The following is a 57,118-nucleotide window of genomic DNA, read 5'->3' as shown; positions in this document are numbered from 1 at the left end:
GGAGCATTTAATGACGATCGCAGACAGATTGCATGAGGCTGGATTTCAAAAAGGGTGGCTTGAGGGTCTGCAAGAGGGCCAGCAAAAAGGTAAGCAGGAAGGTAAACAAGAAGGTTTAATTGAGGGGCGACGTACTGAGGCGGTGCGCATTGCCCGCACCATGCTGGCCGACGGTACTGATCTCAGCACGGTGCAAAAAATTACCCGACTTTCCGTTGAAGATATTCAGGGCGTAAGCCATTAGAAATGACCTAAACCGTGCAATCGCCAGCCCGGTAGCACCGGGTAGTCTGATTTACTCTATCGCCACCTTTAACGCTTCCCCGAGTTTTTGCATCACTTCCCGATGCTTCTCGTTTGGCGGCAACGCGCAGTTGATGCGTACGCAGTTGCGATACTTTCCTGATGCGGAGAACAGCGAACCCGGCGCAACCTGGATTTTGAGGCGACAGAGCTGCTTAGCGACACAGACCATATCGACCTGGTGCGGCAGCTCGACCCACAGCATAAAGCCGCCTTTCGGTCGGGTGACGCAGATCCCGCAGGGGAAGTATTCCCGTACCCAACAGGTGTAGATCTCCATATTCCGCTGGTAGATCTGACGCATACGGCGAACATGCCGATGATAATGCCCCTCACGCACGAAAGCGGCGGCCGCCAGCTGCGTAACAGGAACGTTAGTGCCGATGACGGCATATTTCATATGCAGAAATTTATCGTGATAACGACCGGGAATAACCCAACCGACGCGCAACCCCGGCGCCACGGATTTGGTAAATGAACTGCACAGTAGCACCCGACCATCGCTGTCCCAGGAGTGTATTGTGCGCGGACGGGGATATTCCGTGGCAAGCTCTCCGTACACATCATCTTCAAAAATAACAATATCGTGCTGCTGGGCGAGGGCGAGCACCGCCCGTTTACGCGCATCCGGCATAATAAATCCGAGGGGATTATTGCAGTTAGGAACCAGAATCACCCCTTTAATCGGCCACTGATCCAGCGCCAGTTCCAGCGCTTCAATGCTGATCCCTGTATCCGGATCGGTTGGGATCTCTATAACTTTGATCCCTAATCCGCGTAGCAGCTGCATCGTGCCGTAATAGGCGGGCGATTCTACGGCGACGATATCTCCTGGCTGGCAGACTGCCAGCAGCGCCAGTGACATCCCGCTCTGACTCCCGCTGGTGATCACAATATCATCCGCATTGATGACCGAACCTCCGTCCAGCATGAGCCGGGCAATCTGTTGACGCAATTCGCGACAGCCTGGTAATTCATCGTAGCCCAGAACCGCCTTGAGATTATGCTGCGCCACGCGACTTAGCTCGCGCCAGAGCGGCTTCAGGCTGGGTTGATTGATATCGGGCACGCCACTGCTAAAAGGGATTATCGATTTGTCTGCATGACCTGCAAGCATGTCCAGCACCTGATCCCACTGGGTTATCTCAACTGGACGTTGGACCGGGCGCGACATCAGCGGCACCGGCGGCTGTGCTTTTTGTGGTGCAACAAAATAACCGGAACGCGGCTGCGGCGTGATCAGCCGTAATTGTTCCAGCGTCTGATACGCCTGCTGGACGGTGCTGATGCTGACCCCGTGCTCCTGGCTCAGGCTGCGTACCGAAGGCAGTTTTTCGCCATGGCGATACAGACCTTGCTCAATGCGTTCGGCCAGCAGATTGGCCAGATGTTGGTAACGCGTCATGCTGTATCCCTCATGGGTACCATACAGATTAACAAACCGGTACAGATTGGCGTGAAAAAAGCGATGCAGAACTCTTTTTAACCAATCTGTATGTTAAATAAAAGTACTTTGTGAGTCTGTATTGTTTTGTGCCAAATCCGTGAAGATAAAGCCTCTGGCAAGGCGGGGAGGCAAGGTATGGAATTTCACGAGAATAAAGCAAAACAGCCGTTTATTGGGTTTGTACTGATCTGGCGGGCATACAAGGCGTGGCGACTGCGAGCGCAAACGCGGCGCCTATTGCAACAGATGAGCGACGAGCGGCTGCGGGACGTCGGGCTGCGACGCGATCAGGTGGAGTGATTTTCTTTCATCGACAGAGGCTGGGGTTATCGCCCGGCCTCTTTTGTATTCATAGTATTTATCAATTCATGCTTCTGAATGATGTGTTTCTTGATACTTACCATGATAAGTATTATTTTCTTCTCAGCGATGAGGGGAAGGATACATGACTGAAGATGAACTGTTTGCCCGCCGTCCGATGGGGATGCGCATGGCAATGGTGGTGCGCCAGTGGCGGGCCATTATTGATGCAGCCATTACCGACACTGGCCTGACGCAGTCAAGCTGGACGGTACTGATGCAGCTGTATCAACTGGGAGACAACGTCTCGGTCAGTGAACTGGCGGAGGTGCAGGGTATTGAACTGCCGCCGCTGATGCGCACCCTCTCACAGCTGGAAAAACACGGCTATCTGCTGCGTTCCACATCGCCTTATGACAAACGCATTCGCCTGCTCACGCTGACCGAGCAAGGCCGCGCAAGGCTGGAAGAACTAAACCGGGTGATTGAGAACTACCAACATCGTGTCACGTGTACCATCCCCGAAGCGGAGCTTGCCGCCTTTAGCTCGACCTTAAATCAACTCGCCTGCAATTTGCGGACAATCCGCGAAGAAGACAATCAACACTAAAAAACTATGATGACCCCAGAACAAAAATTTGCCCGTTGGGTAAGGGTGAGTATTGCCGCTTTCCTGGTAATATTCGCCTGGTTTATCGTTGCCGATATCTGGATCCCGCTAACACCGGACTCTACGGTGATGCGTGTAGTAACGCCTGTTTCCTCACGCGTATCCGGCTACGTCTCGCAGGTGCATGTGCATAACAATAGCCAGGTGAAAAAGGGCGATTTGCTGTACGAACTGGATCCGACGCCGTTTATCAATAAGGTCGAGGCTGCGCAAATCGCCCTTGAGCAGGCAAAGCTGAGCAACCAACAGCTGGATGCGCAGATCGCCTCTGTGCGTGCCAACCTGCGCACTGCGCAATTTAACGCCCGGAACGACAAGACCACCTTTGACCGCTATCAGCGCCTGAGCGCCATGCAGAACGTGTCGCAAGCCGATCTCGACAAGGTGCGCACCGCCTGGCAAACCAGCGAGCAGTCGGTGTCGGCGCTCAATGCCAGTATTCAGAACCTGCTGATCCAACGCGGCGAGCGCGATGAAAACCGCAACGTGACGCTGCAAAAATACCGTAACGCGCTGGAAGAGGCGCAACTGAACCTCGGCTGGAGCAAAGTGTATGCCCAGACCGACGGTACGGTGAGCAATCTCCAGCTTAGTCCCGGACTTTATGCCACCGCCGCCACGCCGCTACTGGCGCTGGTCAGCCATCAGACTGATATCGTGGCCGATTTTCGCGAGAAAAGCCTGCGCCACACCCGGGTGGATACCGATGCCGCCGTAGTGTTCGACGCCATGCCGGGCAAGGTTTTCTCTGCCCGCGTCACCAGCAGCGATGCCGGTATTCTGGCGGGTCAGGAGCAGGTTAATGGCCAGTTGTCGCAACCGGAACAGTCTACCCGCTGGGTGCGCGACGCCCAGCGTATGCGTATTCACGTCGCGCTGAACGAACCGCTCGACACGCCGTTGCCGACCGGGGCACGCGCCACAGTGCAGTTGTATAACAGCGAAGGGATGTTCGCCCGCACCTTTGCCGGAGCGCAGATCCATCTCGTTAGCTGGCTGCATTATGTCTATTAACACCCTGGCTCACGTCTTTACGCCGCACGGGAATATTGTCTACACCGCCAATGATTTTCGCCAGACCCTGCGTATCTCGGTTACCGGGACAATCGCGCTGAGTATCTCGACCTTTTATAACGTGCAGTACGGCGTGTTTTTTGTGGTTTATCCGCTGATGCTGCTGTCGCTGGTACCGGTGTTCAACCGCCATGTGGCCAAACAGTTTGTGTTCAGCGCGGCAGTGAACTGCGTCGAAATGGTACTGATTGTCGGCTATCTCTCACAATGGCCGCTGATTATGACGCTGGTGGTATTTGGCCTGTACGTGGTGCGTTTTCGTTTGATGAGCAAAGGACCGCTGTTTCTGTTCGGCTCAATGGGCGTGGTGTGCCAGAGCACGATGCTCAACTTTATGAGCTATCCCACCACCAACTGGCATACGCTGATGTTCTCCAATATGGAAGCCTGCGTCATGGCGGTGGCGCTAAGCGCGTTGCTGCATTATCTGATCCCGGACGTGGAACCCCGCCAGCCGCCGCCGCGCATTGAGAAAGATGACGCCCGGGTGCGCCACGAGTCGCTGCTTTCCGGTTCGGTGGCGACAATGACTTTTGTGGTCTTCCAGATCTGCGATTTGAGTGATTCGCTGTCGGCGCTGATGGCGGGGATTTTGATCCTGTTTCCGATGCATTATCGCGGCGCGGTGTTGAGCTCTCTCTGGCGCGTGGTCGGTGTGGTGCTGGCTTGTCTGTACATTCTGCTGGTGCAACTGCTGGTGTATGATTTCAGCAATCATATGCTGCTGATGATGCCGCTGATTGGCCTTGGACTGGCGTTCAGCGCCCGCCTGCACGTGATGGAAAAAGTCGGTGCGGGCGTGGGTTTTGCCAGTATCACCACCATCGGCATTATGTTTGGCCAGAACCTGCATCCGGACAGCGATCTGGTGTTCAGCGATCTCTACCGCATCACCTCCGTTACCGTCGCGCTGGTGGCCACATTAACGATGGTATTTCTGGTGCACCGGATATTGAACTGCTTTGCGGCGACACGGTTTGTGATCACCGAGTGAGTGGCTGGAGTGCCGGATGGCGGCTGCGCCTTATCCGGCCTACAAAAAATCTACTTCTTCAACCCCGCAAACGCGGCTCTGATCTCGTCTTCCGGCAGATTAATACCGATAAACACCAGTTGGCTGTACGGTTGTTCGTCGCCCCACGGGCGGTCCCAGTCGGCGCTGTACAGGCGCTGGACGCCCTGGAACAGCAGGCGGTTTGGCTCGCCTTCAATCCACAGCATACCTTTGTAGCGCAGTAGCTTCTCAGCGGATTCCAGCAGCAGGTTTTCCATCACTCGGGACACGTCGCTGATGTTCACCGGGTAATCCAGCTCGACGACGATCGAGGAGATATCGTTTTGCTTGTCGGCGATAAAGTGGAAGCGCGGTTTGGCGCTGACCACGTTTTCTTCCAGCATGAAACCGTTGGTGTCGAACAGCAGGGATAGGTCAATATCGCCATGCGTCACGGTGTAAATCGGCGCACGGGCGTTGATGCGCGCCAGGCGCTCTCGCAGCTTTTCGCTTTCGCCTGCTACGTCGGTTTTAGTCAGCAGGATGCGGTCGGCGTAGCCCACCTGAGACTGGGCAATGGTGAACTGGTTCATCTGCTCGTCGGCATGCACCGCGTCAACCAGCGCAATCACGCCGTCCAGCAGGTAGCGTTCGCAAATTACTTCATGGGAGAAAAAGGTCTGAATAATCGGGCCGGGATCGGCCATGCCGGTGCATTCGATCACCAGACGGTCGAAATTGATGGTGCCTTTGTCGAGGTTGTCGAGCAGATCGAGCAGCGCGTCTTCCAGTTCGCTCGAACGGGTGCAGCAGATGCAGCCGTTGGTCAGGGTTTTGATCTGTGTTGCGCGATCGCCAATCAGCTGATCGTCCACCGAGACTTCGCCGAATTCGTTTTCGATAACGGCAATCTTGTAACCGTGCTGCTCGTTGAGAATATGGCGCAGCAGGGTGGTTTTACCCGCGCCAAGAAAACCGGTGAGTAGGGTAACTGCAATCGGGGTCATTCACTTCTCCTTCTAACAGCAACTGCTTCCGCCGCTACCGTAGCGGGCTTCCTGGCGCTCGCGGAAGAATTCTTCGTAGGTCATGTACGGCTTATCGGGATGGTTGGTCTTCATGTGCTCGACGTAGTTGTCGTAGTCCGGAATGCCAATCAGCATCTTTGCCGCCTGACCGAGATATTTTTTTGCCTGACCTAAAGTACCAAACATTCTGCCGTCCTGTTAATGAATAAAGCCGGATGGCGGCTTGCGCCTTATCCGGCCTACATACTGCACATTTTGTAGGCCGGATAAGCGCAGCGCCATCCGGCAATTACGGCTTAATGATGTGAAGAGGTTTTCACACCGCCTTCCGGCACCGGTACATACGGTGTCTCTTTATCAGAGCGACCGTTGATGGTACGGGCTTTCTGCCAGGTACGGAACCCGTAGAAAATGATGCTGTACACCACCACCAGGAACAGAATACTCAGGCCTGCGTTGGTGTAGTTGTTGATGACGATATGGTTCATATTGGCAATCTGCTGAGCGGTCAGTTCGCCGCCGTTAGCAATCTTCTCTTTGTACTGATTCGCCATGAAGAAGAAGCCTTCCATCTGCGGGTTGGTGCTGAACAGTTTCAGACCCAGCGCCCAGGTGGTGCAGATAAGCAGCCATACTGCCGGAACCACGGTAACCCAGATGTATTTGGTGCGTTGCATTTTAACCAGCACCACGGTGCCGAGAACCAGCGCCACGGCAGCCAGCATCTGGTTAGAGATACCGAACAGCGGCCACAGGCTCTTAACGCCGCCCAGCGGGTCAACAACACCTTGATACAGCAGGTAACCCCACAGGCCTACGCAGCCCGCAGTACCAATGATACCCGCAACCAGAGAGTCGGTTTTCTTCAGGAACGGAACGAAGTTACCCAGTAAATCTTGCAGCATAAAGCGGCCAGAACGGGTACCGGCGTCCAGTGCGGTCAGGATGAACAGCGCTTCGAACAGGATACCGAAGTGGTACCAGAAGCCCATGTCAGCCATCGGCAGCACTTTGTGGAACACGTGGGCGATACCTACGGCCAGCGTCGGTGCGCCACCTGCGCGGTTCAGAACGGACGGCTCGCCGATGTCTTTCGCGGTTTGCAGGATCTGCTCAGGCGAAATCACAAAGCCCCAGGAGCTGACGGTTGCCGCTGCGTGTGCGGTAACGTCTTTCAACTGCGCCATAATCAGCGGGGCGTTCTCACCGCTCATTTCATGCAGGTTCGGCATGGTGATGCCAAGGCCCGCAGGCGGGGTGTTCATTGCGAAGTACAGACCCGGTTCGATGATGGACGCAGCAACCAGCGCCATAATCGCCACGAAGGATTCCATCAGCATCGCGCCGTAACCAATGAAACGCGCGTCGGTTTCACAGGCCAGCAGCTTCGGTGTAGTACCGGAAGCGATCAGCGCGTGGAAGCCAGATACCGCACCACACGCGATGGTGATGAACAGGAACGGGAACAGAGCGCCTTTCCACAGCGGGCCAGTACCATCAACGTACTGGGTCATCGCCGGCATTTTCAGTTCCGGGTTGAGAATAACAATCCCCACCGCCAGACCGACGATAACGCCGATTTTCAGGAAGGTAGCCAGATAGTCGCGCGGGGCAAGGATCAGCCATACCGGCAGCAGCGCGGAGATAAACGCGTAACCGATCAGGGTGAAGGTAATGGTGGTGTCTTTAAAGGTCAGCGCCGGGCCCCAGTACGGGTCGTGCGCAATCACGCCGCCGAAGTAGATGGAGGCAACCAGCAACACAATACCAATCACCGACACTTCGCCCACGCGTCCTGGGCGCAGGAATCGCATGTAGATCCCCATGAACAGCGCGATAGGTACGGTTGAGCAGACGGTGAACACACCCCACGGGCTTTCAGCCAGTGCTTTCACCACGATCAACGCCAGTACCGCGAGGATGATGATCATGATTAAGAAGCAGCCGAACAGCGCAATGGTTCCCGGCACCGGGCCCATCTCTTCTTTGATCATCTCACCCAGAGATGCGCCGTTACGGCGAGAAGAGATAAACAGCACCATGAAGTCCTGTACCGCACCGGCCAACACTACGCCCGCCAGCAGCCACAGCGTACCAGGCAGGTAACCCATCTGCGCGGCCAGTACCGGCCCAACCAGCGGACCTGCACCTGCGATAGCGGCAAAGTGGTGACCAAACAACACGTTACGGTTGGTTGGAACGTAGTTCAGACCATCATTATTGATGACCGCCGGCGTGGCGCGCGTCGGGTCAAGTTTCATCACCTTTTGGGCGATGTACAAACTGTAGTAACGATAAGCCACCAGATAAACAGAAACTGAGGCGACCACGATCCACAGGGCACTGATGTGCTCACCCCGACGTAATGCCACTACCGAGAGGCAGAATGCACCGATGATTCCGAGAATCACCCAGGGTATGTGCTTGAATATCTTTTTCGTATCCATAGTAAAACCTGGTATCTAATTAATAATTGGCCGAAGCCGCGTGGGTTTGATCTTGTGTTTGAGGAGGTTATTTGACTGCTATGTTGGGGGGATCTTGCCAGAGAATTACGCGCGTAAAGTAAGGTAAATAAGTGAGCGGTTGTATGTCAGCTTAAGCGGTCCCAAGTGTCAGTGAGCGGTTTTAATATGGGGTGTAGACCGGTAATTGTGTGATTAAAATCACATAATTACCGGTGTGAGGTTCACGCGGCGGGAGTGGACGCCTGTATTTGAGTGGCTATAAGGTAGAGGTAGTAGGCGAAAATGGCGATAACCACGGCATAAAAGGTACATCGTTCAGTTTTGCCAACCGCGTTTTTACTCATGTGGCTCAGGAAGTCAAATAGGGCCCATATCACGATCAACATCGCAGAAAAATATAGGCCGACTCCCGCCATGCGAAATTCGCTATAGGGAAGCATTGCCAGCGTAAGCCCGAAAAGTGTACCAAACGTGGCTGCGGTAATGGATTTCCCCAATTCATTGAATTTAAATAAAAATCTTTCATAGATAAAAGCAGATTTTTCTTTTTTTGAATCGAATACACCACATAGCCTGAGTAAAATTACAGTAAATAACGCATCTATAATGAGCAGAAACATGATGCTTTTAGGTGCGATGCTCTCCATTAAGATGCCTGAAATCTCCGGGATAAGGAGCTTTGGCACTATGGGGGTCATTAATCCTAAAATGCCTCCCAGCAGTAAGAAGGGAGCAGCATTAGATAATAAATCGAAAAATTTCTTTTTCACAGAGGGACTTCCTTGTTTTAGAGGCGGGTGACAGGACTTCCATTGGTAATCGAAGTGCGTATAAATGAAAAGCCCTCTGAAAAGGTGGGGAAGCCACTACGGCAACTTTTGCGTGTTATGTGCCGAGTGTGTTTGCTGCTTTTTTCAGCGAGAGATATTGCCAGAACACCGGCTTTTCGAACGATATCCATAAAGTTTTCCCTTTCCAGGCCGAAAATTCTGACATCTGTCTAGCGGAAAGAGAAAACATGTTAAAACGTATGAAGATTGTTACCAGCTTACTGCTGGTATTGGCGCTATTTGGCCTTTTACAGCTCGCCTCGGGCGGCTTGTTTTTTAACTCACTTAAGAATGACAAAGAGAACTTTACCGTTCTGCAAACCATTCGCCAGCAACAGTCTGCGCTGAACGCCACCTGGGTTGAGCTGCTGCAAACGCGTAACACCCTGAACCGGGCAGGCATTCGCTACATGATGGATCAGAGCAATATCGGCAGCGGCGCGACCGTTGCCGAACTGATGCAGGTAGCCAGCACGGCGCTGAAGCTGACGGAAAAAAACTGGGCGATTTACGAGTCGCTCCCGCGCGATCCGCGCCAAAGCGAAGCCGCTTTCCAGGAGATCAACCGCACCTATGACATCTATCACGGTGCGCTGGCGGAGCTGATCCAGTTACTGGGTGACGGGAAGATCAACGCGTTCTTTGATCAACCGACGCAGAGCTATCAGGATGGCTTTGAGAAGCAGTATATGAGTTACATGCAGCAGAACGATCGCCTGTATGACATCGCGGTGGAAGATAACAACAGTTCTTACAGCCAGGCGATGTGGGTGCTGATCTGCGTGCTGATTACCGTACTGGCGGCGATTATTGCGGTGTGGTTTGGTATCAAACTGACCCTTATCTCCCCAATGAACCGTCTGATTGACAGCATTCGTCATATCGCCAGCGGCGATCTGGTGAAGCGCATTGAAGTGGAAGGTTCCAACGAGATTGGGCAACTGGCGGAAAGCCTGCGTCACATGCAGGGTGAGCTGATGAATACCGTGGGTGACGTGCGTAACGGCGCCAACGCGATTTACAGCGGGGCCAGCGAGATTGCGATGGGCAATAACGATCTCTCCTCCCGTACCGAACAGCAGGCGGCCTCTCTGGAAGAAACCGCAGCCAGCATGGAACAGTTGACGGCAACCGTGAAGCAGAACGCCGAAAACGCGCGTCAGGCCAGCCATCTGGCGCTGAGTGCGTCGGAAACCGCGCAGAAAGGCGGCAAAGTGGTGGACAACGTGGTGCAAACCATGCGTGATATCGCTTCCAGTTCGCAGAAGATCGCCGACATTATTAGCGTCATCGACGGCATTGCCTTCCAGACCAATATTCTGGCACTCAACGCCGCGGTAGAAGCCGCACGTGCGGGCGAGCAGGGCCGTGGATTTGCGGTGGTTGCGGGTGAAGTGCGTAACCTGGCCCAGCGTAGTGCGCAGGCCGCGCGCGAGATTAAGAGCCTGATTGAAGATTCGGTCAGCCGTGTGGATGTTGGTTCAACGCTGGTTGAAAGCGCCGGTGAAACCATGGATGAGATCGTCAATGCGGTAACCCGCGTGACCGATATCATGGGTGAAATCGCCTCTGCTTCTGATGAACAGAGCCGCGGTATTGATCAGGTTGGTCTGGCCGTTGCCGAGATGGATCGTGTGACGCAGCAGAACGCCTCGCTGGTGGAAGAATCCGCCGCTGCCGCTGCCGCGCTGGAAGAGCAGGCCAGCCGCCTGACTCAGGCCGTTGCTGTGTTCCGTATTCAGCATGACCAACAGCGCGCGCGTGACGTTGCGGCCGCTAAACCGGTTTCAACGGTCCAGCCGCGTAAAGCCGCGGTAGCGGATGCCGGGGATAACTGGGAAACGTTCTAAGTAAGCATCAGGCGCATGGCGCAGCGTGATTCATACGCCAGTCCATGCGCCGCTTCCTCTTCTCTTTTCTGGCGCAACTTTGCAGGCAGCGTCTCTTCAGCCAACATTTCAAATCCCAGACGCGCGTACCATGGCGCATTCCACGGCACATCGCGGAAGGTGGTCAGCGTGAGCGATGTGTAACCTTTCTCGCCCGCCTGTTCGGCAACATAGCAAATTAATCGGCGGCCAATTCCCTTTCCCTGCCACTCCTGATGCAGCGACAGTTCCGCAATAAACAGCGATGAATCCAGCGTTTCGGCGACTAAAAAGCCGACCGGATGCTCATCGGCCTGCGCCAGCCAGCTCAAGCCAGTGGCGGCAAATGCCTGATGCTGAGCAGACGATATAATCTGGTCATCAGCAATCCACGCCAGTTCTGGGATCTGTAAAAAACGTTGCCCCGCAGATCGTTCGATGGCGGGAAGAGCGGCTGCGTCTGCCAGAGTAGTAGCGCGTAAGGTGATGTTCATACGAGGAGCATAACATGCCCGATAAGCACGGTGTTATCGGGCATCTGGAGGATTAATCTTTACGTGGATCGCTAATGGGCTGGCGAACCAGGAAGATGTAGGCAAGGGCCCCCACCATGGTGACGCAGCCGCAGATGATCAGCGCCAGGCGGAAAGAGTTGGTGGTATCAACAATAAATCCGGTGACGATCGGCGCAAACGACGCGCAGATAAAGCTGGCAAAGTTCTGGATACTGCCCACGGAAGCGGTCATGCGTGAGGCGACGGCAACGTGGATCAGGCCCCAGCACGAGGTACCGGCGAAGTGGATACAGAACAGCGCCATACCGATCAGTAACACGGCGGCCATCGACGTTGTGGCCTGCGGCACAACGAAGGTGAAGGCTGCAGAGCAGAACATCCCGGCGATTATACAAATCTTACGGCTCTTAATCGGCGCCATACCGCCCTTCACCAGCCAGTCGGTGACAAAACCGTTAATCAACATGCCGGCTGCGCCAAACAGGAACGGGATCGCCGCCATTAATCCGGTGCTTTTTAAATCCAGGTTGTAGGAGGTTTGCAGGTAGCCCGGCAGCCAGGCCAGGTATAACCATGCGGTATAGTTGATGCCGCTAAAGCCCAGCATCATGCCCCACATGGTACGGTTGCGAAACAGGCTGCGCCATTCGGCAAAGCTCAGCGGATCGCGGCGGGCATTGACGCTACCAGCGTTCAGGTACGCTTGTTCCGTGGCGCTCAGCTCAATTTGCTCGCGGTTGCGATACAGCATGTACCAGCCGATGGCGAGGAAAATACCCAGCACGCCAATGGTGATGAACATCCAGCGCCAGCCCATTACCAGCATCATGGCAGCCAGAATCGGCGGGCTAATGGCAACCCCGATGGTGGAGGCGGCGTTGAATAATCCCATCGGGCGGCCGCGCTCTTTGATGTTAAACCAGTCGTTGATGACCTTTACGCCGCACGGGTTCATTGGCGCTTCGCCGATCCCCATCCCGATACGAACCAACACAAACTGGGTGAAGCTGTGTACCATGCCAGACATTGCCTGAAACAGCGACCAGAAGAACATCCCCAGCCCCAGCATAATGCGCGGACCTTTGCGATCCAGCAGCGGGCCACAGGGCAATTGTGCAATACCGTAAGCGAGAGAGAATACCGACAGTAGCACGCCGATTTGCGTGGCGCTTAGCCCCAGTTCTTCACGAATCGTTAAGTTGGCGACCGACAGAGAACTGCGGTCGAGGTAATTAATAACCGCAGCAAAAAATAATAAAATCATTGCCGTGGTTTGAATACGTTTTATTCGGCTACTGCGTTGCACCATGCCCTCAGGCGGAACATTAATATCCGCAGATGATGACGTGCCAAACGAAGAACTCGGGTCGAGGGTAATATTATTTTTTTCCACGCCGGACTCCTGAACCTCAATAATTTATTTTTCACACAGCAGAACTGTGCAGTATTGAAAAAATACCGATGATGAATCAATTTGCTCATCACCGCTCACAAAAGTTTTTAATGCAGTCGACTTAGCGTGAGCATAGGCAAGAGGTATTTTTCAGGCGTTTTTATTTTTATAAAATCGTGCTCCCGGTAATGATTTGCTGTTTTTTATCGGTACTTAATGGGCGGCGCTATGACTCTGGTTGATGGAACGAATCATTGATTGTTTGGCTGAATTCAAATGGTTACAGAGCGCCAGGGTGGCATCCAGGTCGCTGCGGCAGATCAGCGCGCTGAGGATGGTCATATGCTCATCGATGGCAATGATGTTGCGTTGTTTGAGGTCGCTCTCATCCCACTGATAGTGGAAGTGGAAAATCACGGAGATGATTTCAAGTGATTGATTGAAAAATATATTATCGGCAGCAGAGAGTAGCAAGGCATGAAACTCACGGTCTAACTGCGAGAACATACGAAAGCTGCTGCCGATGCTGTCGCGCAGGATCCGGTGGCGTTCCAGCAGCGTTTTCGCCTGCAGCCAGCGTGGGTCATCGTCGGGCAGATTGAGAAAATGCTGCAGGGAATGGGTTTCCAGCATTTCTCTGAGTTCAAACAGCTGCTCCGCATAGGCCTGATCGAACTGCTTCATGCTCCACTGACCGCGTTTTTCGTTTTTGATCAGGTTGTAACGTTCGAATTTTAAAAGATATTCCCGTACGACTACCGGACTGACGCCCGCGGCTCTGGCAAGCTGTAGTTCGGAGAAGCTCTCGCCTGCACGCAGCTGGCGCTGGTTGATCATAGTGAAAAAAGCCTGCTCAAAAATCCGGTTTTGCTCGGTCATGGAGGCGGTGGTGCAGGCAAAACCGTCGTCATGGTCGGGTTTACGCACGATAACATAGTGGCTGCCGACCTGGGTCAGAACGCCGCACTCGCCTAAGTGGCTCAGCATATGACGCACGGTGGTGCGGCTGATGTTGTACATCTCCGCTAATGCGCTTTGCGACGGGAGAGGGGAAGGGATATGACCACGCGCCATATCATCGATAATCTGGTTAATCACATTGTGGCGTAAGTTCTGCGAACGGCTCATGGCTTCTCCTTTTTATCTATTAAAACCCGATTTAAAACATTTTTATGCGCTGGGATTCACAGATTGTGTTTCTGCTTTCTCCGTCTTTTTTATTTTCGTTGATATCTGAGGCAACAAAAAACAGGAGAGCAGAATCATGTCTATGATGAATACGTTGATTTGCCAGGAACCTAAAAAATTAGTCTGGAAAGAACGCGAAATACCTATTCCGGGTGAGAGCGAAGCATTAATAAAAATTAAATCGGTAGGGATTTGTGGTACCGATATTCATGCCTGGGGTGGCAATCAACCTTTTTTCAGCTACCCACGTGTATTAGGGCATGAAATATGTGGGGAAATTGTCGGGCTGGGTAAGAATATACAGAATCTGAAAAATGGTCAGCAGGTGGCGGTTATTCCTTACGTGGCCTGCCAGCAGTGTCCGGCATGCCTGAGCGGGCGCACCAACTGCTGCGAGAAGATTTCAGTAATTGGCGTGCACCAGGATGGCGGTTTCAGTGAATATTTGTCCGTTCCGGTGACCAACCTGCTGGATGCGCAGGGGATTGACCCGCAGGCGGCGGCGCTGATTGAGCCTTATGCCATCAGCGCGCATGCGGTACGCCGGGCGGCGGTGGCGCCGGGTGAGCAGGTGCTGGTGGTCGGCGCTGGTCCGATTGGCCTGGGGGCTGCAGCGATTGCCAAAGCCGATGGCGCACAGGTGGTGGTCGCCGATACTAGTCCCGCACGCCGAGACCATGTGGTTTCCCGCCTGGGACTTCCGGTTATCGACCCATCCGCTGAAGATTTTGATGCGCAGCTGCGCGCTCAGTTTGGCGGTTCGCTGGCGCAAAAGGTCATTGATGCCACGGGGAATCAGCATGCGATGAATAACACGGTGAATTTGATTCGTCATGGCGGCAGCATCGTTTTCGTTGGGTTGTTTAAAGGCGATTTGCAGTTCTCTGACCCTGAGTTCCACAAGAAAGAGACCACCATGATGGGCAGTCGCAACGCCACGCCGGAAGATTTCGCCAAAGTGGGCCGCCTGATGTCGGAAGGCAAATTGACCGCTGACATGATGCTTACGCACCGTTACGCGTTTGCCACACTGGCTGAAATCTACGAGCGGGATGTGATCAACAACCGTGAACTGATTAAAGGCGTGATCACGTTCTGAGAGGGAAAACAGGATGAAAACATTGAATCGACGTGATTTTCCGGGAGCCAGCTACCCAACGCGTGTGATCCAGTTTGGAGAAGGTAACTTTCTGCGGGCGTTTGTCGACTGGCAACTGGATATCCTCAACGAGCATACCGATCTGAACGCTGGCGTGACCATCGTTCGGCCAATTAATACCGATTTCCCGCCGTCGCTGAATACCCAGGACGGGCTGTATACCACGCTTATTCGCGGGCTAAACGAGCAGGGTGAGGCGGTGAGCGAGGCGCGGCTTATCCGTTCGGTGAATCACGAAATCAACCCGTACCAGGATTTCGCGGCGTATCTGGCGCTGGCGCACAATGCGGATATCCGTTTTGTGTTTTCAAATACTACCGAAGCCGGAATTAGCTATCACGCGGCAGACTGTGTGGATGATGCGCCGCCGGTGAGCTTTCCGGCCAAACTGACGCGCCTGCTGATGGAGCGCTTTAACCACTTTGAGGGCGCGGTGGATAAGGGCTGGGTAATTATTCCGTGCGAGCTTATCGACTATAACGGTGAGGCGCTCAAATCCCTGGTGCTGCGGTATGCGCAGGAGTGGCAGCTTCCTCCGGCATTTGCAGACTGGGTGGAGACGGCAAACACGTTCTGTTCCACGCTGGTTGACCGTATTGTCACCGGCTACCCGCGCGAAGAAGCCGCAGCGCTGGAGGCTACACTTGGCTATCACGATGCGTTTCTCGATACCGCGGAGCATTTTTACCTGTTTGTGATCCAGGGGCCGCAGTGGCTGGCAGAGGAGCTGAAGCTGGCGCAGTGTCCGCTGAATATCCGTGTAGTGAGCGATATCAAACCGTACAAAGAGCGCAAAGTCGCTATTCTCAATGGCGCGCATACGGCGCTGGTGCCGGTGGCGTGGCTGTGCGGGTTGGAGACCGTTGGCGAGGCGATGCAGGATGCTGATATCCGCCGCTTTGTCGAGCGGGCGATTAGTGAGGAGATTATTCCGGTGTTGGATCTCCCGGCGGACGAACTGCGAGAATTTGCCGACGCGGTGAGCGGGCGTTTTCAGAACCCCTACATTCGCCACCAGTTGCTTTCCATTGCGCTTAACGGAATGACTAAATTCCGCACCCGAATTTTGCCGCAACTGTTGGCGGGTGAGCAAAATGGACGCTGGCCAGTGCGGTTAACGTTTGCCCTCGCTGCGCTGCTGGCGTTTTATCGCGCAGAGCGTAACGGGGAACGCTATCCGATACAGGATGATGAGCAGTGGGTAAGACTCTATGCCAGCCTGTGGCCGCGAGTTGGCAATGATTTAACGCTGCGTGAACTGGTGGATGCAGTGCTTGGCGATGCGGCGCACTGGGGAGAGGATTTGACGTTGTTACCTGGGCTTGCCGGGCAGGTGACGGCCAACCTGGAGATGATTCTGGTGCAGGGTATGCGCCAGGCGGTGAACGGTCTGGAATAAGGTTGCCATGCAGCGCCCGGTGTGGTGTTGGGCGCTGTTTTTTTTATCCCTGAGCAGCCACTATTTTGATTTCAACCATCCCGATCCCCAGCTTACGCGGCGAGTGGCCGAGAATATTGCCCTCGTTGGTGGCAACCGGATCGGGCGGGACAATCACCAGCGTATCGGCGTCCGACGGATTATCAAAATGCAAGGTGGTGGTGCTGACATCATGGCCTAACACCAGCGTCTGTTCCTCGTTGCCAACGCGCACGGGGATCGGACGATTGGCATTGTCGCCGAAGGCTTTCGCGGTAATGACCAGATCGAATTTCTTCGGTAGCGGGGCTTTGTACTCTATCGTTACTTCTTCGCTGAGCTGCGCATTGGACCAGCGTCCCCAGGATTCGGGGCGTGAAATACCGCTAAATTGTTTCACCTCTTCCGGCGCGCCCGCCACGTTGAAAACGAAGCTATCTGCTTTGTAGCGAATGTCGTTATCGACAATTTTCAGCGTATCGACGTTACCTTTGTAGCGCTCCATGTCGATCACCGTATCTTTAAATACGGTTTTACTTTTCCATTTGGCTTTGTCGACGTGCTGCACAATTTGCTGCCCGCCTAACTGACCCTGTGAAACGCACCAGTCGGTAGAAAGTGCCAGCTCCGGCGCCCATAGTTGCGCCATTTTGTAGCAGCGATCGACCCAGACAAAGTTATCGCGCGGGGCGAAATCCGCCAGCTGGAAGCGCAGCGTGGCCGAGTATTCGCTTTCCGGCAGCGGCTCGACGCGTTTGTCCGATACCCGTAAAAGCAACGGCAAGCGGAAATGGCTGCCGGAGAAGGAGATCATATTTTTGTCCTGGTCGACGGTGAACTCTTTCATCTCTTTCGGGAAATTCCACAGGCGAATGATATCGGGCTTCCACGCCAGCATTTTTTCTTTAATGTTCAGGAATACTTCCGACACGGATTCGCTAGACAAGCTGCTACGGCCAAGACCGATAAAGTTATCGCCGCCGAGAATATCCAGTACCGTTGCGCCGTTATCCATCGTATTACGTTTTACCGCCAGCGTGTCCTGTTGCGGTTGGTCGCCGCGCAGCACGAAGAACAGGTTGTTACGATCCTGCTTGTTCAGATACTTCCATGCGGTGTTGTTCATCGCCAGATGATCGGAAGAAACAACGATAACGGTATCTTTAAACCACGGCGATGCTTTGATTTTATTGATAAATTCGGCAATGTTTTCCTGGCTGCAACTGACCGCGCTGAACGACTGGTTGGCCTTCCCGTCGATGTCATAACGTTTACGGTTGCAGCTACGTGAGATAAATCCATCCGGATGATGGGTGTCCACGGTCAGGGTAAACAGTGAAAAACGCTGGCCCGAGCGCGAAAGTTCTTCGAATTTTTTCCATGCTTCGTCCAGCACGGTATCGTCGTAGAAGCCCCAGTCGTTACGATAGGCCGGGTCCGCCACCACGCTTTTTAACTCTTCCGCACCGTACAGATGGTCAAAGCCGTGAGATTTCAGGAACACGTCTTTGCCGGCAAAGCGCAGGTTGGCACCCTGCACAAAGTAGTTCTGATAGCCGGAGTTTTTCAGGATATCGCCCAGACAGATATTGTTAGGGAAGAAACTTGAGACCGACGCCGAGGCGTTGCCTTCAAATGGCGCAAACAGCGGAATACCGCACTGGGAGGCGACCATGCCAGCGATGGTGTAATCGGTACCCGGCAGTTGCATGGTATTGCTGAAATCCAGACCTTCATTTTTTAACGCGCCGAGTTCCGGGGTCAGATCCGGGAACGCGTCGTTATTAAAATAGGTGCGCTCGAGGCTCTCACCGTAGATATACACCAGGTTCAGCTTCGGGTTGGGAATGGTTTTCGACGGCTCTTTATAATACGTCGGGAAATCCGGATCGCCATCGCGCGACTGCGACTTCACCAGTTCGGTTATCTGGTGAAACGCCGGGCTGGCGTCAACGGAGGCCAGCGCCAGCAGCAGGGCCAGCAGACTGTAGCCCACATGATGCGGGTGATGGCGACGGCGGCGCAGGATCCAACCGAGCGCGACAAAAACCGTCGTCAGCGCCAGCGCGATGCCGACCCCCGGCAAAATATATTTTCCAATCCCCGCGCCGGTCAGGCTGTTGGTCAGCGTGTAGAGTACCGCGTCATTGATCCCGTCGCCGGTGAAATAGTCACTGGCGTACAGCGTGATATTCAGGACAATAAAAATCCCCAGCACCGTTAACGTGGCGGCAAACCACCAGGTGTTGCGACCCGCTTTCCAGGCGTAAATCAGCACTGAAGCGAGAAACAGAGTGATGGAGATTAATTCTGACAACGGTCGATCCTCAATAAACCGGGCACATGCCTGGCAGGCTAATCATTAGGGGAAAGCACAATGTAATAGCGATGTTATATTGCTGCAATTGTAGTGACATTAAATTACGTTGTTATTCAGAATTGGTTTAGATATGTGTGTTTTTTGCAGGGGATTTACTGGTTATTTAACGTGTGAATGTAATGGGGTAAAAAATAGATGCCGCGCAGGTTATACGCGGCATGTCGTGCGTCAGGAAATGAAGTTCATGCCCTGTTTTAACACCAGATCGCAGGCCTTGGTTTTAACCTGCTTCGCCAGCGAGCTGTTGCCAATCGTGTTCAGGTCCAGCTGTTGACCATCTTTGGCGTTGAGCAGACCCTGAATCCCGTCCATATAGTTGGTGTCTTGCTTCTGCTCAGGAGCACTGAGCCCCAGTTTATCCAGCACCTGGTTTTTGACGTTTTGCGTGTCGGTGACCGAGGCCAGCTTCTGTTTCGCGCAATATTCCAGGATCCCGGCGGCGTTATTCATGCTGCTGGAGGTCAACGACTGATTACTGCCATTCAGCAGGCTGGTCAGGGAAGAGAGCGACGAGCTGCTTTGCGAGCCGGAGCTTTGTTTGCTCAGCTCACTGGCCGCGCTGGAGAGCGAGTCCTGCCAGGAGGCAGCGAAAACGCTGGTGGAGATGAGCGTGCTGGCGGCAAGCGCACAGCACAGCAGACGTTTGGTAGTTTTCATCATTATATGCAACTCGTGTTATGCCTTTTCAGCGCAGTATAGCGCTGGCAGTCTTAGGAGTGGTCCTAATACGTTAATACTCTTTACCGGTGACCCGACTACGGTAGCTTTCCCAGTTAAAAATGACCCACAGGCTGTTGCCAAGGCGCATACGATCCATCACGCGCTCGCCCAGCAGCTTGTTCATTTCATCCATATTGCTGTTAGTTAACATGCCGGTCGGACGTTTTGAGGATGAACGGCGATCGACAATCTGATTAATAATCACTTTTTCATATCGGGATTCGGTCTGCATGCCGATCTCGTCGATCACCAGCAGATCCACATTGCTCAGATCGTTGAGCAGCTGTTCTTCGCTGGTTTCACGATTGCTGAACGTTTCTTTCATCGCCGACATGATATCGGCCACGGTAATGATCAGTACCGACTTGCCGCGCAATAGCAGTTCGTTGCAGATGGCGGCGGCCAGATGGTTTTTGCCGGTGCCGGGTTTGCCGGAGAAGATAAAGCTGGCGATGTTGCCGTCAAACTCTTCAACGTATTGGCGGGCTTTGCTCAGGGCGTTCATCTGACCTTCGCACTCTACCCGATAGTTTTCGAACGAACAGTTCTGATGCAGCGGACGGATACCGGAACGGTTGAATGTGCGCTGCATTTTCATGGCCCGGTTTTCGCGGGCCAGCGCTGCGGCACGAATTTCACCTTGCTCTTTTTGCCATGCCAGCAGCTCCTCGCCCGTTTTAAAGGCGGGCTCGACATTAGGTGGCATCATTTTTTGCAGACGTTTCATCAGGTCGCCAACGTTTTTCATCGTTATCCTCTAAAACCCGGTGGAATGTGGCTGTCAGGTTCACTGACGCTGTTCACATCGCGCTTTGGCATTCCGCCATTGCTGGCCCGTCCAATCTGAATGCTGCGCGCCAGTTTTTGCTGCCACTGAATATGGTGAAAGACTTTGCCTTCAGCCTGCCAGTAGGCAACAAATGAGGCCAGTTCTTCAGCAGTAACCGGCTCTCGCAACGCTACGCCCCATAAAGCGGCCTGACGCTGAAAGTCGGCATCAGGCTGCCAGGCAGCGTACATCGCAAATTTCCCCATTGGCACGGCAACGGGAGCGGTTTGCGGCTCTTCATAAAATTGATCATCCAATGTCACATCGCTTCCCGGGCGTGACAGTTTCTCCTCAAGCGCCAACAGCTCAGCCAGTCTCGCAGGCGTCACCGCGTAAAACGCTGGTGCATTGTTAGCGAATACGGCTACGGCGCCACCCGCAGACTTGGCCAGCACAGCGTGGTGATCGTGTAGTAAGGCGTCAATGCTCGTGACGTCTGGCGTCAAAATTTTGCAGGGCATAATGTTTCTCAATACTGAACAACAACCGAGAAGGGGACTGCTTTTATAGTAACACAGAGAAGAAGGAGAGCAGCAGGTGAGGGGAGATTCCCCTCTCTGCACGGCATTAAAGAAAGTGTACCGTCAAACGCGTGGACGTTTGCGATACAGCCATAATCCTGGCACGGACAGACCGATGGAGAGCGCACCGACAATCGATGAGGCTTTCAGGAAGTTGGTCAGCAGGGTAATCATCAGCACTTCGCTGTAACCAAAATGGCCGATTTTTACCGCTGAGATCATGGCTGTGTAGGCGGAGATCCCCGGAAACATAGGGATCACTGCCGCGACGGTGAAGACTTTCGGATGCGCCAGATACCAGCGCGACCACTGGATCCCAATGCAGCCGACCAGCAGCGACGCCATAAATGTTGACCATTCAATATTAAACCCTGCGGTCATCATCACCATTCGTGAGCCGTGACCGAGTGCACCGAGTAATGCGCACCATGGGAGCGCCCGATGGGGGACATTGAATACCATGGCAAAGCCAAGCGCTGGGATCGCCGACAGGATCATATCCTGCATTAGCGCCAGTATGAAATCGATCACGCCCATCCGCGCAGCCCCCATAAGGTCATCGACACGATCACGCCAATACAGGTCGCCAACGTAAGCAGACTGGCAATAGCCCAGCGAGCGAGTCCGGTATTAATGTGTCCCTTAAACATATCCGCGACGGAGTTGATCAACGGAAAACCCGGAACCAGCAGTAGCACGCTGGCGGCCATAGCGATAGTCGGAGTATTGCTAAAGGTCGGCAACGTCAGCAGCAAACCTGAAATGGTGGTCGCCACAAAGGCGGTGATGCAAAAATTGATTTGCGGATGCAAATGCCGGGATGCCAGTATCTGGCGGATATACATCGCCACCATGCTGGCGAAAAAGGTGATCACCGCACCATCCCATCCGCCGTTATTGAGTTTACAAAAACAGGCGCAGGATAAACCGACCATCAGGGCGACCAGCCATCTTGGATAGCGCAGTGGTTTAATCTGGCTAAAGCGTTTCTCTACGCCTTTAACATCCAGCAGTTTATGTTCCGCCAAAATGACAATGTGCTGCACTTCCGTCACGACGTGCATATTAATGCCGCGATCCTGATTTTTTCGCGTTGATGTCAGGCATTGCCCGTCTTTAATGGTGGTCAGGACGATAGCGTTAGAGGAGATAGCGCTTTCTACACTATCCATGCCAAGCGCCAGCCCGAGGCGGGTGGATAGCTCGTCAACCAGCGCGCTTTCTGCCCCATGCTGAAGTAAAAAAAGACCGCATTGAATACATAACCGTGTAACCGTTCGCTGTGACAACTGCTCTGTTTGCATGGTTCGCTCTGACTGAAAAGGATCTCTTTGAGTGACGAATGTTTACTTTTATCATGAAGCATGAGCCCGCTGGCTCTGGCTAAGATCAATCTTTGTGTCGAAAAAAGACACCGACGATACGGTTATGGCATATTAACACTCCCCACTCGCCGAGGTATGAGAGGGCGCATGACTGTAATGTAGCGTTATTTACCCGGATGGCAAATACATAAGCCATGCTAACGATCTATTGTAGTTATTTTAATTTTACAAATAACGTATTTATGCGTAATCATGTAATAATAGCTTGACAGTTTGGCTTTATCTGGATTGTAGTGCCAATACTTTTATTTTAATAAACGCCAAGGATAAGCAATTCACCCCGTTTATTGTTCGGAGTATTTTCCCGTGAATTAATGGCTATTAATTTATTCGGGAGAACTGAATTAAGTACGATTACGGACTGGTGAGTGTGGAGGGGATATGTTGCAAGGACGCTGCAAAAACGCAATTATTATTAGTAAATCGCCGATTATACAGACCGGGCTTAAAGGTATAATACAGGCGCAGTTTGCCGATTACGAACTTACATACTGTTGTTCTGTTGAAGAACTAACATTATTACAACTACGGTACGCTGATTTGGTGATTGCTGATTTAACTGGAGACTGCAATTATCCTCGTTCAGTCTGCGAACAATATTATTCTTTATTATCTCAATACCGTGATATTCACTGGGTCTTTCTCGTCTCTCGCATTTTTTATCCTTTGGCTATTGAGCTACTGATGTGTCCTGTCAGTTCGCTGCTCTCTGATGCAGAGCCGATAGAAAGTTTAGTGAGCGTCATTCACGCAGGAAATGCGCGAGCAGAAAGAATAAGTAAGACACTACTTTCTCCACCTGCCATGCCGCAATTGTTAGATCATAGCGCGCGCTCAATAGTCCTCACTCTCTCTGAAAGGAAAGTGCTGCGCCTCCTTGGGAAAGGCTGGGGAATTAATCAGATTGCGATGTTGCTGAAGAAAAGCAATAAAACAATCAGTGCCCAAAAGAATAGCGCTATGCGTCGCTTGTCGATAAATAGCAATGCAGAAATGTATGCCTGGATAAATAGTTCTCAAGGATCGCGAGAACTTAATTTACCTTCAGTTTATGGAGAAACCACGGAATGGAAAGCAGAATCATCAAAAGAAACGTTGCACTGGTAGAAAAGTGTACAATGAGCAGTGTAGGTATTAATAGTTTATTTAATACCATGCCAGATGACCAATATAAACTTCATCTCTTTTCTAGCCAGCCCACTTTTAGTCAGGCAATGTTAAAGATGTCGTTTTCGGCAGTTATTTTTTCTCTCTCTGCAATCAGAAGCGATCGCAGAGCTGGGTTGGCCTATTTAACGGAACTGGCGATAAATTTTCCACGGATTCGCCGTGTGGTGATTGCCGATGATGACGCTGAAGCGCGTTTAATTGGCTCCTTGTCCCCCTTGCCGCTGGATGGCGTTGTGAGTAAAGCTTCTTCGTTAACGGTGCTACAGGACGCTTTATTTACGGCGTTAAGCTGCCCAAGCCGAGGAACCGAAAGCACGAAAAACCATTGGTATATTAATCAAAGCCGCATGCTCAGTCCGACAGAACGAGAAATACTGCGCTTTATGTCAAATGGCTATTCGATGCCGCAGATTGCCGCTCAGCTTGAACGGAACATTAAAACCATTCGGGCACACAAATTTAATGTGATGTCCAAACTGGGAGTAAGCTCAGATGCCGGGTTACTGGATGCTGCCGATATCCTGCTGTACCTGCGTGCTGGCGAGCCAGCGCCTTTTATGCAGGCGGCTTCGTGACAGGCAACGTTGACGTGCTTTGTGCCGGGTTTGGTCGCCGATTTGGCGCGTGAAGCATTACTGACACACGTCAACCCAGGTGGCAGAAGTCAGTTCAGCCATCCTCTCAGGCGTGATGCGAACCGCGCTGTGGATGGCACCTGCGGCAGGCAACACTTCAGCGTAGTGCTTCAGAGAAACATCACAGTACACTGAAATCGGTGTTTCTAATCCGAAGGGGCAAACGCCGCCAACGGGATGCCCCGTCGCGCTCACGACCTCATCGCTACTCAACATACGGGCTTTGGCACCGAACGTACTCTTTAGCTTTTTATTATCCAGTCGGGCATCACCTTTTGCCACGACCAGGATGATGTCGTTCTTCACCTTTAGCGAAAGTGTTTTCGCTATCTGGCCAGGTTCAACGTTATGGGCTTTTGCTGCCAGATCAACGGTTGCTGTGCTCTGATCTAATTCGATAATCTCAATATCTGGTGCATGTTGCGCCAGGAATTGACGTACTGATTGCAAACTCATTCTTCTCTCCCTATCGCTTACAGATAACCCTGCACAGCAGAAAACATGCAGGATGTAATTTGTCATAGGGGCAACCGCACTGTAAATATTTTATTGTAACAATATAGCAACATTAGCAGTTTTTCGATCGTCTTCACAATCAAAGAAACCGGTTACAGTAACCGGTTGCAGAATGCTGAAATGACGATTAATACTGAAGTTGTCACTTCCTCTGTATCACATAATAAGAGCCATCTATGAAACTTAACTCGAATAGCGGTAGTGCTGGTGTTCCCCCCGGCACGGTTGCGAAAAGTGGTAATGGGATTTACGTGGTGGTGTTGATGCCAACACGGTTGCAAGGTTTTGCACAACGGGAGAACGGCTATGTCTACTAACCATGCTGTGTTTAACGTGATTTTCCGCTTTGTTGAAAACTATGTTAGCCCTGTTGCCGGGCGCATCTCTTCACAACGTCATGTCATGGCTATTCGTGACGGTTTTATTTCGGCGATGCCTTTTATGATTGTAGGCTCTTTTCTGCTGGTTTTTGCCTATCCGCCGTTTTCTCCCGATACCACCTGGGGATTCGCCCGTGCGTGGCTGGATTTGGCAAAACAGTTTGAAGGCCAAATCCTCACACCGTTTGATATGACGATGGGGATCATGTCGGTCTACATATGTGCGGCTATTGCTTATAACCTGGGCAAGCACTATGTGAAGTCGCATCAGTTAGATCCGTTTATGTGTGCGATGCTATCAATCATGGCTTTTTTGCTGATTGCCGCGCCAAAAACCAAAGGCACGATGCCGGTTGATAGTCTGGGAGGAACGGGGATTTTCACCGCCATCCTGGTAGCCATTTACTGCGTTGAAATGATGCGCTTCCTGAAGGCGCACAACATTGGCATCCGTTTACCCGATCAGGTGCCGCCGATGATCAAAAACTCTTTCGATCTGCTGATCCCGGTGCTGGTGGTGGTGCTAACGTTGTACCCGCTAAGCCTGGTGATACAGTCGCAGTTTGACATGCTGATCCCGCAGGCCATTATGGCCATTTTCAAACCACTGGTGTCGGCTGCAGATTCTCTCCCAGCGATCCTGCTGGCGGTATTGATCGGCCATCTGCTGTGGTTTGCCGGTATTCACGGCGCGGCTATTGTGTCGGGAATGCTGCAAATGTTCTGGCTCACCAATCTCGGGATGAACCAGTCGGCGCTGGCGCAGGGTGCGCCGTTGCCGCATATCTTTATGGAAGCGTTCTGGACATTCTTCATTGTGGTTGGTGGTTCCGGCGCGACGATGGGGTTGGTGATTTGCTATCTGCGGAGTCGTTCCGCTCATCTACGCTCGATTGGGCGTCTGAGCGTGGTCCCCAGCATTTTTAATATTAACGAACCGGTGATATTCGGTACGCCGATTGTCATGAACCCGGTGTTTTTTATCCCCTTCCTGCTGGCTCCGATGGTGAATGCGGTACTGGCGTGGGCGGCGATGAAACTGGATTTAATTGGGCGGGTAATTTCAGTGGTTCCCTGGACGGCCCCGGCACCGGTTGGCGCCGCATGGGCGTTAGGTTGGGATTATCGTGCGGCTATCCTGGTGGTGCTGTTGGCGCTGGTATCGGCCGTTATCTACTTCCCGTTCTTTAAGGTCTACGAAAAGCAGTTATTAGCGCAGGAAAAAGAAGAAGCGCAGCGTATGGAAGAGGAAAACCAGCAGGTTGCATAAATATCTGGCGAGGGGCTACGGCTCCTCGCTTACTTCAGCGTGCAGTCTCCGCATTGCTGAACGTCAGGCAGGCGATAGCGTTGGCAGCAGGTTCTGCGCACTAACAGCCCTTCACGCGGAACAACGGTACGCCATAAAGGATTATCCTGACCGCAGGAAAGTTGTTTCTCAAAAAAGCAGGTCTGGCGCAGCGTGGTCAGCAGTTCTTCACCTAACAACGGCTTCATTTCCGTTAAATACCAGTGAATTAAGTATCCGGTGTTGCTCCAGATAAGCTTTGCGTTGATCTCACCCGTTGCTTCCAGCGCCTGCACAACCGGCGTTAGCGCTGAGAGAATCAGTGTTTCCATGCGTTGTTGAGGAGACAGGGCTGTAGCCAGATGATCCTGATGGACATCGATCCAGAAGCAGGCTGCTCGGCCCGTTTCGTGGAATTCTACGTGCATGTGTTCAGGAGAGACGTCTATAGCCTCTTTTTGCGTCAGCAGGGCCACCATTAACGGAGGCATCATCAGGCCGATATACCATTGCGCCCAAAGAGATATCAGGGGCTTATTTTCGCGGGGCAGCGTGGGCTGGTTGCGATAGATATGGTCTGAATAAACAGCGAGCAATGAACTTAGCGTCGCCGGTTGCGTCCATTCATGCAGCGTCATTGCACCTGGCACAGGCGTTTCGTCAAGACGAATGAAGTCCAGCAAGTGCTCGCGAGTTTTGGCTATCGTTGCGCGTACGGCAGCAGCCAGCGAGGGCATCTCTGAGGGGAGATGGCTACGCCAGATGACATCTTCAACGATCGGTGCAGAACGATAAGCCATGTCGATATAAGGATGTTAATCTTAATGATAATGATTGCTAATCCTATAATTGGTGTTAAGCGATAGCAAGATCTTTGTCGCCATCTCGGGTGGCACCGCACAGAAAGCTCAGATAGAAGGGCAGTTTACCCGTAGCTCATCGCTGACCAGAGTATTGTTACGCCCAAGATTCTTCGCCTCGTAAAGGGCTTTATCCGCTTTGGCAATAGCAGCATCAATATCCTGTTCGACCAGAGGTGCAATGCCGATACTGACGGTTACGTTGGTTGCCACGCTCTCATTAAACATGTGAGGGATTTTAAGGTCGTACACTTTCTGGCGGATACGTTCGGCGGCAGCCTGGGCCTGCTGTGGATCGACTGCGGTCAGCAAAATCATAAACTCTTCACCGCCAAAACGCGCCACCACATCCCTGGAGCGGACGGAGTCTCGGATGGCGGCAGAAACACGGATCAACGCCTGGTCGCCCATCATATGTCCGTAATGATCGTTATAGGATTTGAAATGGTCGATATCCAGCAGCAGAACGAAGTGTCTCGAATTACTTAGGGCCAACAGCGTATCGAGCCGGTGTTGCAGCCCCCGACGATTATACAAACCGGTTAGCGGGTCGAGCATGCTGAGCCCGTTCAGGGTTTCTCGTTCTTCCAGCAGTTTGTACATCAGTTGCTGAGCGAACCCATCGTAGCGCTTTTGTATCACATGCTGGATGGCGATACCGGCCATAGGCAGCGCCATAAAATAGAAAATCCGCAAACCATGCTCGCTGCCGTTAAGCCATAAACAAACGGCGACGGAGGGGAGTGAGTGGAGCGTAAACGCGATGATATTATTGGCAAAAGCGATAGAGCCAATAAACAGTACGCTGAGAAGCGCTATTAACAGGAAATAATAATCATTCTGACCTAAAGCATTATATTTCAATAATATGTGTAACGCCCATAACAATCCAAAAACGATTGAAATAAAAGGGAGATTAATTCTTTTATCTGCGTATTTCCCATGCCATACCAGCAGCAGTGTACTCATCACCAGTATCAGCAACGCCGATACTGATAAGGCTTTGACCGCAAACAGTGGGAAAAAAAGCGTAAACAGCGCGGAGACTGCGTTGAGCAGCAGAAACAGTCGTAAAGAGAGTTGGTATTTTTTGGTGCGCAGAGTTCGCCAGGATTGTACTGTCATAGGTAAATATTGTTAGTTATCTGCAATGTACGAAGGTGTGTTGGTAAATAAAACAAATAACGAACGGGGTATCATTCGCAGAGGTTTTTATTGTTTTTAGTTGAAGAGCTAACCGGTGAGCAATTTATCACCTTGGGTTATTCATGTCATCAATCGTTAAGTAAAACTCATATAATTGATAGTGCTTCACGGCTGACAAATGAGAAATTTTATCATATGATATTGGTTATCATTATCAGTGTCATAGGTGGAATCATGTTGCAACGTACGCTGGGCAGTGGATGGGGTGTTCTGCTGCCGGGAATGCTGATTGCCGGGATGGCATATAGCGACCTGTCGGTCTACGTATGGAAGGTGATGATTGTATTAGGATTACTACTGACTTCGCTCATGTTGTACCACAAGCGTTTACGGCACTTTGTTTTGTTACCTTCATGCGCGGCGCTGATTGGTGGCATTGTTCTGGTAATAATGAACTGGAATCAGGGATGAACAAAACTAGAGAAGGAAATCGAGAGGGAAATAAGATAATTGGTGCGAGGGGGGGGACTCGAACCCCCACATCCTAAGGACACTAACACCTGAAGCTAGCGCGTCTACCAATTCCGCCACCTTCGCACAGTCATCTTATTTGTTTGATATCGCCTCGTTGGTGCGAGGGGGGGGACTCGAACCCCCACATCCTAAGGACACTAACACCTGAAGCTAGCGCGTCTACCAATTCCGCCACCTTCGCCCAGTGCGAGCAATATCAACGTGGATTATGGTGCGAGGGGGGGGACTTGAACCCCCACGTCCAAAAGGACACTAACACCTGAAGCTAGCGCGTCTACCAATTCCGCCACCTTCGCATACCATCGACACTCAAAAAAAGTATCGTTACCACGGAGGCGAATTCTAGAGATTTTATGCAGGGCGTCAACTGTTAATTATCGAACTTAACGTGATTGCCGAAAAAAAAGGCGTTTCTTCGGCTTTGGCGTTTTATGCAGGCCGGATAAGCGATAGCGCCATCCGGCGTTGCTCGGTGTCACGCCAGATGGCGGCGTAAACGCCTTATCTGGCCTACAGCGGTTAGGCTTTTTTCGCCTGGCGCGTCATGATGGTGCGATAGACCTTGAAGCGCCCGGTCTGCGCGATAACTTCGTGGAAGCCAAACACTTCATCCAGAACCTTCGGATAAGGCAGGAAGGCGTTTGCCACGATACGCAGTTCACCGCCACTGTTCAGATGACGCACGGCGCCGCGAATCAGCGTTTGCGCGGCATCAAGGCTGGTCTGCATTCCGTCGTGGAACGGTGGGTTGGAGATGATCATATCAAATCGGCCCGTTACGTCAGAAAAGACGTTACTGGCGATGACGTCACCTTCAATGCCATTGGCTGCAAGCGTTGCGCGGCTTGCTTCAACGGCGGCGGCGCTAACATCGCACAGGGTTAAGCGCACTTTCGGCGAGTGGCTGGCCAAGGCGACGGAGAGAACGCCTGCGCCACAGCCGACATCCAGCACTTTGCCTTTGGTGTGCGGCGTCAGCGTGGAGAGCAGCAGTTGGCTGCCAACATCCAGGCCGTCACGGCTGAAGACGCCCGGCAGCGTTTTGATGGTCAGATTTTCTGTCTGGTATTCATCCCAGTATTTTTCTGCATCAAAGACCGGCTGTTTTTCCAGACGACCGTGGTACAGGCCACAGCGACGTGCGCTGTCGACTTTGTTTAACGGTGCGTATTCGGCCAGCATCTGCTCTGCGCTACGTACGCCGCTGCGATTCTCACCGACAACAAAAATATCGGTGCCAACCGGTAACAGCGACAGAATGTTCATCAACTGGAACTGGGCTTCCGGCTTATTCTTCGGCCAGTAGTAGATCAGCGTATCGCTATCGGCAACGTCATCGGCCTGCGCGATGAGGCTGAAGCGGACGTTGTCGCCCATCTGGCGGTTAAGCACCTGCCAGTGGTGAAGTTGCTGAGTGTGCGCTCGGCTGGCGGCGCTTTCAAAATGGGCAGGCAGGTCATCCTGCAAATCACCGGCAAACAGAATACGGCTTTGTTCGAAATCATCACTGTGGCGCAGCAAGACTTCACTTGCCGGGGTAAAAGCAGACATGGAATGCTCCTTAAATTGTACAGCGGGGGATTATAGTTGTTTGATGGCACGGATTCGACAAATTTGCTATATTTGCGCCCCTGATAGACAGGAGTGTTTCGCTATGACATCCCGACGAGACTGGCAGTTACAGCAACTGGGCATTACGCAGTGGTCGTTGCGTCGTCCTGGCGCACTGCAGGGCGAGATCGCGATTTCCATTCCTGCGCATGTCCGTTTGGTGATGGTTGCTGCACAGTTACCCGCGCTAACCGAACCATTGATGAGCGATATTTTACGCGCATTAACCGTCAGCCCGGATCAGGTTTTACAACTGACGCCTGACCGTGTCGCCATGCTGCCGCAAGGCAGTCGCTGTAATAGCTGGCGGCTGGGAACCGAAGAGCCGCTGCTGCTGGAGGGTGCTCAGGTCGAGAGTCCTGCGTTTAATGAATTACGGGAAAACCCAGCGGCACGCGCCGCGTTATGGCAACAAATCTGCGCATATGAACACGATTTCTTCCCTCGAACCGACTGATTTACCCGCAGCATTTCATATTGAAAAACGCGCCCACGCTTTTCCGTGGAGTGAAAAAACATTTGCCAGCAACCAGGGCGATCGCTATCTCAATTTTCAGTTGAGGGTTGATGACGTGATGGCGGCTTTTGCGATTACGCAGGTCGTGCTGGATGAAGCTACGCTGTTCAATATTGCAGTCGATCCTGACTTTCAGCGCCGTGGGCTGGGGCGTGAGCTGTTGGAGCATTTGATCGATGAGCTGGAAAAGCGTGGCATTTTGACGCTGTGGCTTGAAGTGCGCGCCTCGAATGCGGCCGCTATCGCGCTGTACGAAAGCTTAGGCTTTAACGAGGCGACGATCCGTCGCAATTACTATCCAACGGCTGATGGCCACGAAGACGCCATCATCATGGCGTTGCCAATCAGCATGTAAGACAAGGTGTAATGATGAAGAAGTGGGACTGGATTTTCTTTGATGCCGACGAAACGCTGTTTACATTTGACTCGTTTACCGGCTTACAGCGGATGTTTCTCGACTATAGCATTACCTTTACCGCTGAAGATTTTCAGGACTACCAGGCCGTGAATAAACCGCTGTGGGTGGATTACCAAAACGGCGCGATTACCTCATTACAACTGCAGCATGCCCGTTTTCAGAGCTGGGCCGAACGCCTGAAGGTTGAACCGGGCCAGCTTAATGATGCATTCATCAATGCGATGGCGGAGATCTGCTCGCCGTTGCCGGGGGCGGTTTCTCTGCTCAATGCGATTCGTGATAAAGCGAAAATCGGCATCATTACTAACGGCTTTACCGCGTTGCAGCAAATCCGCCTTGAGCGGACGGGGCTGCGCGATTATTTCGATCTGCTGGTGATTTCTGAGCAGGTTGGGGTGGCAAAACCTGATTCCCGTATTTTTGACCATGCGCTGGAGCAGGCGGGCAATCCTGACCGTTCTCGCGTGCTAATGGTGGGTGACACCGCAGAGTCCGATATTCTTGGCGGCATTAACGCCGGGCTATCCACCTGCTGGCTAAATACGCACCACCGCGAGCAGCCAGCGGGCATTCAGCCGACCTGGACCGTAGCGTCATTAAGCGAACTGGAGCAGCTCCTGTGTAAACACTGATTGCCTCCCCCCCGTTGATGGGTAAAATAGCCGCAATTTTTCGTATTCAACTTGCCCGGCCCGTTGCCGTGCTTACCTAAGAAGATTTGACTATGACGTTGTCTCCTTATTTGCAAGAGGTGGCCAAACGCCGCACTTTTGCCATTATTTCTCACCCGGATGCCGGTAAAACGACAATTACTGAAAAGGTACTGTTATTCGGACAGGCCATTCAGACCGCCGGTACGGTAAAAGGCCGTGGCTCCAGCCAGCATGCAAAATCTGACTGGATGGAAATGGAAAAGCAACGTGGTATCTCCATTACCACCTCTGTGATGCAGTTTCCGTATCATGACTGCCTGGTGAACCTGCTGGACACCCCGGGGCACGAAGACTTCTCCGAAGATACCTATCGTACTCTGACGGCGGTGGACTGTTGCCTGATGGTTATCGATGCTGCAAAAGGCGTTGAAGATCGTACCCGTAAGCTGATGGAAGTTACCCGTCTGCGCGATACGCCGATCCTGACCTTTATGAACAAACTCGACCGTGACATCCGCGATCCGATGGAGCTGCTGGATGAAGTTGAGAACGAACTGAAAATCGGCTGTGCGCCGATCACCTGGCCGATTGGCTGCGGTAAGTTGTTCAAAGGTGTCTATCACCTTTATAAAGATGAAACTTACCTGTATCAGACCGGTAAAGGCCACACCATTCAGGAAGTGCGTGTTGTTAAAGGTCTTAACAACCCGGAACTTGATGCTGCCGTGGGTGAAGACCTGGCGCAGCAGTTGCGTGACGAGCTGGAGCTGGTGCAGGGCGCGTCCAACGAGTTCGACCATGAGTTGTTCCTTGCGGGCGAAATCACCCCGGTCTTTTTCGGTACCGCGTTGGGTAACTTCGGCGTTGACCATATGCTGGATGGCTTAGTGGAGTGGGCGCCTGCGCCGATGCCGCGTAAAACCGACACCCGCGTCGTCGAAGCCTCAGAAGAGAAGTTCACCGGTTTCGTGTTTAAAATTCAGGCCAACATGGACCCGAAACACCGTGACCGTGTGGCGTTCATGCGTGTGGTATCCGGCAAGTATGAGAAAGGCATGAAAATGCGCCAGGTGCGCATTGGTAAAGACGTGGTGATCTCCGACGCACTCACCTTTATGGCTGGTGACCGTTCTCATGTGGAAGAAGCGTATCCGGGCGATATTCTCGGCCTGCATAACCACGGCACTATCCAGATCGGCGATACCTTTACCCAGGGCGAAATGATGAAGTTCACCGGTATTCCGAACTTCGCGCCGGAGCTGTTCCGTCGTATTCGCCTGAAGGATCCATTGAAGCAGAAACAGCTGCTGAAAGGGCTGGTTCAGCTGTCAGAAGAGGGTGCCGTGCAGGTATTCCGTCCGATCGCCAACAACGATCTGATCGTCGGTGCGGTGGGTGTGCTGCAGTTTGACGTGGTGGTTTCACGTCTGAAGAGCGAGTACAACGTTGAAGCGATTTATGAATCCGTCAATGTGGCGACTGCACGCTGGGTAGAATGTTCTGACGTGAAGAAATTCGAAGAATTTAAGCGTAAGAACGAAATTCAGCTGGCGCTGGATGGCGGCGATAACCTCACCTATATCGCGCCAACCATGGTTAACCTGAATCTCACCCAGGAACGTTATCCGGACGTTCAGTTCCGTAAAACACGCGAACACTAATCGACCTTCCAGGGCACGGTATCCGCCGTGCCCTGCAACTTTTCCTGTCTTTTAAATCCCTTGCGGAATGTTCTTAAAACTTCGCGTTTTTCTTTTGTTTGCCTGTTTTTTAGTCAAGTTGGGCAGCGATCACGAAATCCTGAACTATATTTAACAATGTGATGACATAAATATCGGCGTTAAATGCTTTTTAGGCTGCCTGTTGCAGCTTCTATTGCTGATATTTATTCCACTTACAAAATTAGTTGCTGGTTCAGGCCGTGTAACGGCAGAGCCTGGCTTTTAGCAAAACATACAGGAATACATCGATGACAATGACAGGACTTAAGATTTCTAAAACGCTGCTGGCCGTGATGCTGACCTCCGCTGTTGCAACAGGTTCTGCTTATGCAGAAAACGCCACGATGGATAAAGCGCAATCCGGCGTCGAAAGTGCGGGGCAGAAAGTCGATAGCTCTATGAACAAAGTCGGTAATTTCATGGATGACAGCACCATCACCGCGAAAGTAAAAGCCGCGCTGGTGGACCACGATAGCATTAAGAGCACCGATATTTCCGTCAAGACCGATCAGAAAGTAGTAACGCTAAGCGGCTTTGTTGAAAGCCAGGCGCAGGCTGAAGAAGCGGTGAAAGTGGCGAAAGGCGTTGAGGGTGTGACCTCCGTTAGCGACAAACTGCACGTGCGTGATAGTAAAGAAACCTCCGTTAAAGGCTATGCGGGCGATACGGCAATCACCAGTGAAGTAAAAGCCAAGCTGCTGGCCGATGATATTGTCCCTTCACGCAAGGTGAAAGTTGAGACCACCGATGGCGTTGTGCAACTTTCAGGCTCTGTCGATTCACAAGCTCAAAGCGATCGCGCTGAGAGCATCGCCAAAGCGATTGATGGCGTGAAAAGCGTTAAAAACGATCTCAAAACTCACTAATTAGACTTAATTCGCCCTCCTGACGTTTGTCGGGAGGCGTATTGTGCACCACACTGAAAATATCGCCGATGGGTAGCCTGAGCGCTCATATCAAGCGGTGAAATTAACTATGGTAAAGGAGAAGCATATGTTTCGATGGGGCATCATATTTCTGGTTATCGCGTTAATTGCCGCTGCACTGGGTTTTGGTGGACTGGCGGGTACCGCTGCAGGCGCAGCGAAAATTGTTTTTGTGGTGGGTATCATTCTGTTTCTGGTCAGCCTGTTTACCGGGCGTAAACGACCCTAGTACGTAAACCGTAAAGATAACTTGCTACTGAGCCAGTCCAGCGGACTGGCTTTTACGGTTTTAGCTGCAGGCAATTTGCGTTACTTTGTTGTCCTATTACAAAAACAACAGGAAGGCAGAGGTGGGGCAGAGAATACCCGTCACGCTCGGTAATATCGCGCCGTTATCGTTACGTCCGTTTCAACCTGGCAGTATGGCGCTGGTGTGCGAGGGCGGGGGACAAAGAGGCATCTTCACCGCAGGCGTACTGGATGAATTCATGCGCGCGCAGTTCAATCCCTTTGATCTCTTCTACGGGACGTCCGCTGGTGCGCAAAACCTTTCAGCTTATCTCTGTAACCAGCCCGGTTACGGTCGTAAAGTCATCATGCGTTACACTACCCGACGTGAGTTTTTTGACCCGGTGCGCTTTGTGCGCGGGGGAAACTTAATCGATCTCGACTGGCTGGTGGATTCGACCTCGTCCCAAATGCCGCTGGCGATGGACAACGCTGAGCGCTTGTTTGCCGCGGGGAAAGCGTTTTATATGTGCGCCTGTCGGGGTGATGACTACACGCCGGGCTATTTTTCGCCGAACCGGCAAAACTGGCTCGATCTTATTCGTGCCTCCAGCGCGATTCCCGGGTTCTACCGCACAGGGGTTGTGCTGGACGGCGTGAATTACCTGGATGGGGGCGTCAGCGACGCCATTCCCGTGCAGGAAGCGGCGAAGCAGGGGGCGAAAACGCTGGTGGTTATCCGCACTGTGCCTTCGCAAATGTATTACACCCCGCAGTGGTTCAAGCGTATGGAACGCTGGCTGGGCGAAAGCAGCCTGCAACCACTGTTGAATCTGGTGCAGCACCATGAAGCCACCTATCGCGCGATTCAGAGCTTTATTGAGAAACCGCCGGGCAAGCTGCGTATCTTTGAGATCTACCCTCCCAAACCGCTCCACAGCATGGCGTTGGGAAGCCGTATTCCGGCCTTGCGGGAAGACTACAAAACCGGACGTCTGTGCGGTCGTTACTTCCTCGCTACCGTCGGCAAACTGCTGGGGAAAAACGTGCCGCTGCCTCGTCAGACGCCGAAGATTGTGGTGCCGGGACCGGTGGTGGTTCCTCCCGCGCCGGTGGCCAACGATGCCCACGCGCCGGTGGTGGCCAATGCGCCTCAGGCCAACGATACAACGTTTAATAATGAGGATTTGGCGTGAGTTATCGTTTTATCGATACGCACTGTCACTTTGATTTCCCGCCGTTTACCGGCGATGAACCTGCCAGCATTCAGCGCGCGGCGGAGGTTGGTGTACAGAGCATTATCGTTCCAGCCACCCAGGCGGCGAATTTTTCCCGTGTACTGGCGTTAGCGGAAAATTATCCTCCGTTATTTGCCGCGCTTGGTCTACATCCCATTGTTATTGAACAACATAGTGATGACTGCCTGGACCAGTTGCAACAGGTGCTGGATAAGCGCCCACAAAAGCTGGTGGCGGTAGGTGAGATTGGATTGGATCTGTATCGCGACGATCCGCAATTCGACAAGCAAGAGCGAGTGCTGGAAGCGCAACTTAAGCTGGCGAAGCGGTACGAACTGCCGGTGATCCTGCATTCGCGACGCACGCATGACAAGCTGGCGATGTACCTTAAACGCCATGCTTTGCCACGAACAGGCGTGGTGCATGGGTTTTCCGGGAGCGTGCAGCAGGCCGAACGCTTTGTGCAACTGGGATACAAAATTGGCGTGGGCGGCACCATTACCTATCCGCGCGCCAGTAAAACCCGCGAGGTAATGGCGCAGTTGCCGCTCGAGTCGCTGTTGCTGGAAACCGACGCGCCGGATATGCCGCTCAACGGCTTTCAGGGGCAGCCTAATCGCCCGGAGCAGGTAGTCAGAGTCTTTGACGTCTTATGTGAACTGCGCCCGGAACCTGCGGACGTGATCGCTGACGCGCTGTATCGTAATACCACGGCGTTATTTGATTTTTGAATTCCGGATGCGGCGCTATTGCATCGCATCCGGCCATCACAGGTACAGCGCCGGGAAAATCAAATTATCCACCCCACGTTCGCGCAATCTTTGCGCCAGGTGTTCCACATCCTCCGGCGTGGCGCTCGGCCAGTCCTTCGCTTCGCCATACACCCCGTGCGCATGAAAGGCATTCAGCCGTACCGGCACGTCACCTGAACCTCTGATAAACGCCGCCAGCGCATCAATATGCTGTAGATAATCCACCTGACCAGGGATAACCAGCAGGCGCAGTTCCGCAAGTTTCCCTTGCCCGGACAGAAAGGTAATGCTTTGTTTAATCAGCGTGTTATCGCGACCGGTCAACTGACGATGACACGTGCTGTCCCAGGCTTTTAAATCCAGCATTACGCCGTCGCACACCGGCAGCAGCTTCTGCCAGCCGGTTTCGCTCAGCATGCCATTGCTGTCGACCATACAGGTCAAGTGTTGCAGTTGCGGATCGGTTTTGATCGCACGAAACAGCGCCACAATAAACGGTAGCTGGGTTGTCGCTTCGCCACCGCTGACCGTAATTCCCTCAATAAACAGTGCTGCCTTGCGAATATGTTGCAGCACCTCATCAACACTCATGGTCTGCGCCATCGGCGTGGCCTGCTGGGGGCACATATGAAGGCAGGTGTCACACTGCTGACACAAATCAGACTGCCACCACACTTTCCCCGCGCTCAGGCTCAGCGCCTCATGCGGGCAATGCAGCACACACTCCCCGCAGTCGTTGCAGCGTCCCATCGTCCACGGATTGTGGCAGTTTTTACAGCGCAGATTACATCCCTGCAGAAACAGAGCCAGGCGACTGCCCGGCCCGTCGACGCAGGAGAAAGGGATAATCTTACTTACCGAAGCGCATCTGCTGTTCATGGCTAATCACGCGAGGTTGTCGTTCCAGAATGCGCGTATTACGCGCGGCTTCTTCGCCAAGCCAGGTGGTGTTGGTGCGAGAACCTTCGGCGCGATATTTTTCCAGATCCGACAGACGCACCATATAGCCGGTAACGCGAACCAGATCGTTGCCGCTCACGTTGGCGGTAAACTCACGCATCCCGGCTTTAAATGCGCCGAGGCACAGTTGCACCAGCGCCTGAGGATTACGCTTGATGGTTTCATCCAGCGTGAGAATGTCGCTGATCCCGGCGTGATAAAACGCGTGATGTGGCGCGACGGTTTGCAGATGAGTGATCGGGTCTGGTTCATCGCCGTAAGGCAGGCGTGCACCCGGTGTGGTGCCGATGTCAGAACTGATCCCCGACTGTGCATGCAGCATCGCGCGCTGCTTCCAGCCATATTTCACCGGGGTGCTTTCGACAAACTCCGCCAGTTGGGCGCTGATGCGATAGCCAAGCTGATTGGCGAACTCATCTTTTCCGTAGCGCGCATTTTGTCCCGCCTTATCGCACAGTAGATTCACCGCCTCCGCCAGGCCATACATGCCGAACATAGGCACAAAACGTTCGGGATCAATCAACCCTTCCTGCACGAGGAAGCTATTCTCAAAGAAATGTGATTTTTCATAGAGGAATTCACATCGTGAATCAATGATGGCGATTTGCTGTTGGCAATAGTGCGGTAGGGTGCGCGTAAAGAAGTCATCGACAGAGGCGCTGCGCTCTGCGATGGCTTTCAGATTAAGCCTGACCAGCGTGCTACCACCCCCGGCGAGCGGCAAAGAGTTGTAACAGCTGACGACGCCATACTGACTTTTTGTGAAAATTTTATCATTTTCAGGGCCATTGGAAATATGCGGTTTACTGCACTCGCAGATATTTTTCGCCACGCTGAGCAGCAGATCGTCAGGTGTGATTTGCGGGTCATAAATGAATGTCAGATTAGGCGAAACCTGCTTTAATTCTGCATCTGCGCGTAAAATTGCACGGGTAACTGGAGTATCGGCGGGGCCGATATTGGCATGCATAAACGCGTCTGGCAGGGTTCTGTCGAGATAACGCCAGAAACGTTTTATTCGAATATCGATCTCTTCTTGTGTTAGAATTCTAACATACGGTTGCAGCAGCGCATCGAGCTGGCCGAGATAAACCGGCATCGACGTCACTGACGGAACGTGGTGGTACATGATGGTGAGTAAGGATAACGCATCATCAAGATCGCTGGCGCCTTCCAGCTCCAGCCACGATGAACCATTGGCCAGAAAACGCGCGTAATCGGGTAAAACGTAGCGCGGTTTGAACGGGGCATGACCTTCGTACATATCGCAGATTACCCCATCATCCAGCGCCTGACGTGCCTGTGCAGGTAGTTGCGGATAAGGCAGCGCGTTTTCAGCTTCCAGCGCCAGAAAGTGGCGTTTCTGCTCAGGGCTGAGCACCGGGCTGGTCACGATTTGTTGGCAACGCTGTTGCAGCGCGAGTTCGCTTGAAGTGGGCATCGTTGATTCCTTTTTGTCCCGAAGGTGTAACGCCATTGTAGAAAGCAACGCCGCCACAACCTTTGATCCGGATGCGCCTGATGCCACGGCATCCCTTTAGAAAAGGTAATTTATTTGAAGTAGATCTCATTAGAGTAATGCAAATCTGTATGTGGTTTTCATTAACTGTGATGTATATCGAAGTGTAATAGCGAGCGGATGTTAGAATACTAACAAACTCGCAAGGTGAAATTTTATACGGCGATGCCGTTGGAGAATGTTATGACCGATTTAACAGCAAGCAGCCTGCGTGCACTGAAACTGATGGACCTGACCACCCTGAATGACGACGACACCAATGAAAAAGTGATCGCGCTGTGTCATCAGGCGAAGACCCCGGTTGGCAACACCGCCGCAATCTGTATCTATCCGCGTTTCATCCCTATTGCGCGTAAGACTCTGAAAGAGCAGGGTACGCCGGATATCCGCATTGCAACCGTCACCAACTTCCCGCACGGCAACGACGACATCGAGATTGCGCTGGCGGAAACCCGCGCGGCGATCGCCTACGGTGCCGATGAAGTTGACGTGGTGTTCCCGTACCGTGCGCTGATCGCCGGTAACGAGCAGATTGGTTTTGATCTGGTTAAAGCTTGCAAAGACGCGTGTGCGGCGGCAAACGTGCTGCTGAAAGTGATCATCGAAACCGGTGAGCTGAAAGAAGAAGCACTGATTCGCAAAGCGTCTGAAATCTCCATCAAAGCCGGTGCTGATTTCATCAAAACGTCTACCGGTAAAGTGCCGGTCAATGCGACGCCGGAAAGCGCACGCATCATGATGGAAGTGATCCGCGACATGGGTGTTTCTAAAACAGTAGGTTTCAAACCGGCTGGCGGCGTGCGTACTGCAGAAGATGCACAGCAGTTCCTGGCGATTGCCGATGAACTGTTTGGCGCTGACTGGGCTGATTCTCGTCACTACCGTTTTGGCGCATCCAGCCTGCTGGCTAGCCTGCTGAAAGCGCTGGGTCACGGCGACGGCAAGAGCGCAAGCAGCTACTAAGCCCGTAGGCCGGATAAGGCGCAGCCGCCATCCGGCATTAAGACGACTGCCGGGTGGCGCGTTGCTTACCCGGCTTACAACGGCCTTCTACTCTTTTCCCCTGGGGGTTACCGTGTTTCTCGCACAAGAAATTATTCGTAAAAAACGTGATGGTCATGCGCTGAGCGATGAAGAAATTCGTTTTTTTATCAATGGCATTCGCGACAATACCATCTCTGAAGGGCAAATCGCCGCCCTGGCGATGACCATTTTTTTCCACGATATGACAATGCCTGAGCGTGTTTCGCTGACCATGGCAATGCGTGATTCAGGAACCGTGCTGGACTGGAAAAGCCTGCAGTTGAACGGCCCGATTGTGGATAAACACTCTACCGGCGGTGTAGGTGACGTAACGTCACTGATGTTAGGCCCGATGGTTGCTGCGTGCGGCGGCTATATTCCGATGATCTCCGGGCGTGGCCTGGGGCATACCGGCGGTACGCTCGATAAACTGGAAGCGATTCCTGGATTTGACATCTTCCCGGACGACGCGCGTTTCCGTGAAATTATTAAAGACGTGGGTGTGGCGATTATTGGGCAAACCAGCTCGCTCGCACCGGCGGATAAACGTTTTTATGCCACCCGCGATATTACCGCGACGGTGGATTCCATCCCGCTGATTACCGGTTCCATTCTGGCGAAAAAACTGGCGGAAGGGCTGGATGCGCTGGTGATGGATGTGAAAGTGGGCAGCGGTGCTTTTATGCCGACCTACGAGCTTTCTGAAGCCCTTGCTGAAGCGATTGTCGGCGTGGCAAACGGTGCGGGTGTACGTACCACCGCGCTGTTAACTGATATGAACCAGGTGTTGGCCTCCAGCGCAGGTAACGCGGTCGAAGTCCGCGAAGCGGTGCAGTTCCTGACCGGTGAATACCGCAATCCACGTCTGTTAGACGTCACCATGGCGCTGTGCGTGGAAATGCTGATCTCCGGCAACCTGGCGAAAGATGACGCCGAAGCCCGTGCGAAATTGCAGACGGTGCTGGATAACGGCAAAGCAGCAGAGATTTTTGGTCGCATGGTGGCGGCGCAAAAAGGCCCGACCGATTTCGTCGAAAATTATGCGAAGTACCTGCCGACGGCAATGCTCAGCAAAGCGGTATATGCTGATACCGAAGGCTTTGTCAGCGCGATGGATACCCGTGCGCTGGGAATGGCGGTTGTTTCCATGGGTGGCGGTCGTCGTCAGGCATCGGACACCATTGATTACAGCGTTGGCTTTAGCGATATGGCGCGTCTGGGCGACAGCGTAGACGGACAGCGCCCACTGGCGGTGATCCACGCCAAAGACGAAGCCAGCTGGCAGGAAGCGGCGAAAGCGGTCAAAGCGGCAATTAGCCTTGACGATAAAGCGCCAGAAATTACACCGACAGTCTATCGTCGTATTACCGAATAACTGTATACTGATCTGATCGCTTTTTTGCGGCGCAGATGTATGGAGAACAAGATGAAACGTGCATTTATTATGGTGCTGGACTCCTTTGGTATTGGTGCGACTGAAGATGCGGATCGCTTTGGCGACGTAGGTTCAGACACTATGGGACACATTGCAGAAGCCTGTGCGAAAGGTGAAGCTGACAATGGTCGCAAAGGTCCACTGAATCTGCCTAACCTGACCCGTCTGGGCCTGGTGAAAGCTCACGAAGGTTCTACTGGTAAAATTGCTGCTGGCATGGACGGCAACGCGGAAGTGATTGGTGCCTACGCATGGGCGCATGAACTTTCTTCCGGGAAAGACACGCCGTCTGGCCACTGGGAAATCGCGGGTGTTCCGGTTCTGTTTGACTGGGGATATTTCTCCGATCATGAAAACAGCTTCCCGCAAGAACTGCTGGATAAACTGGTAAAACGTGCCAACCTGCCGGGCTACCTCGGCAACTGCCACTCTTCCGGTACCGTGATCCTGGATCAACTGGGTGAAGAGCATATGAAAACCGGCAAGCCGATTTTCTATACCTCCGCTGACTCCGTGTTCCAGATTGCCTGCCACGAAGAGACTTTTGGCCTGGATAAGCTCTATGAGCTGTGCGAAATCGCCCGTGAAGAGCTGACCGAAGGTGGTTACAACATCGGTCGTGTTATCGCCCGTCCGTTTATCGGCGATAAAGCCGGTAACTTCCAGCGTACCGGTAACCGCCACGACCTGGCCGTTGAGCCGCCAGCACCGACCGTGCTGCAGAAACTGGTCGACGAAAAAGACGGTCACGTGGTTTCCGTCGGTAAAATCGCGGATATCTACGCTAACTGCGGCATCACCAAAAAAGTGAAAGCCACCGGTCTGGACGCGCTGTTCGACGCCACCATCAAAGAGATGAAAGAAGCCGGTGATAAGACCATCGTCTTCACCAACTTCGTTGATTTCGACTCTTCCTGGGGACATCGTCGCGATATCGCCGGTTATGCTGCGGGCCTGGAACTGTTCGACCGCCGTTTGCCTGAGTTGATGGAGCTGGTGGGTGAAGATGACATTCTGATCCTGACCGCTGACCACGGCTGCGACCCAAGCTGGACCGGCACTGACCATACCCGTGAGCACATTCCGGTACTGGTTTACGGCCCGAAAGTGAAACCAGGTTCTTTAGGTCACCGTGAAACCTTCGCGGATATCGGTCAGACGCTGGCGAGCTACTTTGGTACGTCGCCGATGGACTACGGTAAAAATATGCTCTGATGCAATTGCCCGGTGGCGCTTCGCTTACCGGGCCTACGGTTTTGTAGGCCGGGTAAGGCGCAGCCGCCACCCGGCAAAAACAACAATATAAAAGGAACTGAAGATGGCAACTCCACATATTAATGCAGAAATGGGTGATTTCGCTGACGTCGTATTGATGCCGGGCGACCCGCTGCGTGCAAAGCATATTGCTGAAACTTTCCTCGAAGATGTTCGTGAAGTGAACAACGTTCGCGGCATGTTAGGCTTCACCGGTACTTACAAAGGCCGTAAGATCTCCGTAATGGGCCACGGTATGGGTATCCCGTCCTGCTCCATCTACACCAAAGAGCTGATCACCGACTTCGGCGTGAAGAAAATCATTCGCGTAGGCTCCTGCGGCGCTGTGCGTATGGACGTTAAACTGCGTGACGTGGTTATCGGTATGGGCGCTTGCACCGACTCCAAAGTTAACCGTATCCGTTTTAAAGATCATGACTTTGCAGCTATCGCTGACTTCGACATGGTGCGTAACGCAGTTGATGCGGCAAAAGCGCTGGGTGTAGACGCTCGTGTGGGCAACCTGTTCTCCGCTGACCTGTTCTACTCTCCGGACGGTGAAATGTTCGACGTGATGGAAAAATACGGCGTTCTGGGCGTGGAAATGGAAGCGGCGGGTATCTACGGCGTGGCGGCGGAATTCGGTGCGAAAGCGCTGACCATCTGCACCGTATCCGACCATATCCGTACCCACGAGCAGACCACTGCCGCTGAGCGTCAGACGACCTTCAACGACATGATCAAAATCGCGCTGGAATCCGTTCTGCTGGGCGATAAAGAGTAAGTTTTGTTGTGGCCCGGAGGCGCTGCGCTTACCGGGCCTACGGGAATGCCGCTATTAATGCCTGATGGCGCTTCGCTTATCAGGCCTACGGGAGCGGTCTTGTCGGCCGGATAAGGCGCAGCCGCCATCCGGTAATTCGCCACTAATCGCTTAGCGCACGGCCTTCGCTACCCAAGCAGCCAGCTCACGCAACTCGCTTTCCTGATCTGGATACTCCGCAAGCAGCGCTTCACAAGTCTGCTGTAAAATATCGGCGCGATACTGGCAGCCCTGTAGTCGTTCTGCCAGTACTTCCAGCGGCGCAGGATTGAGGCTATCGGTGTAGACTTGGGTGCGGGTAATCACGCCTTTTTCGACGTCAAAATGAAGCTCTACGCCGCCCCATGTGAAACGTTCGTCCAGTAAATGTGAAAAAGCAGGCGCCTGGCCAAAATTCCACTCCCAACTGCTCTGGCGGGCAAATGTTTCGGCGAAGTTCGGCAGATCCGGCGCTTTGTCTGGGGAGATGATCTCGGCTTCTACGCGTTCGCCGTAGTGGGCGAAAAAGGCTTCCGTGATGGCCTGACAGACCTGTTGATGAGTGATGCCCGGTAACAGCTCGGTCAAATTCGCTACGCGCGAGCGAACCGAAGTGATGCCTTTGGCGGCAAGTTTCTTTTTATCGGGATTGAGATAGTTTGCCAGGCGGCTGAGATCGGCATTCAACAGCAGCGTGCCGTGGTGGAATCCGCGATCTTTCGTTTCCCGATAAGCAGAGCCGGAAACTTTGCGATCGCCGTCCGGCGTTTTCACCACCAGATCGTTACGCCCGGAGGCATCAGCTTCTACGCCCAGCGAATTCAGCGCATTGAGGACGATCGCGGTGGAGATGGTTTTGTCGTATTCCGGTTTACCAGCCATAAAGGTAAAGCAGGTATTGCCTAAGTCATGGAACACCGCGCCGCCACCGCTGCTGCGCCTGGCGAGCCGCACGTTGTCTTCTTCCATGCGGCGTGTATTACACTCTTTCCATGGATTTTGTGCCCGGCCAATTACCACCGTATCGGCGTTACGCCACAAGAACAGAACGCGCTGCGTGGCGGGCATCTGGCGAAAAATGCACTCTTCGACCGCGAGGTTAAACCACGGATCGTAAGAGTCTGAGATAAGCAGGCGTAGTGTTGTCATGGTTGATTTCCCTTCTGTTTTACAGTTTTTACAGCTTTTATTCTATCTTCTCGTTGTCTTCTTCCTGCACCGGTTTGTTGGCAGTGAGAAGGAAAGGAGATTGCTGCCAGCGGGTACGCTTACCTTGCAATAAGGTGCGGGTCAGCACTACACCGATTGCCAGTGACAGTAGCAGCATCAGGCGTAAGATGTTGGTGGTGTTATCCACCTGCTTGGCTTCAGTAGCAAGAGTGTGGGTATCCAGCGTCAGGCGCAGATAGCCCAGCGGACCATTTTTTCCCTGAATGGGTTCGACAATCTGCTGGTTAAAATAGCCCCCGGCTTTTTTGCCGTCGAGCGCCAGACGGTCACGAACATTGACGCTCTCACCGGTGCGCGTAATCAGGTCTCCCTGTTCGTCGTACACGCCTGCGTCCAGAATACGGCTACTCTCCGTCAACTGCGTGAGCACCGCCTTAATACGCTTTTCATCCGGCGTTTCGGTACGCATCAGCGGGGCGACGTTCAGCGCGACCTGACGGGCTAGCGTGCGGGCCAGCTCTTCGAGCTGCGGATTACGCTGCTGCTGGTGGCTTTGACTAAACCAGGAAGCCCCCTGCATCAGCGCGACGAGCAGCGCAAGGCAGGACAATACAATCACTGCACGATGAAGTCGGAATTTCAGTTTTGTGCGAGCCATATTCCACCTGCTGAAAATTTGAGACTTAATGTTGCCAGAAGCGCTGGTTACAGGGTAGCCTCATGCGTTATTTTCCCCTGATGATTCCGACCCGAACGATTTTACAGGAGCTTTAATGCCTAACATTACCTGGTGCGATCTACCTGAAGATGTCTCTCTGTGGCCAGGTCTGCCCCTCTCTTTAAGCGGTGATGAAGTGATGCCGCTGGATTACCACGCGGGCCGCAGTGGCTGGCTGCTGTACGGTCGTGGGCTGGATAAACAACGGTTAACGCAATACCAGAGTAAACTGGGCGCAGCGATGGTGATCGTGGCGGCGTGGTGCGTTGAGGATTATCAGGTAATTCGTCTGGCGGGCTCGTTAACGCCGCGTGCGGCAAAACTGGCGCATGACGCCAAACTGGATGTTTCGCCGCTGGGTAAAATTCCGCATCTGCGCACGCCGGGTTTGCTGGTGATGGACATGGATTCAACGGCTATCCAGATCGAATGCATTGATGAAATTGCTAAACTGGCCGGAACCGGCGAGATGGTTGCCGAAGTCACCGAACGCGCAATGCGCGGCGAGCTGGACTTTACCGCCAGCCTGCGCAGCCGCGTGGCGACGCTGAAGGGCGCTGATGCCAATATTCTGCACCAGGTGCGCGAAACATTGCCGCTAATGCCAGGCCTGACTCAGTTGGTGTTAAAACTGGAAACGCTTGGCTGGAAAGTGGCTATCGCTTCCGGCGGGTTTACTTTCTTTGCCGATTATCTGCGTAATAAGCTGCGCCTGACAGCAGCTGTGGCGAATGAGCTGGAGATCATGGACGGTAAATTTACTGGCAACGTGATCGGCGATATCGTCGATGCGCAGTACAAAGCCAGTACTCTGACCCGCCTGGCGCAAGAATATGAGATCCCGATGGCGCAGACGGTGGCGATCGGCGACGGTGCCAACGATCTGCCGATGATCAAAACGGCCGGGCTGGGCATTGCGTATCATGCGAAACCCAAAGTGAATGAAAAGACGGAGATTACTATCCGTCACGCTGACCTGATGGGCGTGTTCTGCATTCTCTCTGGCAGTATGAATCAGAAATAATGAGGTAAAACGTGGCAAAAGCTCCTAAACGCGCCTTTGTTTGTAATGAATGCGGGGCCGATTACCCGCGCTGGCAGGGGCAATGCAGCGCCTGTCAGGCCTGGAATACCATTACCGAGGTGCGCCTTGCCGCATCGCCAACGGTGGCGCGCAACGAGCGACTCAGCGGCTACGCCGGAAATGCGGGCGTTGCAAAAGTGCAGAAGCTCTCTGACATCAGCCTTGAGGAACTGCCGCGTTTTTCTACCGGATTTAAAGAGTTTGACCGCGTGCTCGGCGGTGGTGTGGTGCCCGGCAGCGCCATACTGATTGGCGGTAACCCCGGCGCGGGGAAATCAACGCTGCTGCTACAAACGCTGTGCAGGCTCGCCGAGCAGATGAAAACCCTGTACGTCACCGGCGAAGAGTCCCTGCAACAGGTGGCGATGCGCGCGCATCGGCTTGGCCTGCCGACGGCGAACCTGAACATGCTGTCGGAAACCAGTATCGAACAAATTTGCCTGATTGCTGAAGAAGAACAGCCGAAGCTGATGGTGATCGACTCCATTCAGGTGATGCACATGGCGGATATTCAGTCTTCGCCGGGCAGCGTGGCGCAGGTGCGTGAAACCGCTGCTTACCTGACGCGCTTTGCTAAAACGCGCGGCGTGGCGATTGTGATGGTCGGCCACGTCACCAAAGATGGCTCGCTGGCCGGGCCGAAGGTACTGGAGCACTGTATTGACTGCTCGGTGTTGCTCGACGGCGACGCCGATTCCCGCTTCCGTACACTGCGTAGCCATAAAAACCGCTTTGGCGCGGTGAATGAGCTGGGCGTCTTTGCCATGACGGAACAGGGGCTGCGTGAAGTCAGCAACCCTTCTGCAATTTTCTTAAGCCGTGGCGATGAAGTCACTTCCGGTAGTTCGGTGATGGTAGTCTGGGAAGGCACGCGCCCGCTGCTGGTCGAGATTCAGGCGCTGGTCGATCACTCAATGATGGCGAACCCGCGTCGTGTGGCGGTCGGTCTGGAACAGAACCGTCTGGCGATTCTGCTGGCAGTGTTACATCGTCATGGCGGCTTGCAGATGGCGGATCAGGACGTGTTCGTTAACGTAGTCGGCGGCGTAAAAGTCACCGAAACCAGCGCCGACCTGGCGTTGCTGCTGGCAATGGTCTCCAGCTTGCGCGACAGGCCACTGCCACAGGACTTAGTGGTCTTTGGCGAAGTGGGGTTGGCAGGCGAAATCCGTCCGGTACCCAGCGGGCAGGAGCGTATTTCGGAAGCGGCGAAACACGGTTTTCGCCGAGCGATTGTTCCTGCCGCTAACGTACCGAAAAAAGTACCGGAAGGGATGCAGGTCTTTGGCGTTAAGAAGCTTGCGGATGCGTTAAGCGTGTTTGACGACCTATAATCAAATACCCGTACGTACTGAATTTGTAGGCCTGATAAGCGATGCGCCATCAGGCAGTGTTACGCGATTTTTCCAGCAGGAGGCTCTTGTGTCATTTGATTATCTGAAAACCGCCATTAAGAAAAAGGGTTGTACCCTGCAACAGGTGGCAGATGCCAGTGGCATGACCAAGGGATATCTAAGCCAGCTTCTGAATGCCAAAATTAAAAGCCCCAGCGCGCAAAAGCTGGAGGCGTTGCACCGTTTTCTCGGACTGGAGTTTCCGCGCCAGCAGAAAAATATCGGTGTGGTATTTGGTAAGTTTTATCCGCTGCATACCGGCCATATCTATCTTATCCAGCGCGCCTGTAGTCAGGTTGATGAACTGCATATCATCATGGGCTATGACGACACGCGCGATCGCAGCCTATTTGAAGACAGTGCCATGTCGCAACAGCCTACGGTGCCCGATCGTCTACGCTGGCTGCTGCAAACCTTTAAGTATCAGAAAAATATCCGTATTCATGCCTTCAACGAAGAGGGCATGGAGCCGTATCCACACGGTTGGGACGTTTGGAGCAACGGGATCAAAACGTTTATGCAGGAGAAAGGGATCCAGCCAAACTGGATCTACACCTCTGAAGAATCAGATGCCCCGCAGTATCTCGAACATCTGGGGATAGAAACCGTGCTGGTGGATCCCAAGCGGACGTTTATGAGCATCAGCGGCGGGCAAATCCGTGAAAACCCGTTTCGCTACTGGGAGTATATTCCGACCGAAGTGAAGCCGTTTTTCGTGCGCACCGTGGCGATCCTCGGCGGGGAGTCGAGCGGTAAATCGACGCTGGTGAACAAGCTCGCCAACATCTTTAACACCACCAGTGCGTGGGAATATGGGCGTGATTACGTCTTCTCCCATTTGGGCGGCGATGAGATGGCGTTACAGTATTCTGATTACGATAAAATTGCCCTGGGACAAGCGCAATACATTGATTTTGCTGTTAAGTACGCCAATAAAGTGGCGTTCATCGACACCGATTTCGTGACCACTCAGGCTTTCTGCAAAAAGTATGAAGGGCGTGAACACCCGTTTGTGCAAGCGCTGATTGACGAGTATCGCTTCGACCTGGTTATCCTGCTGGAAAACAACACCCCGTGGGTAGCGGATGGCTTGCGCAGCCTTGGAAGTTCGGTTGACAGAAAAGCGTTTCAGACGCTGCTGGTCGAGATGCTGCAGGAAAACAATATCAATTTTGTGCACGTTCAGGAGCCTGACTACGACGGCCGCTTCCTGCGCTGCGTGGAGCTGGTGAAAGAGTTGATGGGCGAGCAGAGGTAGGTTTTAATGCCGGATGCGCTGCGCTTATCCGGCCTACAAGTCGCACTAACCTCGTAGGCCGGATGTGGCATGACGCCGCCATCCGGCGCTTAACGCTAATTACTTAGAAATACGCTTGTACTTAATACGCTTCGGCTCCAGCGCATCGGCGCCCAGCGTGCGTTTCTTGTACTCTTCGTATTCGGTAAAGTTACCTTCGAAGAACTCAACCTTACCCTCATCCTGGTAATCCAGAATGTGGGTGGCGATACGGTCAAGGAACCAACGGTCGTGCGAGATAACCATCGCGCAGCCCGGGAACTCCAGCAGGGCGTTTTCCAGCGCGCGCAGGGTTTCGATATCCAGGTCGTTGGTTGGTTCATCGAGCAGCAGCATGTTGCCGCCAACTTGCAGTAGCTTCGCCAGGTGCAGACGACCACGCTCACCGCCGGACAACTCGCCAACGCGTTTACCCTGATCCACACCTTTGAAGTTGAAGCGGCCCACGTAGGCACGGCTTGGCATTTCGGTGTTGCCGATCTTCATGATATCCAGCCCGCCGGACACTTCTTCCCACACGGTTTTGCTGTTGTCCATGGCGTCACGGAACTGGTCAACGGAGGCCAGTTTGACGGTTTCACCCAGCGTGATGGTACCGCTGTCAGGCTGTTCCTGGCCGGACATCATACGGAACAGGGTTGATTTACCCGCACCGTTCGGACCGATGATGCCGACGATAGCGCCTTTCGGTACCGAGAAGCTCAGATCGTCGATCAGCACGCGATCGCCGTAAGATTTACGCAGATTAGTGACTTCAACGACTTTATCGCCGAGACGTGGTCCAGGTGGGATAAACAGTTCGTTGGTTTCGTTACGTTTCTGGTATTCAGTGTTGTTCAGTTCTTCAAAGCGTGCCAGACGGGCTTTGCCCTTAGACTGACGGCCTTTCGCGCCCTGACGAACCCACTCCAGCTCTTTCTCAATGGATTTACGGCGAGCGGCTTCCTGAGAGGCTTCCTGGGCCAGACGCTGATCTTTCTGCTCCAGCCAGGAAGAGTAGTTACCTTCCCACGGAATACCTTCACCACGGTCCAGCTCCAGGATCCAGCCGGCAACGTTGTCGAGGAAGTAACGGTCGTGGGTAATTGCCACTACGGTACCTTCGAAGTCGTGCAGGAAGCGTTCCAGCCACGCGACGGATTCGGCGTCCAGGTGGTTAGTCGGTTCGTCGAGCAGCAGCATGTCTGGTTTTTCCAGCAGCAGGCGGCACAGCGCGACGCGGCGGCGTTCACCACCGGAAAGATTTTCAATTTTGGCATCCCAGTCCGGCAGACGCAGAGCGTCAGCGGCACGCTCAAGCTGCACGTTCAGGTTATGACCGTCGTGCGCCTGAATGATCTCTTCAAACTTGCCCTGTTGCGCGGCCAGCTTATCGAAGTCAGCGTCCGGTTCGGCGTACTTGGCGTACACTTCATCCAGACCTTTCAGCGCGTTAACCACTTCGGCAACCGCTTCTTCCACGGATTCACGAACGGTATGTTCCGGGTTCAGTTTTGGTTCCTGCGGCAGGTAACCGATTTTAATGCCTGGCTGCGGGCGAGCTTCACCTTCAATTTCGGTATCAATGCCAGCCATGATGCGCAGCAGGGTAGATTTACCCGCGCCGTTCAGACCGAGAACACCGATTTTGGCGCCAGGGAAGAAGCTCAGTGAGATGTTTTTAAGAATATGACGTTTCGGCGGAACGACCTTGCCGACACGATGCATGGTATAAACGAATTGGGCCACGTTGGACTCGCCTCTATGTTTATCCCGTCATACTTCAAGCCGCAGATGCGTTGGCTGTGTCGTTCACCCCAGTCACGTACTTTTGTACGCTCAGGGGATTCACTTCCTCGCCGCCTTGCTGCAACTTGAATTATTTAGGGCTAATTATTGGTAAATAGTTATCAAAGGCGAAGTGTAGCCTTTTTCATTGTCCAATCCCAGCCAGCAGATCCCACTCGCAACAAAAGTAAAAAAGTGTCCGTGACGTGGCGCATTCTGCAATGTCTGGTTAGCATGAATGAATTAAGCGGCATGATGCTGCACAGACGTAACATGAGAAGAGGAAGAGCTTGTGGACAAAGCCAAACAATTTACCTGGCGCCTGCTGGCTGCCAGCGTATGTCTGCTGACGGTCAGTCAAGTAGCGCGAGCGGATTCCCTGGATGAGCAGCGCAATCGCTATGCGCAAATTAAGCAGGCCTGGGATAACCGACAGATGGATGTCGTAGAGCAGATGATGCCTGGCCTGAAGAACTATCCTCTGTATCCTTATCTGGAATATCGCCAGATCACTGACGATCTGATGAATCAGCCCACCATTACCGTCACCAATTTTGTGCGCGCCAACCCGACGCTGCCCCCGGCGCGTACTCTGCAATCTCGTTTCGTGAATGAACTGGCGCGCCGCGAAGACTGGCGTGGGCTGCTGGCGTTCAGTCCGGAAAAACCGGGCACCACCGAAGCGCAATGTAACTATTACTTCGCGAAATGGAGTACCGGACAAACTGAAGAAGCCTGGCAGGGGGCGAAAGAACTATGGCTGAGCGGAAAAAGTCAGCCGAACGCCTGTGACAAATTATTCGGCGTATGGCGTGCCTCAGGCACTCAGGATCCGCTGGCGTATCTGGAACGTATTCGTCTGGCGATGAAAGCCGGGAATACCGGACTGGTCACGGCGTTGGCCGGACAGATGCCCGCGCAATACCAAACCATTGCTTCAGCGATCATCGCGCTGGCCAACGATCCGAATTCGGTAATGACCTTTGCTCGCACCACCGGCGCAACGGATTTCACCCGACAGATGGCGGCGGTCGCCTTTGCCAGCGTGGCGCGTCAGGATGTGGAGAATGCCCGCCTGATGATCCCTTCCCTGGTGCAGGCGCAACAGCTTAATGATGAGCAAACCCAGGAGCTGCGCGACATTGTCGCCTGGCGTCTGATGGGCAATGACGTTACCGACGAGCAGGCCAAATGGCGTGATGATGCGATTATGCGCTCCAACTCCACCTCGCTTGTGGAGCGCCGGGTGCGCATGGCGCTGGGAACCGGCGATCGTCGTGGCCTGAATACCTGGCTGGCGCGTCTGCCAATGGAAGCCAAAGAAAAAGATGAGTGGCGCTACTGGCAAGCGGATCTGCTGCTGGAGCGCGGACGCGATGCGGAAGCCAAAGAGATCCTGCACCAACTCATGCAGCAGCGCGGTTTCTATCCGATGGTGGCGGCACAGCGCCTGGGCGAAGAGTACGAGCTGAAAGTGGATAAAGCACCAGCGAACGTTGATTCTGCGCTGACTCAGGGCCCGGAAATGGCACGCGTCCGCGAGCTAATGTACTGGAACATGGATAATACTGCGCGCAGTGAATGGGCGAATCTGGTCACCAGCCGTACCAAGTCCGAGCAGGCTCAGTTGGCGCGTTACGCGTTCAATAATCACTGGTGGGATCTAAGCGTTCAGGCGACGATCGCCGGAAAACTGTGGGATCATCTGGAAGAGCGCTTCCCATTGGCCTATAAAGATCTTTTTACCCGTTACACCAGCGGCAAGGATATTCAGCCAAGCTATGCGATGGCGATAGCGCGTCAGGAAAGCGCCTGGAACCCGAAAGTGAAATCACCGGTTGGCGCAAGCGGGCTGATGCAGATCATGCCGGGTACGGCGACGCATACGGTGAAAATGTTCTCGATTCCAGGTTACAGCAGTCCGAGCCAGCTATTGGATCCTGATACCAACATCAACATCGGAACCAGCTATTTGCAGTACGTGTATCAGCAATTTGGCAATAACCGCATTTTTGCGTCAGCAGCCTATAACGCCGGTCCGGGGCGCGTTCGCACCTGGCTTGGCAATAGCGCTGGCCGCATCGATGCCGTCGCGTTTGTCGAGAGCATTCCATTCTCAGAGACGCGTGGTTATGTGAAGAACGTGCTGGCTTACGATGCGTACTATCGCTATTTCCTCGGCGATAAACCGGAGTTGATGAGCGACGCAGAATGGCAACGTCGTTACTGATCGTGTCGATTGTGTTATGCTATCGTACTCGTTAAAGAGTACAAAAGGGGGAGGCAAGCACGCTTCCCCCGCAACGATGGCGATATCTTATGACTCAGCAATCACCCTATTCAGCAGAGATGGCAGAACAACGTCACCAGGAGTGGTTACGTTTTGTCGATCTGCTTAAACACGCCTACGAACAAGATTTACACCTGCCACTGCTCAATTTGATGTTAACGCCGGATGAGCGTGAAGCGTTGGGCACGCGTGTGCGTATCATTGAAGAGCTGCTGCGCGGTGAGATGAGCCAGCGTGAGCTTAAAAACGAGCTCGGGGCGGGGATTGCTACTATTACGCGAGGGTCGAACAGCCTCAAATCCGCGCCGGTGGATCTGCGTCAGTGGCTGGAACAGGTGTTGCTCGGGAAAAATTGATCCGCCGGATGTGGCTTTGCCTTATCCGGCCTACGATTAAACATCCGGCACAATGCTATAAATACACCGCGTTATGAAACGGGCTGAGCGCCAGAATCACCGCCTGATGGTACACGCTCGAGCGCGTCAGCTTACCTGCGGTAAAGACGCCGATTGCGCCCTCTTTACGGCCAATCTCATCAATACCTGTATAGTCCGACATCACCGGGCCGAGTGCTTCACCTTTGCGGACTCTGTCGAGAATGACAGTAGGCAATGGCAGCGTGGCTGAACGGGCTTCACCGCGCCGGTGGCCGTTATCAATCACCACCCAACTGAAGGTGGCATCGTCGTCAATTCCTGCTTCAATGGCGACCCAGAAATCAGCCTGCGGGTGCTGGCGGCGAGCGTTATCAACGCGATTTCGTGCGCCAGTGCGCGTTTCCTGGTTTCCGAAAGGTTGTTCCGGCACGCCACTCTCGACGGCGACGGGTTCAATATGGCAGGATCCTTCCCCGAAAATCTCTTCAAATGCCCGCAGAATTGCCTGAATTTTGGCAGGATTGGTGGTCGCAGAGATAACCTTGTGCATAATTAAGCTCAGTTTGAAAATTCATCGCAGAGTCTACTCAAAGTATGACGAGTATATAACGGAAAAAAAGCATGTTACAGGTATACCTTGTTCGCCATGGCGAAACGCAGTGGAACGCCGAGCGACGTATTCAAGGCCAGTCAGACAGCCCACTAACCGCTAAAGGTGAACAGCAAGCCATGCAGGTGGGTGAACGCGCTCGCTCGTTTGGTATTACGCATGTCATCAGTAGCGATCTTGGTCGTACACGACGCACCGCAGAAATCATCGCCCAGGCCTGTGGCTGTGATATCACCTATGACTCCCGTCTGCGCGAGCTAAATATGGGTGTGCTGGAAAAACGTCACATCGATACGCTGACGCCGGAGGAAGAGGGCTGGCGTCGCCAGTTGGTGAACGGTACGGTGGATGGTCGTATCCCGGAAGGGGAATCGATGCAGGAATTGAGCGATCGCGTCAACGCAGCGCTGGCATCCTGTCTGGAATTGCCGCCGGGAAGTCGTCCGCTGTTGGTCAGTCACGGTATCGCGCTGGGTTGCCTGGTGAGTACAATTCTTGGATTACCGGCATGGGCTGAACGTCGCTTGCGTCTGCGCAACTGTTCTATTTCTCGCGTTGATTACCAGGAAAGCTTATGGCTGGCGCCGGGATGGGTCGTTGAAACGGCAGGGGACATCTCACATCTGGACGCCCCTGCGTTGGATGAACTACAGCGCTAGCGGCGAATCGGAATCAGGAATTCGCAGCGCAGGTTGATCGGGCGATCCCCCGCTTTGGCATCTTCTGCCGGGTAGTATCGCTCGATATCCTGTCCTTTACGGCGCGTCAGGTTCAGCATTGGCATGCATGTGCCGTAAACCGTCAGGATAAACTCTTGCACGCCGGTTCCCAGCCCTTCGTAGGTAAACATCACGTACTCGCCACCCTGTAACAGGATAGGCTGCGCCGACGGCACATAGCCATTGGCCTGTTCCGGCGTCAGTGCAGTAGTGTAAAACACTTCCTGCTCGTCATCTTTTTCAATGCTCGGACGCGTTTCGTTAAGCCCGTACAGGACTGGCGGGATCGCAGGAGCCTGACTGAGGAAGTCGCGCCAGAACTGAATACGCATTTCATGACGGAAATCTGAAATCTGTTCCAGCGAGCAGGAATAGCTTTGCGTGGTGCCGAGTAGTTGCGTATCTTCCAGGGTGACAAACTCGTGCGCAGGCATCGCAAATTCACCCAGTCGCATTGGCGGGCGAATACCAAACGCACTCCATTCCGGGGAGCGACGATACAGAGCAGGCGTTTGGGAAAACTGTTTCTTGAACGCGCGAGTAAAAGTTTGTTGAGAGTCGAAGCGATATTGCAGCGCAATATCTAAAATTGGGCGCGCAGTCAGGCGCAGCGCCACTGCAGATTTCGATAAACGACGGGCGCGGATATAGGCGCCAATAGCATGGCCCGTCACGTCCTTAAACATTCTCTGCAGGTGCCACTTGGAATAGCCCGCTTTTGCCGCCACATTGTCAAGCGACAAAGGCTGATCCAGATGACCTTCCAGCCAGATTAATAGGTCGCGAATAATGCCAGCCTGATCCATAAAATATCCTCATCCTTTCAACAACGAGTACCTGACGTCAGGTATGAGGATAATAGCATTTTTTGCTGTTTTAGCATTCAGTGTTTTTTTTGCTCATAAATGCTTTTTTCGGACATACGAAAGCGTGATTATTGTAATCCTGTGATCTGTATACGTTTTATCTTAGAATGTCGAATAATTGCACAGAGTAACTTTTAAAAATGGTAACAATATGAAATATAAGAGCTTAGTCATTTCCTCAATTCTGCTGATGTTGGCGCAGGTTGCCCATGCGGAGCAGATTGGATCTGTCGATACGGTGTTCAAAATGTTCGGCCCGGATCATAAAATTGTGGTCGAAGCGTTTGACGATCCGGATGTTACCAACGTGACCTGCTACGTGAGTCGGGCGAAGACTGGCGGCATCAAAGGTGGTCTGGGGCTGGCGGAAGATACCTCCGATGCCGCCATTTCCTGCCAGCAGGTTGGGCCGGTAGAACTGAGCGACAGAATCAAGAACGGTAAAGCTCAGGGCGAAGTGGTATTTAAAAAACGTACCTCGCTGGTGTTTAAATCTTTACAGGTCGTGCGTTTTTACGATGCGAAACGTAATGCGCTGGCCTATCTGGCTTATTCAGATAAAGTCGTCGATGGATCGCCCAAAAATGCCATTAGCGCGGTACCCATCATGCCGTGGCGGCAATAACAAGGAAGCACAATGCAACAGCCGTTGATCTGGTTGGTTGAGGATGAGCAGGGAATCGCTGATACGCTTATCTACATGCTGCAGCAAGAGGGGTTTAGCGTAGAGGCGTTTGAGCGCGGATTTCCC

56 protein-coding genes, 3 tRNA genes and 1 pseudogene (2 of these 60 only partly in view) are annotated in these 57,118 nt (G+C 53.1%); 32 read left to right on the top strand and 28 right to left on the bottom strand.

From position 1 onward, the window contains the following. Positions 1–244: pseudogene (locus SK39_RS08270) on the top strand (ISNCY family transposase) (its annotated part extends 158 nt beyond the left edge of the window); the annotation flags it as partial. 51 nt (positions 245–295) lie between these two features. Here SK39_RS08270 and SK39_RS08265 read toward each other — a convergent pair. Then, a complete protein-coding gene (locus SK39_RS08265; RefSeq protein ID WP_048216863.1) occupies positions 296–1,708 on the bottom strand; it encodes an aminotransferase-like domain-containing protein in 1,413 nt (470 codons plus the stop codon). Between the two features lie 177 nt (positions 1,709–1,885). Here SK39_RS08265 and SK39_RS25590 point away from each other — a divergent pair, with 177 nt between their 5' ends. The 4 genes from SK39_RS25590 (at position 1,886) to SK39_RS08250 (ending at position 4,788) form a co-directional block, all read left to right on the top strand. Beyond that, positions 1,886–2,050, top strand: a complete 165-nt coding sequence (locus SK39_RS25590) for a DUF1127 domain-containing protein (protein WP_003019180.1) — start codon at positions 1,886–1,888, stop codon at positions 2,048–2,050. Positions 2,051–2,195: 145 nt separating this feature from the next. Beyond that, entirely contained in the window at positions 2,196–2,660 is a 465-nt protein-coding gene (locus SK39_RS08260) for a MarR family winged helix-turn-helix transcriptional regulator (RefSeq protein ID WP_003019178.1), read from the top strand. Between the two features lie 6 nt (positions 2,661–2,666). Next, complete coding sequence (locus SK39_RS08255) at positions 2,667–3,734, top strand: HlyD family secretion protein (RefSeq protein WP_003837201.1); 1,068 nt, start codon at positions 2,667–2,669, stop codon at positions 3,732–3,734. Beyond that, a complete protein-coding gene (locus SK39_RS08250; protein ID WP_048216862.1) occupies positions 3,724–4,788 on the top strand; it encodes a DUF2955 domain-containing protein in 1,065 nt (354 codons plus the stop codon). Before SK39_RS08255 ends, SK39_RS08250 begins: the two co-directional genes overlap by 11 nt. Before the next feature lie 50 nt (positions 4,789–4,838). Here the strand turns inward: SK39_RS08250 and yjiA are convergent, their stop codons facing one another. The 4 genes from yjiA to SK39_RS08230 all read right to left on the bottom strand — a co-directional run bounded on the left by yjiA (position 4,839) and on the right by SK39_RS08230 (position 9,054). Continuing rightward, entirely contained in the window at positions 4,839–5,795 is a 957-nt protein-coding gene (gene yjiA, locus SK39_RS08245; protein WP_048216861.1) for a GTPase, read from the bottom strand. A 12-nt stretch (positions 5,796–5,807) separates the two neighbouring features. Next, the gene (locus SK39_RS08240; RefSeq protein WP_003830038.1) at positions 5,808–6,002 is read right to left on the bottom strand and encodes a YbdD/YjiX family protein; all 195 of its coding nucleotides are present in this window, start codon (positions 6,000–6,002) and stop codon (positions 5,808–5,810) included. A 110-nt stretch (positions 6,003–6,112) separates the two neighbouring features. Next, complete coding sequence (btsT, locus tag SK39_RS08235; RefSeq protein WP_003845609.1) at positions 6,113–8,263, bottom strand: pyruvate/proton symporter BtsT; 2,151 nt, start codon at positions 8,261–8,263, stop codon at positions 6,113–6,115. 242 nt (positions 8,264–8,505) lie between these two features. Beyond that, complete coding sequence (locus SK39_RS08230; protein WP_048216860.1) at positions 8,506–9,054, bottom strand: hypothetical protein; 549 nt, start codon at positions 9,052–9,054, stop codon at positions 8,506–8,508. Between the two features lie 248 nt (positions 9,055–9,302). Between SK39_RS08230 and tsr the strand changes: the two genes are divergently transcribed. Then, a complete protein-coding gene (tsr, locus tag SK39_RS08225; protein WP_003837223.1) occupies positions 9,303–10,964 on the top strand; it encodes a methyl-accepting chemotaxis protein in 1,662 nt (553 codons plus the stop codon). Here the strand turns inward: tsr and SK39_RS08220 are convergent. The 3 genes from SK39_RS08220 to SK39_RS08210 form a co-directional block, all read right to left on the bottom strand. Next, positions 10,961–11,476: a GNAT family N-acetyltransferase gene (locus SK39_RS08220; protein WP_003845611.1), complete on the bottom strand. Its 516-nt coding sequence runs from the start codon at positions 11,474–11,476 to the stop codon at positions 10,961–10,963. The genes tsr and SK39_RS08220 overlap by 4 nt on opposite strands. A 52-nt stretch (positions 11,477–11,528) precedes the next feature. Next, positions 11,529–12,890: an MFS transporter gene (locus SK39_RS08215; protein ID WP_003845612.1), complete on the bottom strand. Its 1,362-nt coding sequence runs from the start codon at positions 12,888–12,890 to the stop codon at positions 11,529–11,531. A 213-nt stretch (positions 12,891–13,103) separates the two neighbouring features. Continuing rightward, positions 13,104–14,018: a GntR family transcriptional regulator gene (locus tag SK39_RS08210; RefSeq protein ID WP_003019148.1), complete on the bottom strand. Its 915-nt coding sequence runs from the start codon at positions 14,016–14,018 to the stop codon at positions 13,104–13,106. Between the two features lie 136 nt (positions 14,019–14,154). Between SK39_RS08210 and SK39_RS08205 the strand changes: the two genes are divergently transcribed. Beyond that, on the top strand, positions 14,155–15,177 hold the full coding sequence (locus SK39_RS08205) for a zinc-binding alcohol dehydrogenase family protein (protein WP_048216859.1): 1,023 nt from the start codon (positions 14,155–14,157) through the stop codon (positions 15,175–15,177). Between the two features lie 13 nt (positions 15,178–15,190). Beyond that, positions 15,191–16,636, top strand: coding sequence for a tagaturonate reductase (locus SK39_RS08200; RefSeq protein WP_048216858.1), 1,446 nt, complete (start codon positions 15,191–15,193; stop codon positions 16,634–16,636). Between the two features lie 43 nt (positions 16,637–16,679). Here SK39_RS08200 and opgB read toward each other — a convergent pair whose 3' ends face one another. From opgB to SK39_RS08170, 6 genes are all read right to left on the bottom strand, one after another. Beyond that, a complete protein-coding gene (gene opgB, locus SK39_RS08195; RefSeq protein ID WP_048216857.1) occupies positions 16,680–18,971 on the bottom strand; it encodes a phosphatidylglycerol--membrane-oligosaccharide glycerophosphotransferase in 2,292 nt (763 codons plus the stop codon). A gap of 231 nt (positions 18,972–19,202) precedes the next feature. After that, positions 19,203–19,694: a YjjA family protein gene (locus tag SK39_RS08190; protein ID WP_003830016.1), complete on the bottom strand. Its 492-nt coding sequence runs from the start codon at positions 19,692–19,694 to the stop codon at positions 19,203–19,205. Positions 19,695–19,764: 70 nt separating this feature from the next. After that, on the bottom strand, positions 19,765–20,502 hold the full coding sequence (gene dnaC, locus SK39_RS08185) for a replicative helicase loader DnaC (protein WP_003019133.1): 738 nt from the start codon (positions 20,500–20,502) through the stop codon (positions 19,765–19,767). 2 nt (positions 20,503–20,504) lie between these two features. Then, on the bottom strand, positions 20,505–21,044 hold the full coding sequence (gene dnaT / locus SK39_RS08180) for a primosomal protein DnaT (RefSeq protein WP_003019130.1): 540 nt from the start codon (positions 21,042–21,044) through the stop codon (positions 20,505–20,507). Between the two features lie 123 nt (positions 21,045–21,167). Next, positions 21,168–21,641 carry a threonine/serine exporter gene (locus SK39_RS08175; protein WP_003019127.1) on the bottom strand — a complete coding sequence of 158 codons (474 nt, stop codon included), beginning with the start codon at positions 21,639–21,641 and terminating at the stop codon, positions 21,168–21,170. Next, positions 21,632–22,408, bottom strand: a complete 777-nt coding sequence (locus SK39_RS08170) for a threonine/serine exporter family protein (protein WP_032948472.1) — start codon at positions 22,406–22,408, stop codon at positions 21,632–21,634. Before SK39_RS08170 ends, SK39_RS08175 begins: the two co-directional genes overlap by 10 nt. Before the next feature lie 462 nt (positions 22,409–22,870). On the opposite strand from SK39_RS08170, the gene SK39_RS08165 reads away from it, so the two are divergent. Then, the gene (locus tag SK39_RS08165) at positions 22,871–23,596 is read left to right on the top strand and encodes a helix-turn-helix transcriptional regulator (RefSeq protein ID WP_003837239.1); all 726 of its coding nucleotides are present in this window, start codon (positions 22,871–22,873) and stop codon (positions 23,594–23,596) included. Then, positions 23,557–24,234 (top strand): DNA-binding transcriptional activator BglJ, encoded by a 678-nt coding sequence (gene bglJ / locus SK39_RS08160; RefSeq protein WP_048216856.1) that lies wholly within the window; start codon positions 23,557–23,559, stop codon positions 24,232–24,234. Before SK39_RS08165 ends, bglJ begins: the two co-directional genes overlap by 40 nt. Before the next feature lie 57 nt (positions 24,235–24,291). Here the strand turns inward: bglJ and SK39_RS08155 are convergent, their stop codons facing one another. Then, on the bottom strand, positions 24,292–24,750 hold the full coding sequence (locus tag SK39_RS08155) for a YbaK/EbsC family protein (protein ID WP_003019114.1): 459 nt from the start codon (positions 24,748–24,750) through the stop codon (positions 24,292–24,294). Positions 24,751–25,116: 366 nt separating this feature from the next. On the opposite strand from SK39_RS08155, the gene SK39_RS08150 reads away from it, so the two are divergent. Continuing rightward, positions 25,117–26,460: a PTS cellobiose transporter subunit IIC gene (locus tag SK39_RS08150; protein ID WP_003829998.1), complete on the top strand. Its 1,344-nt coding sequence runs from the start codon at positions 25,117–25,119 to the stop codon at positions 26,458–26,460. Positions 26,461–26,489: 29 nt separating this feature from the next. Here the strand turns inward: SK39_RS08150 and fhuF are convergent, their stop codons facing one another. Further along, on the bottom strand, positions 26,490–27,278 hold the full coding sequence (gene fhuF / locus SK39_RS08145; protein ID WP_046670886.1) for a siderophore-iron reductase FhuF: 789 nt from the start codon (positions 27,276–27,278) through the stop codon (positions 26,490–26,492). A 108-nt stretch (positions 27,279–27,386) separates the two neighbouring features. Further along, positions 27,387–28,463, bottom strand: coding sequence for a GGDEF domain-containing protein (locus SK39_RS08140; RefSeq protein WP_003837249.1), 1,077 nt, complete (start codon positions 28,461–28,463; stop codon positions 27,387–27,389). A gap of 255 nt (positions 28,464–28,718) precedes the next feature. On the opposite strand from SK39_RS08140, the gene SK39_RS08135 reads away from it, so the two are divergent. Beyond that, entirely contained in the window at positions 28,719–28,955 is a 237-nt protein-coding gene (locus SK39_RS08135) for a DUF1435 domain-containing protein (RefSeq protein ID WP_003845617.1), read from the top strand. A 40-nt stretch (positions 28,956–28,995) separates the two neighbouring features. Here SK39_RS08135 and SK39_RS08130 read toward each other — a convergent pair. From SK39_RS08130 to rsmC, 4 genes are all read right to left on the bottom strand, one after another. Beyond that, positions 28,996–29,081, bottom strand: a tRNA-Leu gene (locus SK39_RS08130). A 32-nt stretch (positions 29,082–29,113) separates the two neighbouring features. Beyond that, positions 29,114–29,199 (bottom strand) — tRNA-Leu (locus SK39_RS08125). A 28-nt stretch (positions 29,200–29,227) separates the two neighbouring features. Then, positions 29,228–29,314: transfer RNA gene (locus tag SK39_RS08120), tRNA-Leu, on the bottom strand. A gap of 223 nt (positions 29,315–29,537) precedes the next feature. Then, entirely contained in the window at positions 29,538–30,569 is a 1,032-nt protein-coding gene (gene rsmC, locus SK39_RS08115) for a 16S rRNA (guanine(1207)-N(2))-methyltransferase RsmC (RefSeq protein ID WP_003837251.1), read from the bottom strand. Positions 30,570–30,672: 103 nt separating this feature from the next. On the opposite strand from rsmC, the gene holD reads away from it, so the two are divergent. From holD to SK39_RS08080, 8 genes are all read left to right on the top strand, one after another. Next, complete coding sequence (gene holD / locus SK39_RS08110) at positions 30,673–31,086, top strand: DNA polymerase III subunit psi (RefSeq protein WP_003837254.1); 414 nt, start codon at positions 30,673–30,675, stop codon at positions 31,084–31,086. Further along, the gene (gene rimI, locus SK39_RS08105; RefSeq protein WP_003019092.1) at positions 31,055–31,501 is read left to right on the top strand and encodes a ribosomal protein S18-alanine N-acetyltransferase; all 447 of its coding nucleotides are present in this window, start codon (positions 31,055–31,057) and stop codon (positions 31,499–31,501) included. Before holD ends, rimI begins: the two co-directional genes overlap by 32 nt. Positions 31,502–31,515: 14 nt before the next feature. Continuing rightward, on the top strand, positions 31,516–32,196 hold the full coding sequence (gene yjjG / locus SK39_RS08100) for a pyrimidine 5'-nucleotidase (RefSeq protein WP_003019088.1): 681 nt from the start codon (positions 31,516–31,518) through the stop codon (positions 32,194–32,196). 92 nt (positions 32,197–32,288) lie between these two features. Then, on the top strand, positions 32,289–33,878 hold the full coding sequence (gene prfC / locus SK39_RS08095) for a peptide chain release factor 3 (protein ID WP_003829982.1): 1,590 nt from the start codon (positions 32,289–32,291) through the stop codon (positions 33,876–33,878). A gap of 308 nt (positions 33,879–34,186) precedes the next feature. Then, positions 34,187–34,804 carry a molecular chaperone OsmY gene (gene osmY, locus SK39_RS08090; protein ID WP_048216855.1) on the top strand — a complete coding sequence of 206 codons (618 nt, stop codon included), beginning with the start codon at positions 34,187–34,189 and terminating at the stop codon, positions 34,802–34,804. A 127-nt stretch (positions 34,805–34,931) separates the two neighbouring features. Continuing rightward, positions 34,932–35,093 carry a DUF1328 domain-containing protein gene (locus SK39_RS25585; protein WP_003019081.1) on the top strand — a complete coding sequence of 54 codons (162 nt, stop codon included), beginning with the start codon at positions 34,932–34,934 and terminating at the stop codon, positions 35,091–35,093. A 121-nt stretch (positions 35,094–35,214) separates the two neighbouring features. After that, positions 35,215–36,288 carry a patatin-like phospholipase family protein gene (locus SK39_RS08085; RefSeq protein WP_003837277.1) on the top strand — a complete coding sequence of 358 codons (1,074 nt, stop codon included), beginning with the start codon at positions 35,215–35,217 and terminating at the stop codon, positions 36,286–36,288. Next, the gene (locus SK39_RS08080) at positions 36,285–37,061 is read left to right on the top strand and encodes a metal-dependent hydrolase (protein ID WP_003019050.1); all 777 of its coding nucleotides are present in this window, start codon (positions 36,285–36,287) and stop codon (positions 37,059–37,061) included. Before SK39_RS08085 ends, SK39_RS08080 begins: the two co-directional genes overlap by 4 nt. Before the next feature lie 36 nt (positions 37,062–37,097). On the opposite strand, the gene SK39_RS08075 is transcribed toward SK39_RS08080, so the two are convergent. Both SK39_RS08075 and SK39_RS08070 read right to left on the bottom strand, forming a co-directional pair. Then, complete coding sequence (locus SK39_RS08075) at positions 37,098–37,961, bottom strand: YjjW family glycine radical enzyme activase (RefSeq protein WP_003837280.1); 864 nt, start codon at positions 37,959–37,961, stop codon at positions 37,098–37,100. Further along, positions 37,933–39,483, bottom strand: coding sequence for a YjjI family glycine radical enzyme (locus SK39_RS08070; RefSeq protein ID WP_003837282.1), 1,551 nt, complete (start codon positions 39,481–39,483; stop codon positions 37,933–37,935). The genes SK39_RS08075 and SK39_RS08070 overlap by 29 nt, the downstream gene beginning before the upstream one ends. A 261-nt stretch (positions 39,484–39,744) precedes the next feature. Here SK39_RS08070 and deoC point away from each other — a divergent pair, with 261 nt between their 5' ends. From deoC to deoD, 4 genes are all read left to right on the top strand, one after another. Further along, positions 39,745–40,524, top strand: coding sequence for a deoxyribose-phosphate aldolase (gene deoC / locus SK39_RS08065; protein ID WP_003019042.1), 780 nt, complete (start codon positions 39,745–39,747; stop codon positions 40,522–40,524). Between the two features lie 112 nt (positions 40,525–40,636). Beyond that, on the top strand, positions 40,637–41,959 hold the full coding sequence (deoA, locus tag SK39_RS08060) for a thymidine phosphorylase (protein WP_003845626.1): 1,323 nt from the start codon (positions 40,637–40,639) through the stop codon (positions 41,957–41,959). A gap of 51 nt (positions 41,960–42,010) precedes the next feature. Continuing rightward, complete coding sequence (gene deoB, locus SK39_RS08055) at positions 42,011–43,234, top strand: phosphopentomutase (protein WP_003019037.1); 1,224 nt, start codon at positions 42,011–42,013, stop codon at positions 43,232–43,234. A 103-nt stretch (positions 43,235–43,337) separates the two neighbouring features. Then, complete coding sequence (gene deoD, locus SK39_RS08050) at positions 43,338–44,057, top strand: purine-nucleoside phosphorylase (RefSeq protein ID WP_000224864.1); 720 nt, start codon at positions 43,338–43,340, stop codon at positions 44,055–44,057. 150 nt (positions 44,058–44,207) lie between these two features. Here the strand turns inward: deoD and lplA are convergent, their stop codons facing one another. Both lplA and SK39_RS08040 read right to left on the bottom strand, forming a co-directional pair. Next, positions 44,208–45,224: a lipoate--protein ligase gene (gene lplA, locus SK39_RS08045; protein ID WP_003019035.1), complete on the bottom strand. Its 1,017-nt coding sequence runs from the start codon at positions 45,222–45,224 to the stop codon at positions 44,208–44,210. Positions 45,225–45,261: 37 nt separating this feature from the next. Next, positions 45,262–45,903 (bottom strand): YtjB family periplasmic protein, encoded by a 642-nt coding sequence (locus tag SK39_RS08040; protein WP_003019032.1) that lies wholly within the window; start codon positions 45,901–45,903, stop codon positions 45,262–45,264. Positions 45,904–46,018: 115 nt separating this feature from the next. Here SK39_RS08040 and serB point away from each other — a divergent pair, with 115 nt between their 5' ends. The 3 genes from serB to nadR all read left to right on the top strand — a co-directional run bounded on the left by serB (position 46,019) and on the right by nadR (position 49,699). Beyond that, complete coding sequence (gene serB, locus SK39_RS08035; protein WP_048216854.1) at positions 46,019–46,987, top strand: phosphoserine phosphatase; 969 nt, start codon at positions 46,019–46,021, stop codon at positions 46,985–46,987. An 11-nt stretch (positions 46,988–46,998) separates the two neighbouring features. Further along, positions 46,999–48,381: a DNA repair protein RadA gene (gene radA, locus SK39_RS08030; protein WP_001728171.1), complete on the top strand. Its 1,383-nt coding sequence runs from the start codon at positions 46,999–47,001 to the stop codon at positions 48,379–48,381. 88 nt (positions 48,382–48,469) lie between these two features. Further along, positions 48,470–49,699, top strand: a complete 1,230-nt coding sequence (gene nadR, locus SK39_RS08025) for a multifunctional transcriptional regulator/nicotinamide-nucleotide adenylyltransferase/ribosylnicotinamide kinase NadR (RefSeq protein ID WP_003019021.1) — start codon at positions 48,470–48,472, stop codon at positions 49,697–49,699. A gap of 99 nt (positions 49,700–49,798) precedes the next feature. Here nadR and ettA read toward each other — a convergent pair whose 3' ends face one another. After that, a complete protein-coding gene (gene ettA, locus SK39_RS08020; RefSeq protein ID WP_003845630.1) occupies positions 49,799–51,466 on the bottom strand; it encodes an energy-dependent translational throttle protein EttA in 1,668 nt (555 codons plus the stop codon). Positions 51,467–51,797: 331 nt separating this feature from the next. Between ettA and sltY the strand changes: the two genes are divergently transcribed. Continuing rightward, on the top strand, positions 51,798–53,735 hold the full coding sequence (sltY, locus tag SK39_RS08015) for a murein transglycosylase (protein ID WP_003019016.1): 1,938 nt from the start codon (positions 51,798–51,800) through the stop codon (positions 53,733–53,735). An 89-nt stretch (positions 53,736–53,824) separates the two neighbouring features. Further along, a complete protein-coding gene (gene trpR / locus SK39_RS08010) occupies positions 53,825–54,151 on the top strand; it encodes a trp operon repressor (protein ID WP_003837292.1) in 327 nt (108 codons plus the stop codon). 55 nt (positions 54,152–54,206) lie between these two features. Here trpR and yjjX read toward each other — a convergent pair whose 3' ends face one another. Continuing rightward, entirely contained in the window at positions 54,207–54,722 is a 516-nt protein-coding gene (gene yjjX, locus SK39_RS08005) for an inosine/xanthosine triphosphatase (protein WP_016149519.1), read from the bottom strand. 71 nt (positions 54,723–54,793) lie between these two features. Between yjjX and gpmB the strand changes: the two genes are divergently transcribed. Then, positions 54,794–55,441: a 2,3-diphosphoglycerate-dependent phosphoglycerate mutase GpmB gene (gpmB, locus tag SK39_RS08000; RefSeq protein ID WP_003019006.1), complete on the top strand. Its 648-nt coding sequence runs from the start codon at positions 54,794–54,796 to the stop codon at positions 55,439–55,441. Here gpmB and robA read toward each other — a convergent pair. Further along, positions 55,438–56,307, bottom strand: a complete 870-nt coding sequence (gene robA, locus SK39_RS07995) for an MDR efflux pump AcrAB transcriptional activator RobA (protein ID WP_003837295.1) — start codon at positions 56,305–56,307, stop codon at positions 55,438–55,440. The two genes, gpmB and robA, sit on opposite strands and share 4 nt — an antisense overlap. Positions 56,308–56,518: 211 nt before the next feature. Here robA and creA point away from each other — a divergent pair, with 211 nt between their 5' ends. Both creA and creB read left to right on the top strand, forming a co-directional pair. Continuing rightward, entirely contained in the window at positions 56,519–56,992 is a 474-nt protein-coding gene (gene creA / locus SK39_RS07990; protein ID WP_003018998.1) for a protein CreA, read from the top strand. A 12-nt stretch (positions 56,993–57,004) separates the two neighbouring features. After that, positions 57,005–57,118, top strand: partial view of a two-component system response regulator CreB gene (gene creB / locus SK39_RS07985; RefSeq protein WP_044713001.1) — the 5' portion only. It continues 576 nt past the right edge of the window; 114 of the gene's 690 nt are visible here — the first part of the coding sequence; it begins with the start codon at positions 57,005–57,007; the stop codon falls past the right edge of the window.

Origin of the sequence: Citrobacter sp. BIDMC107 (assembly GCF_001037575.1) — a bacterium.
Lineage (GTDB): Bacteria > Pseudomonadota > Gammaproteobacteria > Enterobacterales > Enterobacteriaceae > Citrobacter > Citrobacter freundii.
The sequence above is the reverse complement of the archived record's forward strand: the minus strand, read 5'-3'. Positions and strand labels throughout refer to the sequence as shown.

Coding starts and splice junctions, on each gene's coding strand:
- btsT (WP_003845609.1), bottom strand. CDS start 8,263: ATGGATACGAAAAAGATATTCAAGCACATACCCTGGGTGATTCTCGGA.
- SK39_RS08265 (WP_048216863.1), bottom strand. CDS start 1,708: ATGACGCGTTACCAACATCTGGCCAATCTGCTGGCCGAACGCATTGAG.
- SK39_RS08075 (WP_003837280.1), bottom strand. CDS start 37,961: ATGAACAGCAGATGCGCTTCGGTAAGTAAGATTATCCCTTTCTCCTGC.
- trpR (WP_003837292.1), top strand. CDS start 53,825: ATGACTCAGCAATCACCCTATTCAGCAGAGATGGCAGAACAACGTCAC.
- SK39_RS08200 (WP_048216858.1), top strand. CDS start 15,191: ATGAAAACATTGAATCGACGTGATTTTCCGGGAGCCAGCTACCCAACG.
- rsmC (WP_003837251.1), bottom strand. CDS start 30,569: ATGTCTGCTTTTACCCCGGCAAGTGAAGTCTTGCTGCGCCACAGTGAT.
- SK39_RS08190 (WP_003830016.1), bottom strand. CDS start 19,694: ATGATGAAAACTACCAAACGTCTGCTGTGCTGTGCGCTTGCCGCCAGC.
- SK39_RS08255 (WP_003837201.1), top strand. CDS start 2,667: ATGATGACCCCAGAACAAAAATTTGCCCGTTGGGTAAGGGTGAGTATT.
- SK39_RS08175 (WP_003019127.1), bottom strand. CDS start 21,641: ATGGGCGTGATCGATTTCATACTGGCGCTAATGCAGGATATGATCCTG.
- dnaC (WP_003019133.1), bottom strand. CDS start 20,502: ATGAAAAACGTTGGCGACCTGATGAAACGTCTGCAAAAAATGATGCCA.
- yjjG (WP_003019088.1), top strand. CDS start 31,516: ATGAAGAAGTGGGACTGGATTTTCTTTGATGCCGACGAAACGCTGTTT.
- deoC (WP_003019042.1), top strand. CDS start 39,745: ATGACCGATTTAACAGCAAGCAGCCTGCGTGCACTGAAACTGATGGAC.
- SK39_RS08170 (WP_032948472.1), bottom strand. CDS start 22,408: ATGCAAACAGAGCAGTTGTCACAGCGAACGGTTACACGGTTATGTATT.
- SK39_RS25590 (WP_003019180.1), top strand. CDS start 1,886: ATGGAATTTCACGAGAATAAAGCAAAACAGCCGTTTATTGGGTTTGTA.
- SK39_RS08150 (WP_003829998.1), top strand. CDS start 25,117: ATGTCTACTAACCATGCTGTGTTTAACGTGATTTTCCGCTTTGTTGAA.
- fhuF (WP_046670886.1), bottom strand. CDS start 27,278: ATGGCTTATCGTTCTGCACCGATCGTTGAAGATGTCATCTGGCGTAGC.
- osmY (WP_048216855.1), top strand. CDS start 34,187: ATGACAATGACAGGACTTAAGATTTCTAAAACGCTGCTGGCCGTGATG.
- SK39_RS08240 (WP_003830038.1), bottom strand. CDS start 6,002: ATGTTTGGTACTTTAGGTCAGGCAAAAAAATATCTCGGTCAGGCGGCA.
- SK39_RS08155 (WP_003019114.1), bottom strand. CDS start 24,750: ATGAGTTTGCAATCAGTACGTCAATTCCTGGCGCAACATGCACCAGAT.
- SK39_RS08165 (WP_003837239.1), top strand. CDS start 22,871: ATGTTGCAAGGACGCTGCAAAAACGCAATTATTATTAGTAAATCGCCG.
- prfC (WP_003829982.1), top strand. CDS start 32,289: ATGACGTTGTCTCCTTATTTGCAAGAGGTGGCCAAACGCCGCACTTTT.
- SK39_RS08220 (WP_003845611.1), bottom strand. CDS start 11,476: ATGAACATCACCTTACGCGCTACTACTCTGGCAGACGCAGCCGCTCTT.
- serB (WP_048216854.1), top strand. CDS start 46,019: ATGCCTAACATTACCTGGTGCGATCTACCTGAAGATGTCTCTCTGTGG.
- SK39_RS08205 (WP_048216859.1), top strand. CDS start 14,155: ATGTCTATGATGAATACGTTGATTTGCCAGGAACCTAAAAAATTAGTC.
- bglJ (WP_048216856.1), top strand. CDS start 23,557: ATGGAAAGCAGAATCATCAAAAGAAACGTTGCACTGGTAGAAAAGTGT.
- creA (WP_003018998.1), top strand. CDS start 56,519: ATGAAATATAAGAGCTTAGTCATTTCCTCAATTCTGCTGATGTTGGCG.
- SK39_RS08040 (WP_003019032.1), bottom strand. CDS start 45,903: ATGGCTCGCACAAAACTGAAATTCCGACTTCATCGTGCAGTGATTGTA.
- SK39_RS25585 (WP_003019081.1), top strand. CDS start 34,932: ATGTTTCGATGGGGCATCATATTTCTGGTTATCGCGTTAATTGCCGCT.
- rimI (WP_003019092.1), top strand. CDS start 31,055: ATGAACACGATTTCTTCCCTCGAACCGACTGATTTACCCGCAGCATTT.
- SK39_RS08140 (WP_003837249.1), bottom strand. CDS start 28,463: ATGACAGTACAATCCTGGCGAACTCTGCGCACCAAAAAATACCAACTC.
- tsr (WP_003837223.1), top strand. CDS start 9,303: ATGTTAAAACGTATGAAGATTGTTACCAGCTTACTGCTGGTATTGGCG.
- robA (WP_003837295.1), bottom strand. CDS start 56,307: ATGGATCAGGCTGGCATTATTCGCGACCTATTAATCTGGCTGGAAGGT.
- yjiA (WP_048216861.1), bottom strand. CDS start 5,795: ATGACCCCGATTGCAGTTACCCTACTCACCGGTTTTCTTGGCGCGGGT.
- SK39_RS08210 (WP_003019148.1), bottom strand. CDS start 14,018: ATGAGCCGTTCGCAGAACTTACGCCACAATGTGATTAACCAGATTATC.
- dnaT (WP_003019130.1), bottom strand. CDS start 21,044: ATGCCCTGCAAAATTTTGACGCCAGACGTCACGAGCATTGACGCCTTA.
- SK39_RS08250 (WP_048216862.1), top strand. CDS start 3,724: ATGTCTATTAACACCCTGGCTCACGTCTTTACGCCGCACGGGAATATT.
- gpmB (WP_003019006.1), top strand. CDS start 54,794: ATGTTACAGGTATACCTTGTTCGCCATGGCGAAACGCAGTGGAACGCC.
- deoB (WP_003019037.1), top strand. CDS start 42,011: ATGAAACGTGCATTTATTATGGTGCTGGACTCCTTTGGTATTGGTGCG.
- SK39_RS08135 (WP_003845617.1), top strand. CDS start 28,719: ATGTTGCAACGTACGCTGGGCAGTGGATGGGGTGTTCTGCTGCCGGGA.
- SK39_RS08260 (WP_003019178.1), top strand. CDS start 2,196: ATGACTGAAGATGAACTGTTTGCCCGCCGTCCGATGGGGATGCGCATG.
- lplA (WP_003019035.1), bottom strand. CDS start 45,224: ATGACAACACTACGCCTGCTTATCTCAGACTCTTACGATCCGTGGTTT.
- holD (WP_003837254.1), top strand. CDS start 30,673: ATGACATCCCGACGAGACTGGCAGTTACAGCAACTGGGCATTACGCAG.
- SK39_RS08070 (WP_003837282.1), bottom strand. CDS start 39,483: ATGCCCACTTCAAGCGAACTCGCGCTGCAACAGCGTTGCCAACAAATC.
- yjjX (WP_016149519.1), bottom strand. CDS start 54,722: ATGCACAAGGTTATCTCTGCGACCACCAATCCTGCCAAAATTCAGGCA.
- deoD (WP_000224864.1), top strand. CDS start 43,338: ATGGCAACTCCACATATTAATGCAGAAATGGGTGATTTCGCTGACGTC.